At 46.4% G+C, this 57,671-nt stretch carries 52 protein-coding genes, 3 tRNA genes and 1 pseudogene (1 of these 56 running past the window's edge); 16 read left to right on the forward strand and 40 right to left on the reverse strand.

The features are described 5' to 3' along the window. Positions 1-513: 513 nt before the first annotated feature. The 7 genes and pseudogenes from RJ32_RS09605 to smc all read right to left on the reverse strand — a co-directional run bounded on the left by RJ32_RS09605 (position 514) and on the right by smc (position 10,292). Positions 514-924 carry a hypothetical protein gene (locus RJ32_RS09605; RefSeq protein ID WP_034821694.1) on the reverse strand — a complete coding sequence of 137 codons (411 nt, stop codon included), beginning with the start codon at positions 922-924 and terminating at the stop codon, positions 514-516. A 161-nt stretch (positions 925-1,085) separates the two neighbouring features. Next, on the reverse strand, positions 1,086-1,478 hold the full coding sequence (locus tag RJ32_RS09610; RefSeq protein WP_145914825.1) for a hypothetical protein: 393 nt from the start codon (positions 1,476-1,478) through the stop codon (positions 1,086-1,088). Beyond that, positions 1,468-2,241 carry a hypothetical protein gene (locus RJ32_RS09615; RefSeq protein WP_034821699.1) on the reverse strand — a complete coding sequence of 258 codons (774 nt, stop codon included), beginning with the start codon at positions 2,239-2,241 and terminating at the stop codon, positions 1,468-1,470. Before RJ32_RS09615 ends, RJ32_RS09610 begins: the two co-directional genes overlap by 11 nt. A gap of 420 nt (positions 2,242-2,661) precedes the next feature. Next, on the reverse strand, positions 2,662-4,599 hold the full coding sequence (locus RJ32_RS09620; protein ID WP_034821701.1) for a BRCT domain-containing protein: 1,938 nt from the start codon (positions 4,597-4,599) through the stop codon (positions 2,662-2,664). A gap of 74 nt (positions 4,600-4,673) precedes the next feature. Further along, positions 4,674-5,825: pseudogene (gene ligA, locus RJ32_RS09625) on the reverse strand (NAD-dependent DNA ligase LigA); the annotation flags it as partial. 12 nt (positions 5,826-5,837) lie between these two features. Beyond that, positions 5,838-6,809: a cell division protein ZipA gene (gene zipA, locus RJ32_RS09630; RefSeq protein WP_034821704.1), complete on the reverse strand. Its 972-nt coding sequence runs from the start codon at positions 6,807-6,809 to the stop codon at positions 5,838-5,840. Positions 6,810-6,833: 24 nt separating this feature from the next. Beyond that, positions 6,834-10,292, reverse strand: a complete 3,459-nt coding sequence (gene smc / locus RJ32_RS09635) for a chromosome segregation protein SMC (RefSeq protein WP_034821707.1) — start codon at positions 10,290-10,292, stop codon at positions 6,834-6,836. 145 nt (positions 10,293-10,437) lie between these two features. Between smc and cysZ the strand changes: the two genes are divergently transcribed. Then, on the forward strand, positions 10,438-11,178 hold the full coding sequence (cysZ, locus tag RJ32_RS09640; RefSeq protein WP_034821710.1) for a sulfate transporter CysZ: 741 nt from the start codon (positions 10,438-10,440) through the stop codon (positions 11,176-11,178). A 25-nt stretch (positions 11,179-11,203) separates the two neighbouring features. Here the strand turns inward: cysZ and rmuC are convergent, their stop codons facing one another. Together rmuC and RJ32_RS09650 are read right to left on the reverse strand one after the other, a co-directional pair. Beyond that, complete coding sequence (rmuC, locus tag RJ32_RS09645) at positions 11,204-12,547, reverse strand: DNA recombination protein RmuC (RefSeq protein WP_034821713.1); 1,344 nt, start codon at positions 12,545-12,547, stop codon at positions 11,204-11,206. Beyond that, complete coding sequence (locus RJ32_RS09650) at positions 12,547-14,070, reverse strand: fumarate hydratase (protein WP_034821716.1); 1,524 nt, start codon at positions 14,068-14,070, stop codon at positions 12,547-12,549. Before RJ32_RS09650 ends, rmuC begins: the two co-directional genes overlap by 1 nt. A gap of 137 nt (positions 14,071-14,207) precedes the next feature. On the opposite strand from RJ32_RS09650, the gene pabB reads away from it, so the two are divergent. The 3 genes from pabB to RJ32_RS09665 all read left to right on the forward strand — a co-directional run bounded on the left by pabB (position 14,208) and on the right by RJ32_RS09665 (position 17,671). Then, a complete protein-coding gene (gene pabB / locus RJ32_RS09655) occupies positions 14,208-15,590 on the forward strand; it encodes an aminodeoxychorismate synthase component I (RefSeq protein ID WP_034821718.1) in 1,383 nt (460 codons plus the stop codon). Next, positions 15,587-16,201: a CoA pyrophosphatase gene (locus RJ32_RS09660; RefSeq protein WP_034821721.1), complete on the forward strand. Its 615-nt coding sequence runs from the start codon at positions 15,587-15,589 to the stop codon at positions 16,199-16,201. The genes pabB and RJ32_RS09660 overlap by 4 nt, the downstream gene beginning before the upstream one ends. Positions 16,202-16,297: 96 nt before the next feature. After that, positions 16,298-17,671, forward strand: coding sequence for an L-serine ammonia-lyase (locus RJ32_RS09665; RefSeq protein WP_034821724.1), 1,374 nt, complete (start codon positions 16,298-16,300; stop codon positions 17,669-17,671). A gap of 23 nt (positions 17,672-17,694) precedes the next feature. On the opposite strand, the gene cysB is transcribed toward RJ32_RS09665, so the two are convergent. After that, a complete protein-coding gene (gene cysB, locus RJ32_RS09670; RefSeq protein ID WP_011234945.1) occupies positions 17,695-18,669 on the reverse strand; it encodes an HTH-type transcriptional regulator CysB in 975 nt (324 codons plus the stop codon). A gap of 137 nt (positions 18,670-18,806) precedes the next feature. On the opposite strand from cysB, the gene RJ32_RS09675 reads away from it, so the two are divergent. The 3 genes from RJ32_RS09675 to yciH all read left to right on the forward strand — a co-directional run bounded on the left by RJ32_RS09675 (position 18,807) and on the right by yciH (position 20,618). Next, on the forward strand, positions 18,807-19,490 hold the full coding sequence (locus RJ32_RS09675) for a sensor histidine kinase KdpD (RefSeq protein WP_034821727.1): 684 nt from the start codon (positions 18,807-18,809) through the stop codon (positions 19,488-19,490). A gap of 73 nt (positions 19,491-19,563) precedes the next feature. Further along, positions 19,564-20,277 carry a hypothetical protein gene (locus RJ32_RS09680; RefSeq protein WP_235598942.1) on the forward strand — a complete coding sequence of 238 codons (714 nt, stop codon included), beginning with the start codon at positions 19,564-19,566 and terminating at the stop codon, positions 20,275-20,277. 5 nt (positions 20,278-20,282) lie between these two features. Beyond that, on the forward strand, positions 20,283-20,618 hold the full coding sequence (gene yciH / locus RJ32_RS09685; RefSeq protein ID WP_011234948.1) for a stress response translation initiation inhibitor YciH: 336 nt from the start codon (positions 20,283-20,285) through the stop codon (positions 20,616-20,618). Here yciH and RJ32_RS09690 read toward each other — a convergent pair. Next, positions 20,599-22,269: a SpoIIE family protein phosphatase gene (locus RJ32_RS09690; protein WP_034821734.1), complete on the reverse strand. Its 1,671-nt coding sequence runs from the start codon at positions 22,267-22,269 to the stop codon at positions 20,599-20,601. The genes yciH and RJ32_RS09690 overlap by 20 nt on opposite strands. After that, a complete protein-coding gene (locus RJ32_RS09695) occupies positions 22,269-22,574 on the reverse strand; it encodes an STAS domain-containing protein (RefSeq protein WP_034821737.1) in 306 nt (101 codons plus the stop codon). The genes RJ32_RS09690 and RJ32_RS09695 overlap by 1 nt, the downstream gene beginning before the upstream one ends. A gap of 101 nt (positions 22,575-22,675) precedes the next feature. Between RJ32_RS09695 and RJ32_RS09700 the strand changes: the two genes are divergently transcribed. After that, the gene (locus RJ32_RS09700) at positions 22,676-23,470 is read left to right on the forward strand and encodes a response regulator (protein ID WP_034821740.1); all 795 of its coding nucleotides are present in this window, start codon (positions 22,676-22,678) and stop codon (positions 23,468-23,470) included. Positions 23,471-23,567: 97 nt separating this feature from the next. Here RJ32_RS09700 and RJ32_RS09705 read toward each other — a convergent pair whose 3' ends face one another. Beyond that, the gene (locus RJ32_RS09705; protein ID WP_011234952.1) at positions 23,568-24,869 is read right to left on the reverse strand and encodes an amidohydrolase family protein; all 1,302 of its coding nucleotides are present in this window, start codon (positions 24,867-24,869) and stop codon (positions 23,568-23,570) included. Further along, a complete protein-coding gene (locus RJ32_RS09710) occupies positions 24,869-27,949 on the reverse strand; it encodes an amidohydrolase family protein (RefSeq protein ID WP_034821743.1) in 3,081 nt (1,026 codons plus the stop codon). The genes RJ32_RS09705 and RJ32_RS09710 overlap by 1 nt, the downstream gene beginning before the upstream one ends. Before the next feature lie 141 nt (positions 27,950-28,090). Between RJ32_RS09710 and RJ32_RS09715 the strand changes: the two genes are divergently transcribed. After that, positions 28,091-28,555 carry a cytochrome c gene (locus RJ32_RS09715; protein ID WP_011234954.1) on the forward strand — a complete coding sequence of 155 codons (465 nt, stop codon included), beginning with the start codon at positions 28,091-28,093 and terminating at the stop codon, positions 28,553-28,555. Here the strand turns inward: RJ32_RS09715 and RJ32_RS09720 are convergent. Next, complete coding sequence (locus tag RJ32_RS09720) at positions 28,552-29,199, reverse strand: cytochrome b/b6 domain-containing protein (protein WP_034821746.1); 648 nt, start codon at positions 29,197-29,199, stop codon at positions 28,552-28,554. The two genes, RJ32_RS09715 and RJ32_RS09720, sit on opposite strands and share 4 nt — an antisense overlap. Positions 29,200-29,277: 78 nt before the next feature. On the opposite strand from RJ32_RS09720, the gene RJ32_RS09725 reads away from it, so the two are divergent. Further along, positions 29,278-29,634: a response regulator gene (locus tag RJ32_RS09725; protein ID WP_034821749.1), complete on the forward strand. Its 357-nt coding sequence runs from the start codon at positions 29,278-29,280 to the stop codon at positions 29,632-29,634. A 19-nt stretch (positions 29,635-29,653) separates the two neighbouring features. Here RJ32_RS09725 and tyrA read toward each other — a convergent pair whose 3' ends face one another. The 7 genes from tyrA to ffh all read right to left on the reverse strand — a co-directional run bounded on the left by tyrA (position 29,654) and on the right by ffh (position 34,917). After that, entirely contained in the window at positions 29,654-30,796 is a 1,143-nt protein-coding gene (gene tyrA, locus RJ32_RS09730; protein ID WP_034821752.1) for a bifunctional chorismate mutase/prephenate dehydrogenase, read from the reverse strand. Between the two features lie 11 nt (positions 30,797-30,807). Next, positions 30,808-31,410, reverse strand: a complete 603-nt coding sequence (locus RJ32_RS09735; RefSeq protein WP_034821755.1) for a DNA-J related domain-containing protein — start codon at positions 31,408-31,410, stop codon at positions 30,808-30,810. A gap of 71 nt (positions 31,411-31,481) precedes the next feature. Beyond that, positions 31,482-31,841, reverse strand: a complete 360-nt coding sequence (rplS, locus tag RJ32_RS09740; protein WP_011234959.1) for a 50S ribosomal protein L19 — start codon at positions 31,839-31,841, stop codon at positions 31,482-31,484. 32 nt (positions 31,842-31,873) lie between these two features. Then, the gene (trmD, locus tag RJ32_RS09745) at positions 31,874-32,632 is read right to left on the reverse strand and encodes a tRNA (guanosine(37)-N1)-methyltransferase TrmD (protein ID WP_370543302.1); all 759 of its coding nucleotides are present in this window, start codon (positions 32,630-32,632) and stop codon (positions 31,874-31,876) included. Next, positions 32,632-33,156, reverse strand: a complete 525-nt coding sequence (gene rimM / locus RJ32_RS09750; protein ID WP_011234961.1) for a ribosome maturation factor RimM — start codon at positions 33,154-33,156, stop codon at positions 32,632-32,634. The genes trmD and rimM overlap by 1 nt, the downstream gene beginning before the upstream one ends. A gap of 28 nt (positions 33,157-33,184) precedes the next feature. Beyond that, positions 33,185-33,433 (reverse strand): 30S ribosomal protein S16, encoded by a 249-nt coding sequence (gene rpsP, locus RJ32_RS09755; protein ID WP_011234962.1) that lies wholly within the window; start codon positions 33,431-33,433, stop codon positions 33,185-33,187. 119 nt (positions 33,434-33,552) lie between these two features. Beyond that, positions 33,553-34,917 (reverse strand): signal recognition particle protein, encoded by a 1,365-nt coding sequence (gene ffh, locus RJ32_RS09760; RefSeq protein WP_034821758.1) that lies wholly within the window; start codon positions 34,915-34,917, stop codon positions 33,553-33,555. 157 nt (positions 34,918-35,074) lie between these two features. On the opposite strand from ffh, the gene RJ32_RS09765 reads away from it, so the two are divergent. Next, on the forward strand, positions 35,075-35,869 hold the full coding sequence (locus tag RJ32_RS09765) for an inner membrane protein YpjD (protein WP_011234964.1): 795 nt from the start codon (positions 35,075-35,077) through the stop codon (positions 35,867-35,869). A 68-nt stretch (positions 35,870-35,937) separates the two neighbouring features. Then, on the forward strand, positions 35,938-37,236 hold the full coding sequence (locus RJ32_RS09770; RefSeq protein ID WP_034821761.1) for an HlyC/CorC family transporter: 1,299 nt from the start codon (positions 35,938-35,940) through the stop codon (positions 37,234-37,236). On the opposite strand, the gene RJ32_RS09775 is transcribed toward RJ32_RS09770, so the two are convergent. After that, on the reverse strand, positions 37,233-37,871 hold the full coding sequence (locus RJ32_RS09775) for a hypothetical protein (RefSeq protein ID WP_011234966.1): 639 nt from the start codon (positions 37,869-37,871) through the stop codon (positions 37,233-37,235). The genes RJ32_RS09770 and RJ32_RS09775 overlap by 4 nt on opposite strands. A 128-nt stretch (positions 37,872-37,999) precedes the next feature. Then, a complete protein-coding gene (gshA, locus tag RJ32_RS09780) occupies positions 38,000-39,613 on the reverse strand; it encodes a glutamate--cysteine ligase (protein WP_011234967.1) in 1,614 nt (537 codons plus the stop codon). A gap of 168 nt (positions 39,614-39,781) precedes the next feature. On the opposite strand from gshA, the gene RJ32_RS09785 reads away from it, so the two are divergent. After that, the gene (locus RJ32_RS09785; RefSeq protein WP_034821764.1) at positions 39,782-42,382 is read left to right on the forward strand and encodes a response regulator; all 2,601 of its coding nucleotides are present in this window, start codon (positions 39,782-39,784) and stop codon (positions 42,380-42,382) included. A gap of 9 nt (positions 42,383-42,391) precedes the next feature. Beyond that, positions 42,392-42,565: a hypothetical protein gene (locus tag RJ32_RS15065; RefSeq protein WP_011234969.1), complete on the forward strand. Its 174-nt coding sequence runs from the start codon at positions 42,392-42,394 to the stop codon at positions 42,563-42,565. Here RJ32_RS15065 and RJ32_RS09790 read toward each other — a convergent pair. The 9 genes from RJ32_RS09790 to RJ32_RS09830 all read right to left on the reverse strand — a co-directional run bounded on the left by RJ32_RS09790 (position 42,562) and on the right by RJ32_RS09830 (position 49,874). Beyond that, entirely contained in the window at positions 42,562-43,689 is a 1,128-nt protein-coding gene (locus RJ32_RS09790; RefSeq protein WP_011234970.1) for a sodium ion-translocating decarboxylase subunit beta, read from the reverse strand. The two genes, RJ32_RS15065 and RJ32_RS09790, sit on opposite strands and share 4 nt — an antisense overlap. A gap of 1 nt (position 43,690) precedes the next feature. Then, on the reverse strand, positions 43,691-45,502 hold the full coding sequence (gene oadA / locus RJ32_RS09795) for a sodium-extruding oxaloacetate decarboxylase subunit alpha (RefSeq protein WP_034821767.1): 1,812 nt from the start codon (positions 45,500-45,502) through the stop codon (positions 43,691-43,693). Continuing rightward, positions 45,499-45,762 (reverse strand): oxaloacetate decarboxylase subunit gamma, encoded by a 264-nt coding sequence (locus RJ32_RS09800; protein WP_034821770.1) that lies wholly within the window; start codon positions 45,760-45,762, stop codon positions 45,499-45,501. Before RJ32_RS09800 ends, oadA begins: the two co-directional genes overlap by 4 nt. 176 nt (positions 45,763-45,938) lie before the next feature. After that, a tRNA-Arg gene (locus RJ32_RS09805) sits at positions 45,939-46,015 on the reverse strand. Positions 46,016-46,036: 21 nt separating this feature from the next. After that, positions 46,037-46,113 (reverse strand) — tRNA-Arg (locus tag RJ32_RS09810). A 21-nt stretch (positions 46,114-46,134) separates the two neighbouring features. Then, positions 46,135-46,227: transfer RNA gene (locus RJ32_RS09815), tRNA-Ser, on the reverse strand. Positions 46,228-46,389: 162 nt separating this feature from the next. Then, on the reverse strand, positions 46,390-46,578 hold the full coding sequence (csrA, locus tag RJ32_RS09820) for a carbon storage regulator CsrA (RefSeq protein WP_011234973.1): 189 nt from the start codon (positions 46,576-46,578) through the stop codon (positions 46,390-46,392). Between the two features lie 149 nt (positions 46,579-46,727). Beyond that, positions 46,728-49,325 carry an alanine--tRNA ligase gene (gene alaS / locus RJ32_RS09825; RefSeq protein ID WP_034821773.1) on the reverse strand — a complete coding sequence of 866 codons (2,598 nt, stop codon included), beginning with the start codon at positions 49,323-49,325 and terminating at the stop codon, positions 46,728-46,730. Between the two features lie 81 nt (positions 49,326-49,406). Further along, the gene (locus RJ32_RS09830) at positions 49,407-49,874 is read right to left on the reverse strand and encodes a regulatory protein RecX (RefSeq protein ID WP_034821776.1); all 468 of its coding nucleotides are present in this window, start codon (positions 49,872-49,874) and stop codon (positions 49,407-49,409) included. 50 nt (positions 49,875-49,924) lie between these two features. Between RJ32_RS09830 and RJ32_RS09835 the strand changes: the two genes are divergently transcribed. Continuing rightward, positions 49,925-50,644, forward strand: coding sequence for an SIMPL domain-containing protein (locus tag RJ32_RS09835; RefSeq protein WP_034821778.1), 720 nt, complete (start codon positions 49,925-49,927; stop codon positions 50,642-50,644). A 71-nt stretch (positions 50,645-50,715) separates the two neighbouring features. Further along, complete coding sequence (locus tag RJ32_RS09840) at positions 50,716-52,560, forward strand: diguanylate cyclase (protein ID WP_235598943.1); 1,845 nt, start codon at positions 50,716-50,718, stop codon at positions 52,558-52,560. On the opposite strand, the gene RJ32_RS09845 is transcribed toward RJ32_RS09840, so the two are convergent. The 7 genes in view from RJ32_RS09845 to RJ32_RS09875 are tightly spaced (at most 27 nt apart) and all read right to left on the reverse strand, a layout consistent with a single transcriptional unit that may run on beyond the window. Then, positions 52,557-53,606, reverse strand: a complete 1,050-nt coding sequence (locus RJ32_RS09845) for an agmatine deiminase family protein (protein ID WP_034821784.1) — start codon at positions 53,604-53,606, stop codon at positions 52,557-52,559. The two genes, RJ32_RS09840 and RJ32_RS09845, sit on opposite strands and share 4 nt — an antisense overlap. After that, positions 53,607-54,467: a 23S rRNA pseudouridine(2605) synthase RluB gene (rluB, locus tag RJ32_RS09850; RefSeq protein ID WP_034821787.1), complete on the reverse strand. Its 861-nt coding sequence runs from the start codon at positions 54,465-54,467 to the stop codon at positions 53,607-53,609. Continuing rightward, positions 54,467-55,039, reverse strand: a complete 573-nt coding sequence (gene scpB, locus RJ32_RS09855) for an SMC-Scp complex subunit ScpB (RefSeq protein ID WP_011234980.1) — start codon at positions 55,037-55,039, stop codon at positions 54,467-54,469. Before scpB ends, rluB begins: the two co-directional genes overlap by 1 nt. Continuing rightward, entirely contained in the window at positions 55,020-55,835 is an 816-nt protein-coding gene (locus tag RJ32_RS09860) for a ScpA family protein (RefSeq protein WP_034821789.1), read from the reverse strand. Before RJ32_RS09860 ends, scpB begins: the two co-directional genes overlap by 20 nt. A gap of 27 nt (positions 55,836-55,862) precedes the next feature. After that, a complete protein-coding gene (locus RJ32_RS09865; protein WP_034821792.1) occupies positions 55,863-56,486 on the reverse strand; it encodes an L-threonylcarbamoyladenylate synthase in 624 nt (207 codons plus the stop codon). An 18-nt stretch (positions 56,487-56,504) separates the two neighbouring features. Beyond that, positions 56,505-57,332, reverse strand: coding sequence for a PHP domain-containing protein (locus RJ32_RS09870; protein ID WP_011234983.1), 828 nt, complete (start codon positions 57,330-57,332; stop codon positions 56,505-56,507). Further along, on the reverse strand, positions 57,332-57,671 hold the final stretch of the coding sequence (locus RJ32_RS09875) for an NADPH-dependent 2,4-dienoyl-CoA reductase (protein WP_034821795.1). Its footprint extends 1,682 nt past the window's final position; only the last 340 of its 2,022 coding nucleotides appear in the window; its start codon lies off the right edge, out of view; it ends in the stop codon at positions 57,332-57,334. The genes RJ32_RS09870 and RJ32_RS09875 overlap by 1 nt, the downstream gene beginning before the upstream one ends.

The following is a 57,671-nucleotide window of genomic DNA, read 5'->3' on the forward strand; positions in this document are numbered from 1 at the left end:
GCTAGACAACCACGCTAACACTCAGGCCGTTCTGGATTTGATTGCGCGCTTGGAATACGGGGTCTACTCATAAGATGTGGCTTATTGTTTAGCTCCCATGTCCGGGCGCAATTGTTCTATAGCCCTACTGAATTCTTGCCTGATATTGATCCGCCTTTGCCGCCATGACAAGTTCTCCTCCTTATTCAAAATAATCCTTAGCACCGGACATGCGGAAAATCGAGGGTCACCATTCCGGAAAATGACTGTAAAGTTTTCCTCAAACCCCCGTAGAGCTACCGCCGGCTTTGTGGACCGATTCGCAGCGAAAATTACCGTCAGGCACTTTCCCTAGTTTAATACCATTACTCGAAATTGCACCCTTCATAGGCTCGTTCAATCTTTATGGGTTCTCTCTAAAATCAATATTCATGATTTCTCTGACTTGTAACGACAGCAATAAGGAGCACGCTTTAGCGCGTCCCGTGGAGACTCGACAGGGCCGCAACATACTTAACTCCATTGTTAGAAGTGCTAGAAAAAACCACTGCACTTTCCTGCGCTAGTGCAAGACTGACCATAGAAAACAACCCAGCCGACCACACTTGATACGACGAAGCCACCAAGGCCGATCCGGTATAAAAGTGCACCGTGTTTTAACCCCGCTTCAGCATATATTTCATTGGCCTGCATTCTTGACTCGGGCGTGGAGCGAGGAGGAAGGTTCATGAAAAATGCGATCACTGACGCCCATCCTGGGATTGACACTGACCAGTTGAACGCGGCGGAGACAAACCAAAGAAGGCCGCCGACGGCTACCGATACTAAACCCCATAAGAAAGGCTTCCGGCCGAGGTAGAAAATAAAATTGTAGGTTTGTTTCAGCACCACATTAACAAAAAAGCCAAGGGCCAATATTCCAATGATACCGAGCAAAATGTCCATATGCTTTACCTTCTAATTCCTGTTATCAGAGACGCAGCCAACCGGAGCGTCCTTTGGAGTCAATTGTTATGCGCTGAACTAGAACAACCAACAACCTACCCCCAATGGACGAAGCGACAGCAAAATACATCCTGCTCGCTTGGCTTGTTAAACATTGCGGGCTATTTAGATTTGCAGGATTCATTAACACGCACGAATATCGGGGCATCGCCTTTATGGAATCCAATGCAAACTTCCCATTTCGAGCCGCATTCACTCCATAGTGGTGTAATGGCGACTTCACCATTACCATGCCAACTATCGCCAATTTTCAAATATGGTGCCTCAACGTGAGTATTGATACAGCCACACTCAGGACAGTATAGATTCCTCTGGCCGCTGCCTGCCGCAATTTGCTTATCCGATATGACCGGAAAAACGTCGTTTTCAGTTTTCATCGTGATCTCCATTTGTGATACCAATGCCTCAATGTGCGGGCGGTTGAAGCGCAGTGACCCCAAACAAAGTTTGGCGGCACGTAGTTTTTTCCGCTGCTGCTGATTGTTAGGCGACACTCTCCCAATGCTTCATAAATAGATCCCCAAACTCCGCAATGGCCAACCCATCAGATAATAATTGCGGATGCATCAAAATTGGCTTTGGCTTTTCTCCCTCAAAAGAGTGGAGAAAATAGAAACAGGGATTACCTAAACTTTCTTGCTCATGCTCGACTTGATTTAGCCTTTCCCAGTCCATCACATTGATCAGACCCATTTTTTGCGCATCCAGTTCTTGATAGCGGTCTCCCTCTTCGGGGGTAAGCATCGATGGCGGTATATACAATGGTATTCTGTGTGCCAATGCGTCACGGAAAGACTTTAAATAATCTTCATGCCATTTTCCCAGCTCCCGCTCCTTTAAATATTCAGAAATTTCGTTCGGAAAATGCGTAAGCATGCCTTTTTTGAACATGCCAACACGATGTTTCCCTCCAAGATTTTCAAGCAGTCCGTGTCTGTACACAAACGCCCAAGCCCAATTATCAAAAATCCCGTAAAGATTTATAACGTAAGCGTGCATATTGATCTGAACGTCATATAAATCGCCACGCCGCAAAGGACGTTTTGCGTCTAGCGGAAATCCGTTGAATATATTCTCAATAGATTTTTTAATAACGCTGAGCCTCCGCGAAACTCCGTGCAAAAGATATTCGCGCACTTTGGCACTTTCTTGCTGCTGGCCAGATGCGACTGTATTTAACATCAAACTGTCAAATTCATTAATAATCTGGCGATACTTATTACTAAATTCTTCTATTTGCTTATCTGAGTATCCCATTTCGCGGCCCCATTCCCTAACCTTTGTATAAAGTGCCAGCGCGCATTCTCTAGCCGTTGTTTCGACCATGAATGGAATTAGAGTATTAAAATAGCGAGGAATTCTAACTAAGGCAATAATTGACTTGACTGGGCTCGTCCTTCGAGTATCAAAAAAGCTAGCTGCCTGGGTTATGCCACGCTTACGTTAGAGGTTTCTTTCTGTAAATTCTGCCGAGGATCTTCGGTCTGCATCATAGAGGAATACTACTTCACGTTCTTCTGCATGCTTCGTTGTCGCTGTCGTCGATGGTTCGACTCAATCATTTGGGCATGAAGTCGCAACGCGAGTACGGCGTTTGATGTCCGTATCCACGCGCTCAGATGCGTTGCTCCTTATCCCCGCTGGTAACTCCAGTATCGCCAGGCTTTCCACGTTACATTATCTAATTAAGTTAAGGTATTCTTGTTCAGTCAGCACGGTCACACCTTTGTCACGCGCTGCATTAATTTTTGTTTCACCAACTTTGTCACCTGCCACTAAGTATTTAGTTTTTCCAGTGACTGATTTTGCAACTTTAGCCCCGAGTGATTTTGCATGCTTTTCCATGTCATTACGAGAGCCTTGTTGCATGGAGCCGGTAAAAACAATAACTGCTCCAGCAATAGGTGAATCTGAATTTTCTCTGTCAGACACCTTAGGTGTAATGCTTAAGTTAAAACCAAGCTCATAGACCTTAAAGAATTCTTCCTTGATGTTTGCTAAGCCTTCGACAATAGCCTCAGCACTCAGTTGTGCAAAACCATCAATTTTAACCATTTCCTCAACCGATACATCGAAGAGCTCGACTATGGAATGATGCTGAAGCAATTTTTCGCAATTACCGCCAGCAAGACGACTCACTCCGAAAGCAGCAAGAAACCTCCAATCCTCAATTTCAATTTCTCTGCTTGCTCGGAGTTGATCTACGAGGTTCTGCGAGGTTTTATCCCCAAATCCGAACTCAACAAATTCATGTTTGGGTATCTGGTAAATTTCATGGATATGCTTAATACCGTGATTGGTGATTTTTTCAATTACCTTAGGCCCAAAACCATCTACGTTACCTAAAGTCTTAAAAAAATGAATCAAAGTATTTTCTGTTTGAGCAGGGCAATCCGATTTATTTGGACAAATCAGATGGTCACCTTCCCAAATAAGATGGGCATTGCAACTAGGGCAACTCTGAGGCAACTCAGGCTCGGTAGGATGAATAACAGCTTCGATCTTTGGAATGACCAAACCACTTCTAACTAGCTTAATGATTGCGCCAGGCCCTACTCCGTTTGTCTTCACCATATTATAGTGATGAACAGTTACTCTACTTAAAGTAGCTCCACTAAGTTTTGTCGGGAGTAATTCGGCAACCGGTGAAACTCGTCCTGTTCTCGAAGTTTGAGGAACGACTTTTAATACTTCGACTTCTGCTGACTCAGCATTCACTTTAAATGCGATTTGCCACCGATGAAACTTTCTCGTAGCACCCATGTGCTCTTTGAGCGGCGAATTCGTTGATTCCAAAATTAATCCATCGATATCAAAATCAACTGCATTCCAGATTTTTTCAAAAATACTCTCGAAGTCTGACAATAACTTATCAATACTACCTAGCCACTTGGTTAATTCAGAAAATGGGTAGAAAACACAAGCACCATCATCAATTGCCTTTTGAACATCTTCATCGACTTTCTTTTCAGAAATAATCGCTGCCTGGATATTTCGAGAGTTCTCAAACTTGTCACTCAACACTTTGTCGAAATAACTCTTTTTGATTACGATTTCGCCAGGGCCTAAACCTCTTCCCGCATTATTTGCAACTTTTAATCCTCGCTTAAATGCACGAGTAATATCTTGACCTCTTGTTCCATCCCCACGGGTATAAAGTCTCGTGCCATCATCATATGCAGCATAACCATCCAGCTTTGGGGTAACCTTTATCTCTATTGACTCTTGGTCAAAATCGATTTCCGAAGCAGCCTTCTTAATTCTTTCAGTCCATTTTTTGATTTCTTCGAAAGAATAAGCCTTATCAGTCGACAGCATTCTCTTCGGTAAGCGAACTGTCTTGCTATCTATTAAAACTTCGGGTTCCACATTTGATAGGAATGGGTTGTCAGGATCTAAAGTTTTGAAATCATCCAAATAATCGTCGTAAACCTTGTCCTCAATAATAGGATGACCAGATCTGTAAAGAGCGTTAGCGACTTTAAGCAGTGTTTCCAACTGTTCAGCGCTAGGATGGTTTATAGAGAAGAGCTTCTCTATGTCAGATAAATCTGAATTAAGTTCCAGTTTCTCAATAATGGCGATTTGGTTATCGTTAAATTTATAATTAGACATTACTGCTACACCTATGCTGCCATTTGAAAGTCTGATTGAGCTCTATTTGAAACAGTTAAATTCAGGGTGACACTCACGTCACCCGCGCGGCGAATACTGACACAGTCGCCGATACGCACACCCAGTCGTTCAATTTCATCCGCATTATGCAAAGTCGCATTAGATACTGTAACGCCGCCCACATTAACCGGCTCTAAGCGCGCAACCGGCGTTATCGCGCCGGTACGGCCAACCTGGAAGTCAACTCCGGTAATGGTCGTCAGTTGTTCCTGCGCGGGAAACTTACGTGCAATAGCCCAGCGCGGCGCACGTGCGACAAAGCCTAAGTCTTGTTGCAAGCGAATAGAATCCACTTTAAAAACTACGCCATCAATATCGTAATTTAAGGTATCCCGGCGGGCCAAAATAGCTTCGTAGTAATCGTCGCAACCCTGCACCGAGTCTACCGTCTTTATTTCAATATTCACCGGCAGTCCCCAGTCTTTCAACTGTAACAAACGCTGGTGATGACTGTCGGGAAGTTGTGTGGTTTCTGATATTAACCCAAGACTGTAAGCATAAAAGTGCAAAGGACGTTTTGCGGTAATTCTGGAGTCTAACTGACGTAAACTGCCTGCCGCCGCATTTCGGGGGTTAGCAAAGACCTTTTCTTCGCGCTGCCGGGCCTGCTCATTAAAGCGCTCAAAAGCTCCCAATGGCATAACCACTTCACCCCGTACTTCCAGTCGCTCAGGAACATCGCCAGAGAGCTTTAGCGGCACATTGCGTATGGTCTTAACGTTCTCGGTAATATCTTCACCGCTTTGTCCATCGCCACGGGTTGCGCCACGCACTAACAGGCCATTTTCATAGAGTAAACTGACCGCAGCGCCATCAAGCTTCGGCTCACAACAAAAAGTCACAGTTTGATTGGTATCCAGCCGCTGTTCAACGCGCTTGCTAAAAGCTTCAAACTCATCGACAGAAAAAGCGTTATCCAGTGACAACATCGGAACTTCGTGTTCAACACTTCTAAATTGACCTAAGGGTTTACCACCCACTTTCATAGTCGGAGACTGGGCACTTTTTAAATCCGGGTGTTCAGTTTCCAGAGTTTTCAGTTCCCGAAAAAGACGATCATATTCAGCGTCCGGCACTGATGGTTCGTCATTCTCATAATATTCCTGGTTGTAACGATTAAGTAATTGCTCCAGCTCTTGCATGCGCTGGTGAACAGACTGATTCATAGTGACCTGTAATTAAGCTGAGTGTTTACGTTCAAATTCACGAATACGCTGGCGTGCTTCGTGAATAGACTGGCGGGTCAATAATTGGCGCTGGCCATCCAAAACCTGCCCCTGAGGAATTTCGGTAGCGAGCTTTTTAGCCGCATTCAACATCATATTAAAGGCCTGCTGACCGTCAAATTTCATGGGTAAGGCCATAAAAAACGCGACGCCTTCGGTTTCAAAGTTTTCCATGTTATCCAGGTCAAACGTGCCGGGGTTGAACATGTTGGCGACACTAAAAATCATGGGGCCGGTGCCTGCGGTGTTTTCATAGCGGTGGAAAATACCCAGTTCGCCAAATTTACAGCCCAGCTCGGTCATCATTTGCAACAACACTGCGCCCTGTACCGGCCCTTTAACATGTAACGCAATAACTTCTTCCGGAGCTGATTCAAAATCATCAGTCGTATCTGCACTGACTTCTGTTTCAGGTTCAGGTTCTTGCTCAAGCTCCTGCTCCGACTCTTGCAAAGAGCTCTGTTCGGCGGCACTTTTATAAGAGTCATCAGGCTCTGAAGGAACATCCCCATCAAACTTAAGCTCAGTTTGCTCTACTTCAACCTTTTCATCATTGCTGACACGCATAGAGGGTAATGAGTCAGACATATCGTCATCATTGCTAAGGTCCATCGACATTTGCTCGACAGCCTCGGCATCATTGTCCTGTGTTTTCACATTACTGTGCGACGATGTTTTTGCTTTTGGTTCAACGGCTTGGTCATGGTTAAAGCCGTCATCTGAACTCTCTTTCTTTAAAATCCGAACTTCGCCAATGCCGTCGTCATCAAAACCGGACGATTGCTGCTGACGATTTTCTGCAACCCGTTGTTCACGCTGCCGTTGTTGCTGGTTACCTTTACGTATCTTCCATACGCCATGCGCAACAATACCTGCGATTGCCAGGATCCCAAGAATACTGAGGGTTATTTGTAAACTGCCCATTTTTGCTCCATCAAGCTTATTTTGTTATCCGGCGTCTGTCATCGCCACAGCCTGTTCAACATCAACCGCTACCAATCTCGAAACGCCCGCTTCCTGCATTGTTACCCCTGCCAGATGGGTAGCCATTTCCATTGCCACTTTATTGTGACTTATATAAATAAATTGCACCGATTCCGACATTTCACTCACCAGACGGCAGAACCGTCCTACGTTGGCATCATCTAATGGCGCATCAACCTCATCTAACAGGCAAAAAGGTGCCGGATTCAAGCGAAATATCGCGAATACCAATGATAATGCGGTCAGTGCCTTTTCTCCACCGCTAAGCAAATGAATTGTACTGTTTTTCTTGCCCGGTGGCCTTGCCATGATGGTAACCCCGGTTTCCAGTAAGTCATCATCGGTAAGTTCGAGCGTGGCACTGCCACCACCAAAAACTTTCGGAAACAGAATTTGTAAATCATGGTTTATCGCATCAAAAGTGGTTTTAAACCGATGTCGCGTTTCCTTATCAATCTTACGAATCGCCGCTTCTAAAGTGTCTAGCGCCGATGATAGATCATCCACTTGCTGGTCGAGGTACTGTTTACGTTCTCTTTGCGCTTCGGCTTCATCAATTGCCGCCAGGTTAATAGCGCCTAAGCGTTTTATTTTATTTTGTATTGACTCAAGCTCTTGCTGCCACTGCTTTTCATCAGCGTCGGAAGAGAGCTCTTCCAGTATATTTTTCAATGTAAGGCTTGTTTCAGCCAGCGTTTCCAGTACGGCCTGACTGCGTTCCTGAAGCTTAACCTGTTCAATTTCAGTACTTTGCATAGCCTCTTTGGCCTGGCCTATTTTGACCTGAATTGCAGATTGTCCCTGAGTTATTTGTTGCAAATCGTGCTCTAACCGCGACAATTGCTGACGTTGTTCCTGCAATTGTTCCGCAACTTCACCACGCTTATCCAGCAGCTCGGTTAACTGTTCATCGAGTGCACTTTCATTTTCATCCGTGTCTGCAGTCTGCTGCTCACTTCGTTCCTGCAAAAGTTGCTGGTAGCGTTGTTCACTGCGTTGCAGTAACTTCTGCAACTGCGCGGCCTGAGCCTGTAAATTCTGCTGTTGCAGTGTCATCTGTTGCTGTTGACTGCGCAGTTGCTGCAACTGTTCATCTTCGGCACGAACTTTAGATTCCAATTGTTCGCCAAAGTCTTCATCAACCTGCTCAGTTTGTTCCAGCATCGATTCAAACTCTTCCAGCTGCATTTCAATTTGCTGTTGCTGCTCTGCCGAACTTTCAGCATGCAGTTGTTGCTCTTGCTGCTTATCTTGCACGTTCGTTAATTGCTGCTGTATTTGCTCAGCCTGCTGCATATTCCACTGCAATCGCTCTTCGACTTTACCCTGCTGGTTACGGGTCTGTTGAACTTGCTCATTGACCTGCTCCAGTTGCTCTTGTGCCTGCTCAACCTGCGTCTGAGTTTGCTCCAGCTGCGTTTCACTTTCAGACAACCTGGAAGCCAGCACTTGCAGTTGTTCTAGTAAATTTTGGCGCTGTGTCTGCAAATGAAGAACACTGTTATCTTCGTCAACTCGAGCCGCGATAAAACCGTCCTGCCAATACCAATGGCCGGTTTTTGATACCGCAAAACTGGCATTGCTTTGTTGTAACTGCTGCTTCGCATCAGCATCCTGTTCAATCGCCAGACACTGCTGCAACGGCGCCCAATAACGTAACGGACCTTTGACCTTACTGGCCAGAGACCAGTTTTCAGGCTCTTGTCCACTCACAGGCCACACCAGCTTCACCCCAGAAACCGCTTTCAATTCTTCCGGAGCTTGTTCCAGAACCACGGCATCCAGCCAGTCGTAAGCCAGCTGCTCAACCGCCATTTCCCAGCCACTTTCAGCCTGCAGTAACTCCTTTACCTTCAAGCTGTCTGGATAGTTTTGCTGTAACCATTTTTCACTGCGGCTGTCGTTATTTTGCTTTCCTTCCAACAGTTGCTCAATGGCTGTTAACTGAGCCTGAGCTTTATATTGTTGCTGCTGATTCTGTCGGTGTTGTTGCTGCTGTTCTTTAAACCCTTGCTGCAGAGCCTGCAGTTGCTGCTTACTGTGCTGATACCGAGTTTCTTCCTGCTCCAGCTGACGTTTTAGCTCGACCAGGGCCTGTTCGTTCTCGTCAACAGATAATGCTTGTTCCTGTTGCTGCAACTCTTGTTGCTGGCTGTGAAATTGCTCCACTTGTTGCAACGCATATTGTTGGCTCTGTTTCAGCTGCTGCAGTTTAAGTTGCGCCTGCTGTTGCTGTTTTTCGACATCGCGTTGCTGCTGTTGCTGCTGTCGTTGTTGTTGCTGCCACTGACGCCATTTCTCATTAGCTTGCTGAGACTGTTCAGCCACGCTTTCCAGCTGTTCTTCAACCTGCTCCAGTTGTGGCTCCAGCATCAGCTGCTGTTCTTCCAGTTGTTCTCTTTGCAAGCGATCATCCGCCAACTGCTCATTAAGCTGTTCTATTTCTTCATTTAACTGCTGTTGCCGCTGGTTGCGTTGCTCTTTTAACTCTTGCTGATGTTTCAGAGTTTGTTCAATACGGGTAATTTCATTCCCCACCGAGAACATCTTTTCCTGCGACTGTTCAACCCGGTCGCGCGCTTCTTCTGCCTGTTCTTTCAGTTCAATAGCGCCGCGCTCATCACCACTTTGCTGTGCCTGCCAGCGTTCAAGCTCGGTTTGTTGTTCGGCGTATTGTGTCTGCAACTGCTGTCGTTGATTATCCAGTTTCAGCCAGCGTAGGGCCTGCAGTTCACCTTTAAATTTACGCTCACTGGCTTTCAACTCCTTGTAACGAATGGCAGCCGCGGCCTGACGCTCCAGCTTCTCCAACTGTTGACCCAGCTCTTCGCGAACGTCACTCAAGCGCTCCAGGTTCTCGCGTGTATGCAGCATCCGGTTTTCAGTTTCTTTGCGACGTTCTTTGTATTTTGAAATGCCTGCGGCTTCTTCAATAAACACCCGCAGTTCCTGCGGACGTGATTCAATCAGGCGGGAAATCATGCCCTGCTCAATGATGGCGTAACTGCGCGGACCCAGCCCGGTTCCCAGAAATAAATCGGTAATATCACGGCGACGACAACGACTGCCGTTCAAAAAGTAATTAGACTGGCCGTCACGGGTCACCAGGCGCTTAACCGAAATTTCATTGAATGCCGCGTACTCGCCCTGAATACGTCCCGAACTGTTATCAAAAACCAGTTCGACACTGGCCTGAGAGACCGGCTTACGGGCACTGGAGCCATTAAAAATCACGTCGCTCATGGCATCGCCACGCAAGTTTTTTGCTGAACTTTCACCCAGCACCCAGCGCACGGCATCAATCACATTGGATTTGCCACAGCCGTTCGGACCAACGACGCAGGTCATTTGGTCAGGAAAGGGAACTTTGGTTGGATCCACAAAGGATTTGAAGCCAACTAATTTGATGTGTTTTAGGCGCATTCAGTTGTTTTTATTATCAATTTAATACGACGGTTTATTATCACAAGACTCTAGCAGATCCGGTAGCCATTTGTAACAATTTAGCCCGCACATTGCCATTGTATTGCCTTATTATACTAAGCAAATTAAAACCTCTGGAGTTTTCATGCAAAAAGCAGCCTACAGCAACTCGGGATTAGCTTACATAGGACGCGGTTTAGAACTTATCCGAACCAAAGGTCTGCGTCGCTATGTTGTGGTGCCTATTCTGACCAACTTTATCCTGTTCTCACTTGCTTTCACCTGGCTGTATGGCGAAGTCGACTATTGGCTGAACCGCTTTATGAGCTGGTTGCCCGACTTTTTCCAATGGCTGGAGTTTATTTTATGGCCACTGGCGGTTATTACCATTATTGCGCTCTTCTCGTTTATTTTTAGCACCATCATGCATTTAATTGCAGCCCCTTTTAACGGGCTTCTGGCGGAAAAAGTGGAACGCTATGAAAGCGGCGAAAGCTTAGGAGACGAGGGATTCTTAGGATTGTTTAAAGACATTCCAAGGACTTTAAAACGGGAAATGCAGAAACTCATGTATTACATTCCCCGAGCACTTGGCTTTTTTCTGTTATCGCTCGTTATTCCGGTAATTGGACAGGTACTTTGGTATATCTTTGTCTGCTGGATGATGTCGATACAATACTTAGATTACCCGTTCGATAATCACAAACTGTCGTTTCCGCGTATGCGGTCTGAATTACACCAACAGCGCAGTAAAACACTAGGGTTTGGATTCGGGGTAACCGTGCTGACTATGATACCGCTGATTAACCTGATTATTATGCCGCTGGCGGTTTGTGGAGCAACCTCACTGTGGGTTGATCATTATCGTCGCAGTGCATTAAGTTGATAAAAGTAAGCGACTGAGCCTGGGCTCAGTCGTTTTTCTTATTAGCATCATCAGATTCAATACCTTCCTGACCTGTTTCATCGGAGTCGAGGTAATCCGGGTTTAATCGCTTATTGGTTTGAACTCCCATCTGGCGGAACTTATCGACCCGACCAATAAGGTTACCGCGCCCGGTACTCAGCTTCTTCATAGCTTCCTGATAACGGTTATCCAGAGTTTGTAAGCCGTTACCAATTTTTTCTAAGTCTTCCACAAAGCCCACAAACTTGTCGTACAAACGTGCCGCATCGGTCGCTATTTTCTCAGCATTCTGGTTCTGATACTCATACTGCCAGATATTGTGAACGGTACGCAGGGCAACCAGTAAATTCGTAGGGCTAACCAGCATAATTTGGTTGTCCAGCGCCAGCCGGATAAGCTCCGGGTCACGATCAACAGCCAGCAAAAATGCCGGCTCAATCGGAATAAACATCAATACATAATCCAGCGTACGCAACCCTTCCAGTTGATGGTAGCTCTTTTTACCCAACTGTTTTATGTGTTGCTTCAGCGACTGAACGTGCTCATTTAACGCCCGTTCGCGTTCTGTATCGTCATCAGAGTTGAAGTACCGCTCGTAGGCCGACAAACTGACTTTCGAGTCGATAATCACGTCTTTTTTATTCGGCAAATGCACAATCACATCCGGCTTGAACGACTTACCGTCTTCATCGCGGTGATGCTCCTGTGTCTGATACTCGTGCCCTTCACGTAACCCGGACTGCTCCAGAATACGCTCCAGTACCACTTCGCCCCAGTTACCTTGCTGCTTGGTGTCACCTTTTAATGCCCGGGTTAAGGCTTCAGCTTCAGACGCCATTTGGCGATTTAAGTCCTTAAGCGACATCACTTCATTTTTTAAGGCAGAACGCTCTTTGGTTTCATCCGTGTATTGCTGGGTGATTTGCTTTTTAAACGCATCAATTTGCTGTTTGAACGGCTCTAATGTTGCCTGCAACGACTGCTGATGATGTTGCTGCAGCCCTTTGGACTTCTCATCAAAAATACGGTTGGCTAAATTTTCAAACTGCTGGGTCAGCCGTTCTTCGCTAACCTTCAGTAGGTTCAGCTTTTCTTCTGCGGTTTTCTGCTCATGCTCAGATCTAGCCAGAGTTTCACGCAGACGGCTGTCTTTTTCATACACCTCATGCTGAAGTTCATCGACGCGCTCACGAAGAATGTCCGCGTCTTGCTCCAGTGCCGCATTTTGTTGTTCTGCCTGTAAACGCAAACGGCGCTGCTGTTGCCAAAGCAACAACAACGCCGTAATGACAGTCACAACCGGCACTCCAATTATTGCCATCCATTGCCACAGTGCCAGCGACATCATTAAGCTCCTAATTTTTCATTGAGGTCAGCAATTTTCGCTTTCCAGATAGCAGGCCCTTGGGTATGCGCGTTTTGACCGTCGCTATCCACAGCAACAGTTACCGGCATGTCTTCCACTTCAAATTCGTATATGGCTTCCATACCCAAGTCTTCAAAAGCCACAACCCGGGATTTTTTAATAGCTTTAGCGACCAGATACGCGGCACCACCGACGGCCATCAGGTAAACCGCTTTGTGCTTACGAATACTTTCCACCGCTTCAGGTCCACGCTCTGCTTTACCGACCATGCCAATAATACCGGCTTCTTCCAACATTTGGTCAGTGAATTTATCCATACGCGTAGAGGTTGTAGGACCTGCCGGACCAACAACTTCATCACCCACAGGATCTACCGGCCCTACGTAGTAAATAAAGCGGTTGTTGAAATCAACTGGCAGCTCTTCACCGTTATCCAGCATACCTTTAATGCGTTTGTGCGCCGCATCACGACCGGTCAGCAACTTACCGGACAAGAGCACGGTTTCACCCATTTTCCAGTCCTGAATGTCTTCTTTGGTCACTTCATCCAGGTTCACACGGCGGGCATCATCACCCAGCTCAAAAGTCACATCCGGCCAATCTTCCAGTTTCGGCGGGGTTAAATCTGCTGCTCCGCTGCCGTCTAACGTAAAGTGAACGTGACGGGTGGCTGCACAGTTCGGAATTAAAGTGACAGGCTTAGAGGCTGCGTGGGTTGGTAGTGACTTAATCTTCACATCCAGCACCGTTGTTAAACCTCCCAAACCCTGAGCACCAATACCTAATGCGTTAACGCGGTTCAAAATTTCTAAACGCAGCTCTTCTTCGGCATTCTGCGGGCCGCGCTCAATAAGCTCATGGATATCGACAGACTCCATTAAAGATTCTTTTGCCAATACCGCAGACTTTTCCGCTGTACCACCAATACCTATACCCAGCATACCCGGCGGACACCAGCCAGCGCCCATCTTCGGCAAGGTTTCAACAACCCAATCGGCAATCGAATCGCTGGGGTTTAACATGGCCATTTTCGATTTATTCTCAGAACCACCACCTTTAGCGGCAATCATCACTTCAATTTCATTGCCCGCCACCATATCAATATGCACCACAGCTGGCGTGTTATCGCCAGTGTTTTTACGAGCGCCCGCCGGGTCAGCCACAATAGATGCTCGTAAGGGGTTGTCCGGGTTGTTATAAGCACGGCGAGTACCTTCATCCACCATTTGCTGAACGGTCAGGTCGGTTTTATCCCATTGCACGCCCATGCCCACTTTCACAAAGCAGGTGACAATACCGGTGTCCTGGCAAATTGGACGGTGCCCTTGCGCAGACATACGCGAGTTAGTCAGCACCTGAGCAATGGCGTTTTTCGCCGCTTCGCTCTCTTCACGCTGGTATGCCTCGTCCAGTGCTTTAATAAAGTCCAGTGGGTGATAATAAGAAATGTACTGCAACGCATCGGCAATACTGTCAATAAAATCGGCCTGACGAATGGTGGTCATGGAACTGCCTCTTGGTTAACTTTTGCGTGGCGCTATAATAGCGTTTTCGCTAACAACTGACCAGTGCCACTGACCGGCGAATATTTGCTGTGATAGTATATTGGTAATGAATAACCAGCCTGAATTGCGAGCATGATGTGAGTGTTTTCCCGGATCTCTGTGCGATAAAACTTGATTGCGAAGCCTCAGCTATTGAGTTATTTCAGCGTTGTCAGCATGAAAGCTACGCTCTATTACTGGACTCTGCCGCGCAAAGCCACCAGAACTGTGCCTACGATATTATCTTCCGACAGCCAGAACTGATTTTAAACTGCAAAGCAGGCAAGTTAAATGTATCAACAGACGCTCCTTTAGAACTACCGCCAGCCCCCGAAGACGCAGCCGAGCTTTGCCGTTATGCCGGGCAATTGAATCAGTTATCAGGTAATTATTCGGGGCCTGCTGAACTGCCTTTTCAGGGCGGGTTTGCCGGGGCTGTCGGCTATGACCATGGCCGTTCGCTGGAAGTCATACCTGAGTTTAATGCAGACATCTATCAGTCTCCCGATGCAGTACTGGCCTACTACAGCCAGGCGTTGATTATCGATAGGCAGAGCAACGCGATCTGGTTAGTTGCACCAATAGAAGGGTCAGAAGAGCTTCGAGAATTCTGGGAACAGCCAGTAGCAACAAAAAAGCCCGACGCTTTTCAATTGCTAAGCGACTGGCAAAGCAATATGAGCGAGCAGCAGTACACCGAGAAATTTAAGGCCGTGCAAAACTACCTGCTGGCCGGAGATGCCTACCAAATTAATTTAGCGCAAAGGTATTCAGCCCGTTATCAAGGCAGTGAATGGTCCGCTTACCTTAAATTACGACAAGCGAATTCAGCACCGTTTTCTGCCTTTATGCGCCTTCCCGGCAGCGCTATTCTGAGCCTGTCGCCGGAACGCTTTCTGCTAACCGACGCCAAGGGACTGGTAGAAACAAAACCCATTAAAGGCACGCGTTCGCGGTTTGAAAATTCGCTTAAAGATCAGGCTAGTCAGCAGGCTCTGTTAACCTCAGAAAAGGATCGCGCAGAAAACCTGATGATTGTGGATTTGCTGCGTAATGACCTCAGTAAAAACTGTAAGCCGGGCAGCATCAAAACGCCAAGCCTGTTTGCCATAGAGAGTTTTCCGGCGGTTCACCACCTGGTATCGACAGTTATTGGCAAACTGCAACCCGACCGTACCGCATTAAGTTTGTTTAACGGCGCTTTCCCGGGCGGTTCTATTACTGGCGCACCGAAAATTCGGGCCATGCAAATTATTGAAGAGCTGGAGCCCCATCGCCGTAGTATCTACTGTGGCAGTATGGGCTACTTTTCTCAGCACGGTCGTAGCGACACCAGCATTACCATTCGCACGCTGCTCGCCGAAAATGATCACTTATATTGCTGGGCCGGTGGAGGTCTGGTCGCGGACTCAACAGCAGCAGATGAATACCAGGAAACCAAAGACAAAGTGTCACGCATACTGCCGGTGTTAACTTCATGACCATTAATACTCGCGCAGACTTTATTCGTCGCTTTAGTCTTTATCCTTCACCGCCGGTTGAGCGAAGAATTGATGAACCTCTGCGTAAACGCTTGCGTCCGGCAGCGGTGTTAATCCCAATTGTTGAGCGTCCGCATGGGTTGTCGTTAATACTTACCCGGCGCTCCAGCAAATTGCGCAAGCATGCGGGTCAAATCAGCTTCCCCGGAGGCCGCTTTGACGAAACTGATAGCGACTTACTGGATACAGCATTGCGGGAAACCGAAGAAGAAATCGGCTTACCCCGCAGTCAAGTCGAAGTCATAGGACGTTTACACGACTACCCTGTCTTATCGTATTTTATTATCCGACCTTACGTGGCTTTTGTCTCACCGCAACAGCCACTGGTTGCCGAGGAAAGTGAAGTCGCTGAGATTTTTGAAGTACCGCTGGCTGATATTCTCGATCATGGGAACCATTACGTTTACCGTATTCGAAAGTTTATCTACGACCGAGTGTATTTCATCCCCTGGCAACATCGCAATATTTGGGGCGCAACCGCCGGTATTTTACGTGAGTTATCAGAGCAACTGCAGCCCGACGGCAAAAATCACTTCAGACCACTGAACTGACCACTTATTTTTGCTTAAAACTTGATTCCCCCCACATGAATCGTGCGACAATACTATAATAAACAGAATACGCATGCGCGACAGGTAAGGATAAATATGATCAGCGTTTTTGATATCTACAAAATTGGTATTGGTCCTTCCAGTTCTCATACTGTAGGGCCGATGAAAGCAGCCTATGAATTTTTGCATGCCGCAAAGAAATCAGGGCATCTAAATAACGCCGATGGCATAAAAGTCGAACTGTTCGGTTCACTTGGCCAAACGGGTAAAGGTCATGGTACCGGCAAAGCTGTTATCCTGGGACTGGTCGGTGAGACTCCCGAAACAGTAGACACTGACAGCGTGGAAGACTTTCTGGAGCAAACACGTAAAACTGAAAAATTGAATTTGCTTGGCGAAAAAGAAGTTTCCTTTCCCAGCGAGGGCGCAATTACTTTTCACCGCCGCAAAACCATGCCCAAACATGCCAACGCCATGGAACTCAAGCTGCTAAAAGACGGTGAGATCATCTACAGCGACTTGTATTACTCTATCGGCGGTGGCTTCATTGTCCGCGATGAGGATTTTGATGAGACGCTGGAAGAAGCGATAGAACAGTCGTCTAAACCTATTTTATACCCGTTTGACAGTGCTGCGGACCTTCTGGCGCATTGCAAAGAGCACGGCATGCGCATGAGTTCATTAATGATGGCTAACGAAAAAGTCTTCCGCAGTGAAGAGGATATTCGGGCCGGGTTAATGAAGATTTGGCGCACCATGCAGGAAAGTATCAAAAACGGTATTACTACCGAAGGCATTCTGCCGGGTGGACTTAAAGTGCGTCGCCGCGCGTCGTCTTTATATCAGCGACTGAAAAAAGAGAAATCCAGCGATGCCATGCAGGTCATGGACTGGGTCGATTTATACGCTTTAGCCGTTAACGAAGAAAATGCCGCAGGCGGGCGCATCGTAACAGCCCCGACTAACGGAGCCGCGGGCATTATTCCTGCGGTAATGAGCTACGCTGACAGATTCATCGAAACTCTGGACGAAGATGCAGTCGTGCGCTTTTTACTGACTTCAGCTGCTATCGGTATTCTTTATAAGAAAAATGCTTCAATTTCAGGTGCTGAAGTCGGTTGTCAGGGTGAAGTGGGTGTTGCCTGTTCAATGGCCGCTGGTGCCCTGGCCGAATTTATGGGCGGTGACCCGTCAAGAGTCGAGAATGCGGCAGAGATCGGTATGGAACACAATCTGGGCTTAACCTGCGACCCGGTGGGCGGTTTAGTACAAGTACCCTGTATTGAACGAAACGCCATGGGCTCGGTTAAAGCCATTAATGCCGCCCGCTTAGCCATGCGTGGTGAAGGCGATCATAAAGTGTCTCTGGATAAAGTGATTAAAACCATGTGGGACACCGGCAACGACATGAAAACCAAGTACAAAGAAACCGCCCGTGGCGGTTTGGCAGTCAATATTATTGAATGTTAACCGGTTGGCACTGCTGCCGGTGCTTAGCGCATCGGCAGTGAACAGCTATCAAAGAGTTTATCAATCTCATCCTGACTTTTTAGCTGAGTAGCTTTTTGCACCCTATCGCGCGTTAAGTGAGGTGCAAAATTCTCAATAAAGTCGTACATATAGGTACGTAAAAATGTTCCACGCCGGAAACCTATCTTAGTCGTACTATGAGCAAACATATGCTCTGCAGGTATCGCCACTAAATCGGTATCTTCTTTCGGGTCGTAAGCCATACTCGCCAGAACCCCAATACCCAATCCCATTCTGACATAGGTTTTTATCACGTCGGCATCGGTTGCTGTAAAGACAATTTTTGGCTCATGCCCGGCATCGGCAAAAGCTTTATCTAACTCGGAACGTCCGGTAAAACCATGCACATAAGTGACCAAAGGAAACTGAGCAATATCATCAATAGTTAGCTTACTCAGTTGCGTCAGCGGGTGTGATTTAGGCACAACAATAGACCGGTTCCAGTGATAACAAGGCAACATAATAAGGTCGTGATACAAATGCAGCGCCTCGGTCGCAATAGCAAAATCTGCCCGCCCTTTCGCAGCCGCTTCACTAATTTGCTCCGGAGAGCCCTGATGCATATGCAATGAGACTTTTGGATATTGCTGAATAAATCGCTGAATAACGGACGGCAACGCATAACGAGCCTGAGTATGGGTCGTCGCAATGTTGAGCTTGCCCTGGTTCGGCAAGGTATGCTCTGCAGCAACCGTCTTAATCGACTGAACGTTATCCAGAACCTGCTGCGCAACCGCTATTATGTCTTTACCTGCAGGCGTTATGTGAGTCAGGTGCTTGCCTGTCCGGCCAAATATCTGCACGCCCAGCTCGTCTTCCAGCATTCTGACTTGTTTACTAATGCCCGGCTGCGAGGTGAATAAGCTTTCAGCCGTAGCAGAAACATTCAGGTTATGATTTGTTACTTCAACAATGTAACGTAACTGCTGTAATTTCATTGAGGAACGTGCCACTCTAGTTTGCTAAATGTGATATAAGAAAATACTATAATAATCTTGATAACTATGACAAATATAAAAGCTATCGCAACAGTATTTTGCCCAGGCTTCTATTTGAACCACAGGAACTGTCATCTATGACCCAACCCGCATTTGATTTTTCAACCGTCCTGGCTTCTTCCGTGCACGACATGAAAAATTCACTGTGCTTACTCATTCAGATGATAGAAGAAGTATCAGAACAGGTCGCTGACAGCAGTGCAACAGAAAAAATGGCGAAAGTCCATTATGAGGCTCAGCGTATCAATTCAAGTTTGATGCAAATGCTCACGCTTTATCGCAACGACAATAACGCTTTACCACTCAATAGCGACCAACACCACGTCGACGAACTTGTCGAAGAGCTGTTGCTAAACAATGAGCTCTATCTTGAGCAGCGGAACATTGCTGTCAGCACCGACATTGATGAAACAGCAACAGGCTGGTTCGACAGGGACCTAATCTTTAATCTGCTTAATGACATCATCATTAATGCAATGCGCTACACAGCCGATAAGCTCTTTATAAAAGTAGAGATAACCGAAGATGGTGGATGTCGTATTATGGTTCACGACAATGGCGATGGTTTTCCTGCTAGTATGCTGGAAAACGCCGCGATGCCGATACAGCAACTGAATATTCAGCAATCCCGGACGGGATTAGGTCTATACTTTGCTCAGATGATAGCAAGCGCCCATGAGCGAAATAATAAAAAAGGTTTTATCGAGCTGAAAAATAATGGACACTTAGGTGGTGGTGTTTTCTCTTTAACATTACCCTGAAAAATAATTATAACTTAACGAGCGTAATATGATTTACACCATTGTCATCGCATTGATTATATTACTAATAATAATGGCAATTATAGTTGGTGCGGTACAACAGAACAGACAGCGTTTAGAACTGGAACGGCGCAAGAAGATGGCGCGCTTTCGCAGTTCGCTTGAACAGATCGAAGATCTCATTCATATGTCGAGCTTCTTCCCTATTGGTAAATCCATGCTGGTGGTTCTTAATAGCCGTGCGTTCGAAATACTTAAAGGTATGAACGCAGCATCACCGTCAAAAGACTATAAGGCGCGAATACAGGATTACGAAGAGCGCATACAAAGTGTTGACCGTAACGACACCTCGTTAATCAGTGAAGACTTTGAGATCCCGGAAAATAACAAGCAAATCATAGCAATGATCAATGGTCTCAAGCGTTTACGTTCTACTTTACGCAATGAGCATTCCCGCGGTCGGGTAGACAGCAATGTTTTTAGTGTTGAAGATCAGCGTTTGACCAAGTTGCAACTGAAAATTAGTATTGAAACCTTAATACGCCGGGGCCGTCATGCTTACGAAAGCCAGATGTTAGGTTCCGCCCGACAGTATTATGAAAAAGCGTTACGTACTATAGAAGACCAGAGCTTTAGCGACGACTACACTACGTCGCGCCAGCAATCAATTAAGAAAGCGCTGGAACAAATTGCACAAGAGTTGAAAGATGCTCATGCGCGCGACAAAGCAAAAGATAAAAAAGAAGACGATTTAGAAGAACTGTTCCAACCTAAGAGAAAATGGTAGATAGAATGCCGGACTGGAAAGACCAACTGAGCCAAATGGTATATTCAACAGACTCGGGACGTATTGACCCGGAACCTGAACCGGAGGAAGTTCCTGAAGGCGATGGAATTGTCCGCCTTCGCCGCGAAACCAAAGGTCGAAAGGGCAAAGGAGTAACCATTGTCACTGGGCTGGATAAACCGCAAACAGAGTTAAAGTCGATTGCAAAAAAACTCAAGCAGTTCTGTGGCGTTGGTGGCGCGGTTAAAGAGTACGAAATAGAACTACAAGGCGACCAGCGCGACAGCATTGAAAGCTGGTTAAAAAAGGAAGGCTATAAAGTTAAGCGTGCGGGCGGCTAAGGTCGTATTCAATATATAGACGTCGTCCGTCATCACGCCACTCAACATGGCTTGAAAAGTTTCTTATCAGCTGTAATCCACGACCAAACGCCTGTTGTTCGTCATCGTCGGATACTTGCTGATATTCCGAAAAACCATTTCCGCTATTGGATGAAATACTAAACGAAAGCAATTTGTTATCCGGTTTGTATTCAATATCAATTTCTATTTCTACCCCTTCTAAAACAGCCAACCGCGCTTCCCGTGTCCGGTAGTATTCATCGAACCCCTGCCCGGTCTCTTTAATTCCCGAGTCCAGCTGCAAAACGCTGTGTTCCAGGGTATTGTTAAAAGCTTCTGCTAACAATAAATACAAGGTTGTTTTGTGCGCGCGGATACCTTCAAGATGGCTTAAAGAATCCACCAGCTTGATAATTGGATCGCGCCCTTTAATCTCATTTTCTTTTAAATAAACCACTAACCGAAAGGGCAGATGAGTTACATTAGTATCAGGCTGGCTAACGGGTAAATTGGTGGCTTCACAATCCAGACACACCAATGAAATATCATCAAACTGTTCTTGCCCTTGCTGAAAAGTCTGGAATGATCCAACTAACCCCTCAAAGTCTCGCTCGCGGGCATAGCGTAACAACAGAGCCTCGAACCCCCGTTCAGATAATCGTTCATCAGCCTTGTTGGTCATCTCCACCACACCGTCGGTATAGGTTATCAGGCGGATGTTTTTCTCAACAAAACAATGACTAACCTGACTACTGAACTCTTCCGGAGACAAAATGCCCAATGCCATATGCTCAGGCACCAGTCGCTTCTCGACTTCTCCGGCTTCATTTATCAGCAGAGCATCAGGAATGCCACCATTCCAATAAGTTAAGCGTTCACCATTGGCTGACAACTCAGCAACAAAAGCAGCACAAAACATGTCATCCGGTAACAGCTTAACCAGTTTGCGGTTAAACTCTTCAACCATGTTAGCTATTGAGAGCCCTTTTTCAGCTGAATCAAAAAAGGTTTGAGCAACGGGAAGAGCACCGGTAGCAGGAGCTAACCCGTGTCCGGTGAAGTCACCGACAAACAGATAAAAATTTCCCAGAGGTCCGGCTTTAGAGAGAACTAAGTCACCGTTAAACTCGCTGGCCGGTGCAAGATAGGTTTTTAAGAACGGATATTCTGTTTCGTTTTCCTGCAGCGCGTTAGCCAGCATGTGCCTGACCACATTCTGCTCTCGCTCCATTCGGTTAGAATGATAAGCCAGAGTTTCATTTTTACCTTTGAGGGAATAACTCAACTCGCGAACCCGCGCATGAGCATTTAGTTTTGCCTGCAGGACAACCGGCTCAAAAGGCACGCTAATAAAATCATCCCCTCCGGCCTCAAGGCATTTCAATAAGGTTTCCTGATCATCCAGTGCCGTAATAAATAAAATCGGCAAATGGACATCGCCGCTTAGAGCTTTTAACCGGGGAGCGGTCTGAAAGCCGTCCATAACCGGCATCATAACGTCCAGTAACACCACGTCCGGCGCCAGGCTGGCAAAAATATCAATAGCCTCAATGCCGTTATCAGCGCAGGTGACCTGATGACCAAAGCGTTTAATCAGACCACTCAGCATCACCTGGTTAGCAGGCTGATCATCGACAATCAGTACCTTCATCAGGCAATAACAAACATCTTATCAAAGCGGGATATATCAAGAATACGACGCACGTCCGGCTTGGCATTAATCAGTTGAATGCCCTTTACGCTGCTGCCTAAAGATTTACACATATTGAGCAGCATACCGAGTGCCGAGCTGTCCAGATAATCGGTTTCCCTCAGGTCGATAATTACGGTTGGCTGTGAATCACCAATATGACTGTAGGCCTGACGGAACTCCTGTACCAGGCTAAAATCAAATTTTCCTTTAATAGCAATAACTAATTGCTTACCATCATTTGAAAAGTCGCGACTAACGTTCATACTCACCTCTTTTTTTAATGAGCATAACACAGATTTTCTGATTGAGTTTATCTGCTGAATACCCTACTCTTTCGATCACAATAAATCCTAATTATGTGATTATGGCAATAGCCTTTGACGAACTCCGTATTTTGCTTATCGAACCTTCCGATGTGCAAAGAAAAGTAATTACTCAGCACCTGAACCAGGCGGGCATTCAGCATACCCGTGGCGCTTCAACCATTGCTGAAGCAAAAGAAGAAATACTTCGCTGGCAACCCGATATTGTCACCAGCGCTATGTATTTTTCTGACGGCACTTCACATGAACTCATTGAATTCATTAACAGTAACGATTTAAAAGATACCTTACATTTTATGTTGGTGTCATCCGAACATCGTGCCGATCAGCTGGAGCAGTTCAAACAAGCCGGTATTATTGCCATTTTACCAAAACCTTTTACGCCAGATCAGCTCCAGCGGGCTATTACCGCCACCATGGACATGATGGAACCCGAGCCGCTTCACCTGGAGCTTTACGACGTAGAAGATTTACGGGTCTTGATTGTTGATGACAGCATGACCTCGCGCCATGTCTTAAGACGTGTGTTTGAAAACCTGGGTGTTGAGAGCTTTGTTGAGGCAGAGAACGGTCAGCAGGCCATTGATATTCTGGCGGAACATCAATTTGACTTGATCGTCACCGACTTTCATATGCCAGAGGTAAACGGCAGTGAACTCACTCAATACATTCGTAATAGCTCCGCACATGCTCACACTCCGGTTCTCATGGTGACTGCACGCGCCAACGAGCCGCAACTTGCGAATGTAAAACAAAGCGGTGTCGATGCCCTAACCGACAAACCTTTTGAACCGGCAACGTTAAGAAAACTGATCGCCCGTTTATTAAACAGTTGATCCTGAAGTCAGTAATTAATATTGTCCGTTAAAATGAAAAGCCCCTGCCAGCTGAACTGACAGGGGCTTTTTCCTTTTAGACTTAGCCAAAGAGCGGCTATTCAGATGGCTTCTGACGATACTTCTCGTAAAGCTCCGTATGTCGGCTGCTTAAGCTTACTTTGCGTCCATCAATATAAAGGTGCGTTAATTTTTGTCCTATTGGATCAAGTAAGTCACCTTCAGAGACACTCAGTGAGGCACTTTTACCCACTTCCAGTGAGCCCAGCTTATCGGCAACTCCCATAATCTCTGCTGGCTTCAATGTAATAGCCGCAAGAGCCTGCTGTTGATCCAGACCGAACGCAACCGCGTTTCCGGCAGCAAAAGGTAAGTTACGTACGTCCCAGTAACCCGGATAAGAGATAGCAAAATTTACTCCGGCTTCAGCCAGACGAGCCGGCGTAGCAAAGGCCTGATCATAACCTTCGTCGTTACGGGCAGGCAGACCGTAAGGCGAGCCAAAAACAACGGGAACATTAAGCTCAGCTAGCTTATCGGCAATACGCCAGGCATCTCTGGCTCCCATAAGCACCAGTTCAAAACCATACTCCTGACTGGTATCAATAGCCTGCTCCAGCTGACGTTTGTCGTCGGCGTGTACGTACAGCTTCTTACTACCGTCAAACAAACCCGCCATAGCTTCCCAGCGCTGGTCCAGATCAATTTTACGATCGGCCTGCTTCGCATCGTAGTAAGCCTTTGCATCAGCGAAGACTTTCATTAGTTGCTGACGGGATTCCTCGTTCGCTTTACGCTGTTCTTCAGGTGAACGTCTCTCCCACCAGGTATTCACCACGTATGTGCGCGGCCAGGAAACATGCACACCTATTTCTCCGGCGACCAGAGCGTCCTGATAGTTCCAGCCATCTAAATGCATTAAGGATGACTGGCCTGCTACCAGCGAGCCCTCAGGAGCCACCTGAGCGTGTGTAATGCCGTGGTAACGTACCGTCGGAATAATTTCCGAATCAGCATTAAAGGCAATGTGCCCAGCAACTTCCGGATGCACATCACCCACTTCACGCGCGTCGCGGGTTGCCCTTACTGCTTCAATTTCATTCAGTCCAATAGTGGTATCCATGGCAATAACCCCCGGATACACGTGCTGACCTGAAATATCGATGACTTCAGCTCCGTCCGGGATACTGACATCTCGACCAATAGCGGTGATTTTACCATTTTCAAACACTAAGTCTGAGTTGGTAAGCACCCCATCAGAAACGGTATGCAAGGTTCCTCCCTGAAGTACAATAGGGTTGCTTTGTTCTTCGCCCGGAACTTCGTCATGTGCCGCAGCACTATTAAGCGTCAGCGCACTGACTAATGCGGCACTAACGGTTGTAAGTAATTTATTCATTAGTGTTGTCCTCCGTGCTGATGCCCTTTGCCGGTAAAGTGATCTAACCAAAAGTCGTGTTCAGTATCACAGTGCCAGGTAGGTTGATCCGATTTATAACCGTCTTTAGCCCCTATTTTTGCATCATCACCTGCCGCTAAAACTTTTTGGATAAGTGCGTTCTTTTCTTGCGTAACCGCCTGCTGTCGTTGTTTATCCAGTTCGCGGTCGAAGAACTTACGGCCGTTAATCCAAGTTTGCTCCGCGCGCGCATAAGCACTTAACGGATAATGGCTCCAAAGCACGAAATCGGCGTGTTTACCTTTTTCAACCGACCCTACATAACGGTCCACTTTTAACTGCTTAGCCGGGTTAATAGTCACCATTTTCAGTGCTTCGTGTGGATCCATATCACAGTACAGAACCGATTTAGCCGCTTCAGTATTTAAACGACGTTGTAAGTCATTACTGTCAGAGTTAATGCTGGTTAAGACTCCGCGTTCTTTCATCAAGCACGCGTTATGCGGAATGGCATCATAAACCTCAAACTTATATGCCCACCAGTCCGCAAAGGTTGAGCCACTGGCACCGTGCTCAGCCATTTCATCAGCGACCTTGTAGCCTTCCAGAATGTGAGTAAAGGTATCCAGGGTAAAACCAAAGTCTTCTGCGACTTCCATTAACATCAAAATTTCTGACGCTACGTAAGAGTGAGCATGTACAAAGCGTTCACTGTTTAGAATTTCCAGCAACGTCTCCAGACGATAATCCGGCCGCGGAGCTGCAACTTTATTGCGTTCTGAACGGCTCATACGTTCGTAAGCCTGTTTCCGCTGCTGATACTCAAGAGCAGCCTGGAAAGCGTCGCGCATAATGGTTTCAACACCCAGGCGAGTTTGAGGGTAACGAACGGTCATATTGTCGCCCCAGTTACTCTGCTTAACGTTTTCGCCCAATGCAAACTTGATAGACTCAGGGGCTGCATCGAACTTCATGACATTAGCATCCGCTCCCCAGCGTAACTTAATCACTTGCGCCTGACCGCCAATAGGGTTAGCTGAGCCGTGCAGCAACTGTGCCATGGTCGTCCCGCCTGCCAGCGAACGATAAATGTGAATATCATCCGGGTTAACCACATCACCAATTCGGACTTCCGATGTCACCGCTTCAGAGCCTTCGTTAACACCACCTTCAATAGCAATGTGTGAATGCTCGTCGATGATTCCCGGAGTTAAATGCATTCCTGCGCCATCAATTTCAGTCACGCCGGAAGGTGCAGACAAGTTTTTGCCAATAGCTGCAAATTCACCATCTCGAACCAGCACATCAGTTTCTTCAAGAATGCCGTCGTCCGTTGCAGTCCAGACCGTTACGTTGCGGATAAGAACATCCTGACGCTCCGGCAAACCGTCCAGGCCGTATGCCACATTCGGGAACGTCAGCTCGCTAACATATTCCACGGGTTCTGTTTCACCGTTTTTTTCAGTCTCGCTTTCGGCCGAATCCATTTGAGCCTGTAATCTGACTTCTTCACCTTCAGGAGAAACTGCCGTTACTGAAAAGGTTCCCTGAGCCTCAGGTTCCAGCTTAAAGCGCCAGCTTCCAGCGGGTTCAGCTTCCAGGTCGGCAACAAAAGACAAAGACTGGTTTCCAGACTGAACGTGACGTAAAGCGCTGGTCTTTTCATTCGCCTTAACTTCACCGCTTAGCGCTGCACCAGGTTTAATTGCAATCTCGATATCCAGGTCATTCAATTTCATGCTGTAATTGCCAACAAAATCGACTTTATCCCGTGATACCAGCTCGTTTTCTTCGCCCTGCAACCAAACTGACTGAATGGTGCCATCTGCAAACAAATCGCCTTTGACCATAACAAAGTCAGCCTTGTAGCCCTGAGCCAGCTTACCGGCTTTGTCGTCTACCCCGGCAATTTTCGCCGGAATAGTCGTCAACGCAGCAAGAGCCTGCTCTTCGCTCAAGCCATACTTAACCGCTTTGCGCAGGTTAGGCCAAAAGCTCTCCGCATTTTCCAGGTCGTGTAAAGTCAAAGCAAAGTTCACACCAGCCTCAGCTAACATAGCTGGATTAGACGGAGCTCGTTCCCAGTGGCGCAGCTTAGCTAAATCGACGTCGAGGTGCGCATCGACACCGCCAACGTCTGGTGCAGCCGGAAAGTTAAGTGGGAGAATTAAATCACTCCCGGCATTTTTTACCGCGTCTAAGCGCGCATATTCATAACCCGAGGCAACATAAACCGACGGCACTTTGAACTGATCAAAGACATCATCAGCACGTAACAATGACTTTTCATTACTTACTTTAAAAACTATTCCGGTATTCTCGATATCTGTCAGTGAATCAAGCGCCGCATTAAATTCAACCGATTGATTATGCGACTGCTTTCCATAAGAGTTTTCATACCAGTTAGCATCAGATAAGGTTTGTCTGACCAGCGCAATACTGCCCATTAGCGATGACGGGTACTGCTGCTGTGAGGAGCCTTTATCAAATGAACCGAAGTGCTTTGCCTCACTTTGGTAAATAACGTCATTAGGTATTTTATCTGCCAGCGAAACCGTTACCGCCTGCCCCTGAAAAATACCGTCTAAGTTAGCTGACTGCACACTGGTGAAACCTTGTGATACCCATTTATTTGCATCTTCAGAACTGGTCTTAAACTCACTGAACCAGTGTTTTTGCGAGTGAATCGCGTCATTTGCCGCGTTGCCGCCCTCACGCTCATTGTTATAAATTGGCGTATCTGAACGTTCTTGCTCACTGCTAACGTTAATTCCGTAGCTGCTGTAGGGGTCAATAAATCCCGGGTAAATGGTGTATCCGGTCCCGTCAATCACCCACGCTCCTGCAGGAGCCCGATTATTGCGCTCAATTGACTGAACGGCGCCATTTTCAATAACCAAAGTGGCGTTAGTAATAGATTTTCCCGGCTCAGTAATAATTGTTGCATTCTGAATTGCTGTCAGACTTGGTGTGTTATCCCGCATCCCGTTTGTCCGGGAAGTCTGATCAGCCGCAACCGAAGCGGTCAGTACTGACGTTACCGCTAACGTCAAAGCACTGAACTGATGCACTTTTTTCATGAATTGTCCCCATTTTGACTTATTCTTGTCATTTAGTTATCTCATTAGATAAGTTACTTTGTTATACATAGAGGTGACAAGCATTAACCGACAGATCGTGTATTATTAACGATCAGTGAATTCAATAAACGGAGTGTTTCAATGAAAAAACAATTACTAACAACAGCTCTAGCTGGCCTGATGACTCTGTCATTCAATGTAGCCGCTGATGAAACCGCCTTTAACGATGCCGAGAAAGCCGTAGAGTACCGTCAAAAAGCATTGTCTGTTATGAAAGAAAACTTTTCCGCTATGGCCGCTATGGTAAAAGGCGAAGTTGAATACAACGCAGATTTTTTTCAACGTCGTGCAAATGATTTCGAGAAAATGTCAGGTATTCCGTGGGCCGGTTTTGCCGTTGAAGGCGCAATGCCAGGCAATAACTCTGATGCATTAACTGCCATATGGGATAACTGGGATGACTTTCAGCAGCGCGCTAATGACTTGCAAGAGTACGCTGCGAAACTGGCTGAAGTTAGCCAAGAAGGCTCTATTGACTCAATAAAACCCGTTTTTATGGACGCCGCAAAAACCTGCAAAGGTTGCCACGACGAATATAAAGACTAGTTAAACAGCAACATTAAGATTAACCAGACAGCAACCGCTAAAATGAGCCCCTGCCAACCGGGTTTTAGATTTGGCGCTTGCTGACTGGTGATTCTGTAACCATGCACCATGGAAGCCACTAAAGGTGTTCCTTTAAAGCGATAAAAAAGCACGGCCAGAATATGTACGGCAATAACAATTAATATCACGTCGAACTGGGTTTTATGCCAGCTGGTTACCGCTTTTTGCCCATCCGAAGATAGCCAATTAGATAATGGCCCCGAAAATAAAATGCCGTCGGTTGAAAATAGCCCCGTAATAACCTGGCTTAAAAGCAACCCAAGCATAATGATGACAGCCCAGCCACCAGCAGTGCTGTGGGTGTTTTCTGCTTCATAGCGCCCTTTAAAAACATTATGCAGATGCTTCAAGATAGCCTTAGGAGACTTTAAAAAGGTTTTAAAACGGGCATTTTCGCTACCAAATATTCCCCAGCAAACTCTGACTAAAAGTAACGCAAGTAAGGCAATTCCAATATCCTTATGCAGCTCCATGCGGCCATTTTCGACGGTCCACCATAGCCCGCCTAAAAGAACAATAAGCAAACCGTGAAACACACGAATAAAGCTATCCCAAATTTTTATAGAATTTCCTTTCTGATTCATGTTGTTAGCTCCAAATTACTGGGAATATAAAAAGCTAAGTGCTAGGGTATAATTAATTCCATTAAATGGGTAGTGACTATGCGCAAAGTTCTTATTGCTGACGACGACTTTATCAGCCTTGAAGTGTTAAAAGCGATGCTGGCCAATTTTGAGGTAAGTATATTAACAGCAATGACAGGGGAAGAAGCTTTGAACCTGGCAGGAGAGGCTCCGGATCTTATCTTTCTGGATTACGAAATGCCGGACATGTCGGGAGCTGAAGTCTGCCAGGAGTTGCGACAAAGCGATATGCACAAGAACACACCGGTTATCGCTATCACCAGTCATCAAAGCGCGAGCGAAATGAGCGCTTGCCGTGAAGCCGGCATGAATGCGACATTGCATAAGCCGGTTTCGCCGGAAGCGCTTAGTGAGTTAATGACTGAATACTTATAAAACAGATAACCAGAAACAATTATTGATGCTTGAATCTTTGGTCGTCCGCTAATTGCACCAAAGATTCGCTTTCTTTCAGGAACTGGCCGGAAAATTCACCAAAATACTGGCTAACCTCATCGAAAAGCGAGATGAAATCCGACTTTTTACCATTTTCTATATCATCAATAATTGCTGAAAATTGCTGCAAATAACGCCTGATCGACGAAAACTGTCCTTTGTTTGCAGCTATAATATCGGCATAAAGTTCCGCATTTTGCGCAAACAAACGGCCAATCATCATCAATTCCATTCGATAAATAGGCGAGCTCAGTTCCAGCAACTCTTTAATATCAACGCGCTCATTAGCCAGGTGAACACCGTAAGCAAAAGTGCTTAAATGACGCATAGCCTGGATCCAGCCCATAGCGTCGTCATGCTTATCAGCATTCACTTCGTGTAAGTGGGCGCCCCAGTTAACAAACTGGTCCAGTAACCACTGATAACGCTCAGTCTGACGACCGTGAGTAACAACCACCAGCTGCTTCGCCAAATTCTGCACAGAAGGACCAAACATAGGATGCAAACCAACGACAGGGCCGCCATGCTGTGCCAGCATGGCATTTAAAGGAGCCGCTTTAATACTGGTTACATCGGCCAGAACACAGTCCTCCGCTAAAGGTGGTAACTGCTTTATCAATTCAACGGTCTTATTGACCGGCACACTCATCAATACCAACTGCGCCTGGCTTAAATCGTCCTTGTCTGGCCAGTCATCGCTTTTATCGATGGTTATTACCGAATAGCCTGTTTGCCGTAACTGACTGACCAGACGCGCACCCAAAGCCCCTCTTCCGCCAAACACAAAAACCGGTCGTTCAAGTTGAGTCGAAGTCGCAGCAGCCTGTGCTGTTTGCGTTCGATACGATTCTCGAATAATACGACGAATAACATCTTCGATTAAGTCTTCCGACAAGCCTGCCTCTTTGGCTTTGCTTCTGCGCGCTTTTATTAAAGAACGTTCTCTCTGTGGAACGTAAAGAGGCTGTTTCAACGAACGTTTGGTTTCTCCCACAGCGGCAGTTAACTTTGCTCGCCGGGCAATTATCTCAATTAATTCGTTATCAGTGGCATCAATTGCATTGCGCAGTTCTGATAATTGTTGGTCCGGGTCATGGCTCATGAGCTGTTATCTTATTCCTCTTTTATGGCTTCTATAACACGATGGTAGGCTTTCTGAATTTTTTGCATTTTAGCCACACTCCCGCCTTTATCGGGGTGGTACTTGTGTACTAGTTTACGATATTGCTTTTTGATAAAGGCCTGACTTGCCGGCGGTTCAACTTCCATAATCTGCCAGGCATCGTTCACAGGCATGCTGGTTTCTACCTTAGAAGAAGAATGCCCCATGCGCCGCCAAAAATCATCCAGCATAGATTCAACATCAGCGCCGGATGTCGAGCCCAGTTGATTCAGATCTAAATAATATTCTGCTAACGCGTCCTTTTCTGTCAATGCAGAAACGCCATGTTGCCATGGCTGACATTCAATATTCAGGGTATGAATAAAAAGCTCGTACTTTTTTTCTTTCCGCCAGCGTTCACGCAATTTATAAAGACAGTGAAACAATAAAAAGTGAGTCTGAAACAAGGTCAGGGGATCACGCAGAGCTTCTTTATCAAAGAACTCATAAGGCGGCCCCTGCAAAGACGCAATCAGTTCATGCTCAGTCCAGTGGTGCTGAGCATCAAGGTTCTCAGCTAAAATTTGGGTTAATATTTCGATATCTTCGTTCATTCTAAAACACTATCAAAAAACCCAGCACAAGGCTGGGTTTTTCTTTGCTATTTCGTTTGTTTGCTAAAAGCTTAAGACAGCTTCTCGCGGATACGTGCAGACTTACCAGAACGCTCACGCAAGTAGTACAGTTTCGCGCGACGAACCGCACCACGACGTTTGACTTTAATGCTGTCAACTAATGGGCTGTGCGTTTGGAAAGTACGCTCTACGCCTTCACCGTTCGATACTTTACGTACTGTGAACGCTGAATGCAGACCGCGGTTACGAACACGGATAACAACACCTTCAAACGCCTGAAGACGTTCGCGGTTACCCTCTTTTACTTTTACATTTACAACAACAGTGTCACCTGGTGCAAACTCAGGTAAATCTTGTTTCATCTGCTCTTCTTCAAGAGCCTTAATGATGCTTTGGCTAACTTTTGCCATTTTCGTATCTCCTATCCTAGGTAAACTGTACTTTATTCGCCGGATGATTGTTGTGCGATAAACTCGTTCAACAATGTTTCCTGCTCGTCAGTCAGAGCTAGGCTATGAATTAACTCTGGTCGTTGCAGCCAGGTTTTACCCAAAGACTGCTGTAAACGCCAGCGACGTATCTTTTCATGATCACCGCTTAATAAAACCGGCGGTACTTGCTGTTCATTATAAGTTTCTGGTCGAGTATAGTGAGGGCAGTCCAGTAACCCGCTGGCAAAAGAATCTTCTGCCGCTGAATCCTGGTGTCCCAACACCCCGGGAATTAACCGTGAAACCGCGTCAATAAGTACCATTGCTGGCAACTCACCACCGCTTAATACGTAATCCCCTATCGACCATTCTGCATCAACGTATTGTTTAATAACGCGTTCATCAATGCCTTCATAACGGCCAGCAATCAAAATCATTCGATCATTGCCGGAGAGCTGTTGCACTCCGCTGTGATCAAGTTTTTGCCCTTGCGGTGACAAATAAATAACAGGAGTATCCTCACCCAGGCTTTGTTTTGCTGCGTTGATAGCATCCACAAGTGGCTGCACCATCATCAACATACCCGGACCACCGCCATAAGGCCTGTCATCAACAGTCCTGTGGCGATCATGAGTGAAATCACGAGGATTCCAGACACTCACTGTCAGCAAACCTTCCTTTATTGCTCTGCCGGTAACACCGTAATCGGTGACGGCCGAAAACATTTCAGGAAACAAACTGATAACGCCAACCTGCAAAGGCTTGCCCATCAAAAGTCCGATGGCCACTCAACCTGAATCTGTTTGGCTTCCTTATCAACCGCCGTGACATATTCACTTTGGATAAAAGGAATTAAACGTTCAGATTTTCCGAACCCATCGTTGCTGTTTGCTTTTACGACCAACACATCGTTCGATGCGGTGGGCATAATTTGTTCAACCACACCCATATCATAGCCGTTGGTGTTCACTACACGCATACCAATAAGGTCGCGCCAGTAAAACTCATCGTCAGCTAATGCCGGTAACTCATCTGCCGTAATGCAAATATCCGCACCAGTAAGGCGCGCAGCCTCATCGCGATCGGATATGCCTTCTAACCTGGCGATAAGTCCGTTGTTGTGGCGACGCCACTCGACAACTTTCATTTCGCGCTCAGTTTTCTGGCTGAGTAACCAAGGGCTGTATTCAAATATCGATTCTGGATCATCGGTAAATGACTGCACTTTCAACCAGCCTTTTACGCCATACACCGCACCGATGCGACCAACGACGATTTGCTCTGATTGCTGCATTAATTTACCTACCTGAATCTGTTAATGCTTACGCCGCAGCGCTTGCATCTTTAACTAATTTAGCAACACGATCAGATAACTGAGCGCCTTTGCTTACCCAATGCTCGATGCGGTCAACATCAACACGAAGTTTTTCTTCCTGACCACGAGCTACAGGGTTAAAAAATCCTACTTTCTCAATGAAACGACCGTCGCGAGCATTGCGACTGTCAGCAACTACCATTTGGTAGAAGGGGCGTTTTTTCGCGCCACCACGTTGTAAACGAATGGTTACCATTGCGTTCCTCAATATAACTGTTTTGTAAATGTAAAAAATAGCAAAGCCCTCCGACAGAGTCGGAAGGCTCGGCAATTCTACTGATTTTTACTGCAAATGCAAGCTTGACGCGCTTTTTCCTAGCGTCCGGGGAACATTCCTGGTGGCATCTTTCCGCCCATGCCGCGCATCATTTTCTGCATGCCGCCACCTTTCATTTTTTTCATCATTTTTTGCATTTGAGTAAACTGTTTAAGCAACTTGTTCACGTCCTGCACCTGAGTACCGGAACCGGTTGCTATACGGCGCTTACGCGAGCCCTTTATTACGTCGGGTCGTAGCCGTTCTTTAGGAGTCATGGAGTTGATAATGGCTTCCATGCGCGAGGTCATTTTGTCATCCATCTGACCTTTCATTTGTTCTGTCATTTTACCCATGCCCGGCATTTTGGTCATTAATCCCATCATGCCGCCCATTTCACGCATCTGTACGAGCTGATCACGAAAATCCTCCAGTGAGAACTGGCCTTTTTTCATGACTTTTTTCGCCACTCGCTCCGCTTTTTCTTTATCGACTTTTTGTTCGACTTCCTCAATCAGAGAAAGCATATCGCCCATGCCAAGAATTCTGGAGGCTACGCGGTCAGGATGAAACGGCTCCAGCGCATCGTTTTTCTCACCAACACCCAGGAATTTAATAGGCTTACCGGTAATATGGCGAATAGACAGAGCCGCACCACCACGAGCATCACCATCGGTCTTCGTCAGAATAACACCCGTTAAAGGCAAAGCCTCGCTGAATGCTTTGGCGGTATTTGCCGCGTCCTGACCCGTCATCGCGTCAACGACAAACAGGGTTTCAACCGGATTGATGGCTGAGTGCAGTTGCTGAATTTCCTGCATCATGTCTTCGTCAATAGCGAGACGACCGGCGGTATCCACTAATACCACATCAATAAACTGCTTACGTGCCTGGGCAATAGCAGCATTAGCAATATCAACTGGTTTTTGATCAGTTGAAGACGGGAAGAACTCAACGCCTACCTGCTCGGCAAGAGTTTCCAGCTGTTTAATAGCGGCCGGACGATAAACGTCGGCACTAACCACCATGACTTTTTTCTTCTGGCGCTCAGTTAAATATTTAGCCAGCTTGCCCACACTGGTGGTTTTACCCGCACCCTGCAAACCTGCCATCAAAATAACAGCTGGCGGCTGGGTATTTAATTGCAGAGGTGCATTCGCCTCACCCATTGCCGCTTCCAGCTCAGACTGGACAATTTTGACAAAAACCTGACCTGGCGTCAGGCTTTTGTTGACCTCTGTACCCACTGCCCGTTCTTTAACTTTAGCAATAAAGTCTTTTACCACAGGCAAGGCAACATCGGCCTCAAGCAGCGCCATGCGAACTTCGCGCAAGGTTTCTTTAATATTGTCTTCGGTCAGTCGCCCCCGGCCACCAATAGAATGCAGCGTTTGCGACAAGCGTTCCGATAAATTCTCAAACATGTCGATCGTCTCTTATATTGCGATTTCTGACGTTAATAGTAATGGGGGCAGTATATCTGATTTGCAAGAAAGTTTCGCCCCGTAAGTATTGGGTTTAACCGACTGACGTCGTATACTCAGGGCACGAACAACAGGAATCAGGGAAGTCGGGCGCGTGATGCTCTCTTTATTGTTGCTAATCAGCTTATTGGGTTACAGTGCCAGCGCTTTTGTTATTCTACAAAATATCTTAAAAAACAAAGTGCTTCACCCAGCTTATCAGATTGTACCAGCTGCTTTGGCGGTTGCTGCGCATGGCTGGCTCATTTTAATACAACTTTCCAACGATGATTTCGATCACATTAATATCTCATCCAGTCTGGCTATTGTGGCTTTTCTGATAGCCGCTTTAACCGTAGTGAAAAATAACCAGGCCAGTAACTTATTCCTGAAGCCGGTTATTTATCTGTTTTCTGCGCTTACCACACTGTTACTTGTGTTCACCCCGGTTAACTGGGGTGCTGACATCAGCATCGGACATGGGTTAGTTTTTCACATTACCTTGTCACTGGTCGCCTATGGAATATTGGCCTTAGCCACACTTTACGCGTTACAAACCAGTTATTTAAACCGTGTATTAAAAAACCGCAAAGGTCATAGTCTGCTGAGCAAACTGCCACCATTAATGACTGTCGAAAAATACTTCTTTAATCTTCTGGCGCTGGGGACTTTTGTACTGTTTCTCGCTCTGGGCTCGGGCTTTCTTTTCCTCGATGACATGCTTGCTCAACAGCAAGCACACAAAACCATTTTAACCAGCGTCGCAGCTCTGCTTTATCTCTTGGCCGTGGTTTTGCACCGGACGTCAGGCTTACGTGGCCGCATTATTGTGGTCATTACCGTACTTGCCAGCACCCTATTAACCTTAGGATATTTTGGCAGTCGGTTCGTGAAAGATTTTCTCTTATCCTGAATGACACTTGACTTCATAGCTGAGAACTCTACATTGTCACATTCACAGTATAATTAAGGAATAAACCGTTGGACGAGATATCAACGAGCATGTTGCTCGTGATTTTAGCCGTACTGTTATTTTTATCCGCATACTTCTCTGGCTCCGAAACTGGCATGATGTCTATCAACCGGTACCGTCTGCGCCATCTGGTACAAAACAATCATCCCGGAGCTAAGCGTGTCCAGTACCTGCTTGATCGTCCCGATCGGTTAATTGGTCTTATCCTTATTGGCAATAATCTGGTCAACATTGGTGCATCGGCTATCGCAACTATCCTTTGTCTGCGCTGGTTCGGTGACGCTGGAATTGTTATCGCTACTTTTGGTTTAACCTTAATTATTCTGATTTTTTCTGAAGTTACGCCGAAAACCATTGCAGCACTGCATCCGGAGCGTATTTCTTTTCCCAGCTCCTTAATTTTAATGCCTTTGCTAAAGGTCATGTACCCTATCGTTATTGGTATGAACTTCATCACCAATTCTTTTATGCGCCTGCTGGGAGTTAACCCCAAGCAGTCACAAATGGCTGATGCGTTAAGCTCCGACGAGCTGCGTACAGTAGTAAATGAAGCAGGGAATTTAATTCCGACTTCGCACCAGGAAATGCTGGTCAGCATTCTGGACCTCGAGAAAGTTACGGTAGAAGACGTCATGGTGCCCCGTAATGAAATCGTTGGCATCGATATTAGTGACGACTGGAAGTCTATTGTTAAGCAACTCTCAAATGGTCAACACACCCGCGTACTGCTTTATCGTAATGAAATAGATGACGCTATCGGCTTTTTGCATGCACGCGATATCATGCGCCTGATGAGTAAAAATCAGTTTACTGCGGATAAGTCCATTTTAGTGCGTGCTGCGCGGGACAGTTATTTTATTCCCGAAGGCACACCATTAAATGTGCAGCTACTAAAATTCCAGCGTCGTAAAGAACGCATCGGACTGGTTGTTGACGAATACGGCGACATTCAGGGACTCGTTACTCTGGAAGATATTCTGGAAGAAATTGTTGGTGACTTCACGACTTCTATGGCGCCGGCTCCCAGCGAATCTGTCACACTGGAAACTGATGGCAGCTTTTTAGTCGACGGCTCAGCTAATTTGCGCGAATTGAACAAAGAAATGAATTGGGATTTTCCGACTGATGGTCCAAAAACCTTAAGCGGCCTTATTATTGAACAGTTCGGAGATATTCCTGATGCCCGGTTGTCGCTGCGTTTAGGCGGTTATCCGGTAGAGCTTGTTGAAATTGGTGACACCATGATAAAACAAATTAGAGTGTTTCCTGAGCTCTACCAAAAACCCGATAACCAGACCAATGACTAACCGAAAAATAAACGCCATAGCCAGCCGTGCTTTAAATCTTCCTCACACTTATTCAATTGCGCGGCGTATGTCATAGAGCGGCTTTTTACAACCCTGGATACTTTTACCAGCCAGGGTTTCTTTAAATAAGACTTGCGCTGATAGCCACCCCAGCCTTCATGATAGTTAAGATATTGTCCGTAGGCGTCCCATTTCGATACCCCATTAATTTTATAGGTTTTTGCTATAAACCAACCCATAAAATCAATTGCATCTTCAAAGTCATCGCGACTGGCCCAACCGTTACCCGTTTCACGCTGGTAATCTTCCCAGGTCATAGTTTTCGCCTGCGAGTAACCGTAAGCCGAACTCACCCGACCCCATGGAATAAAGCCTAAAAGGTAGTCTCTGGGCGGCAAAGCATTATGCTTGAAGGAACTCTCCTGATACATCATCGCCATTGGCACATGAATAGGCACGCCCCAGCGTTCACGCACATCGGCGGCCGCATGATACCAGTCTCGGTGTTCTTCAAAAATATGACAGACATTTTCAGGGTTTGCCGGCGGTGGCGTTGCACAACCACTGAGCGTCGCTACGAACAAAGCACTTACCAGTACTTTCGGTTGAATAGGAAAAAAAAGTTTTATCGCCATTGAACTTTATTCACTCGTTAAACTCTCAGTAATTGAACACATGTTGTAGCTGATAAATGCATTCATGTTCATCCCCTGAACGTTTTATTGAACGCAGTCCAAATTTGGGCTGCGTTTTTTTATGTTTATCAGTCAGCTACCTGGCCAGAGCGTTCCGCCTGTTTGAAATAATTTGCCAGAAACGTATCAAAGTCAACGTTATTGTCTTGCTGATAACGTTCTTCAAAAGCTTGCTCTGATTCGGCCGCCCATTTAACAAAGTCATCTTGTTTGTAGTAACTGAGCGGCTCATTTTTCAATTGCTCACGGTATTGCTTAGCCAACTGCATACCCAAATTACTGTTATCGCGGTCTTCTTCTTTGAGCAACCGTAAAATTTGGCCCGATAACGTACTTTCCGGATTTAATACCCACTCGTACAAATCCGCTAAATGATTCTGATACACTTTATTGCCTGAACTGTTATCCAGTGCTTTAGCAATTGAAGAGAAATCTGCAAACAGTTCTTCCAGCCAGTCAGCCATTAGGCGGTCAATGCCGTTTTGCTGCAAGCTTAGGCGCGGATCACGCCCCTGCATAACCACTTTAGTAAAGTTCTTATCGGCTTGCTGCTGCTGTTCCCAGCTCATTTCTTCGCTTGGCTGTAATAAACAATGCAGAAGCATTAAGTCCAGAAAGTGCATTTGTTGTGCTGTGATACCAACATCGCTAAACGGGTTCACGTCCAGCGCGCGAATTTCGACATATTCTACTCCGCCCCGCTCTAGAGCCTGGCTTGGCGTTTCACCATCGCGTGCTGTCTGTTTAGGACGAATTGGCGAGTAAAATTCATTCTCTATCTGCAGAATATTATCGTTAAGCTGACGATAATCGTCGCCCACTTTTACACCGATTTTCGAAAACTGTGTAGAAGGAGTTGTAATTGCGCGACGCAGGCCTGTCACATACTCATCCAATGAGTTATACGTGATTTTCAGCGTTGCCTGTTCTTTATTGGTATAACCTAAGTCGCTCATTCGCAACGACGTACCATAAGGCAAAAATACCGTGCCTTTACCTACTGTATCAAAATCCCATTTTTGCAGAATCTCTTCGTTTTTTGTCTGACTGAAAAACGATTTACACAAAGCGGGTGAAGCGCCAAACAAGTAAGGAATAACCCAGGCAACGCGCTTGAAGTTACGGATGAGAGCGAAATAGCGTTCCGTACGGAAGCTCTGATTATTACTAACGCCTTCAATCTCTGCTAACTCTTCCCACATCGCATCGGACACAGAAAAATTGTAATGCACCCCGGCAATAACCTGCATGGTAGCGCCATAGCGATAGGTTAATCCCCGACGGTAAAGGCTTTTCATACGTCCCGAGTGCGAGTCACCATATTTAGCGATACGAATATCGTCATCTGAGCCAATGTAGCAAGGCATGCTCATAGGCCACAGCAACTCGTCATTAATGGCGTTATAAGCCACCCGATGAATATCCCGGAGTTGTGACAGCGTTGTGTCAATATCGGAGGCAACTGGAGTAATGAACTCAAGTAGGTTTTCTGAGTAATCGGTTGTAATGGTTGGATGGGTCAGGGTTTTTCCCAGTTCCTGGGGATGGTCACCCGGCGCCAGCGTTCCATTTTCTTTTATTCGCAAAGCTTCACGTTCAATACCACGCTTAATGCCCTGCCAAACTGCTGTTTTACCCGATTGCTTAAGCTTTTCGATAACTGCTTGAAATGTTGCTTGCAAAAGACAACTCCATTCACTGAGACGGAAGGTTTTCTGCCGCTAAGCTTACTGGTAATTCGCTAAAAGGTCTATGGTTGTCACCCTTAATTTGACCACATAACTTGGCGATTACGGCTCAACGTGGCAGACTAGCTACTGTTTATCTAACCTTTCGGTTACGGATCAACCATGAATTCATTCTGGACTTTTTTACAGCTCATTTTTGTCATTCTTCAGGTAACCAGTCTTGCGTTATATGCCCTGTTACCTGCCCCCTGGAGTGACACTGTATTAGTCGCGATGATTCTGTTCAGTTTAATTATTGGCATTGTCATTTGGTGGTGGTCCCGACGTAACGCACTGACTGCGCCTTTTCGGCAACCCTTTTTATCGTCAGACTCGTTACAACTGTTTGAACAAGTTTTTAATGACCTGCCAACCCGGGTTTACTGGCGCGATCCTGAGTTAAAACTGTTAGGCGGAAACCGCGCTTTTGCCAATGACTTTGGTATTGATCCTGAGTCTCTGGCCGGTAAAACGGATGCTGAAATCGATTCCCTTGCCAGTAATGACGTATTACTGGAGCGCGACAGAAAAACCTTTAGTCAGCAGGCACCTTCCGTTAATGCAGAAATCGAACTAAAAGTGGACGGTAAGAGTCAATGGGTCGAGCATTCCAGTGTTCCACTTTACGATGACGACCACAATATTATCGGCATCCTCGGTAGCTACTACGATATATCCGGTATTAAATCGGTCGCTGAAGAAATGGAAAAAGCCAAAGAAACCGCCGAACGTGCTAATCAGTCAAAAGGTGAGTTTCTGGCGAATATGAGCCATGAAATTCGCACACCAATTAACGCTATCGTCGGTATGGCAAACCTTTGCCTGAAAACCGAACTTACGCAAAAACAAAAACGCTACATCAAAGTCATCGACTCCTCTTCGCAAGCTTTACTGGGGGTTATTAATGACATTCTCGATTTTTCGAAAATTGACGCGGGTAAGTTAACTGTCGAGCGCATTCCTTTCGACTTGCAGGACGTATTGACCTCACTGGCGGATATGTTTGCGTACCGGGCTTACGATAAAGACCTCGAGTTTATTATTAACTTACCGGCCAATATACCAACGCGTTTAATTGGTGACCCACTGCGCTTAAATCAGGTGCTGGTTAACCTAATTAGTAATGCCATTAAGTTTACCGAAGACGGTGAAATCAATGTTGCCGTTAACCTGCTGGACAGTTCCCGGGATAATGTTTTGTTACGGATATCGGTTACCGATACCGGTATTGGTATGGATGAAGAACAGCGCGCCAACCTCTTTAAAGCCTTTACTCAGGCAGATACTTCTACAACCCGTAAGTATGGGGGTACCGGCCTTGGCTTAGCCATTTCCCGACGTCTTATTTTATTAATGGGCGGCGATATCGGCGTAACCAGCGCCGCCGGTCAGGGCTCTACATTTTATATCGAAGTAGAGCTGCCGTTACAGACAGAGCAGGACAACAGTCATCATCAGTATCTTTTGCAGAAACTTAAAGGTGTTCGAATTCTCGCCATTGATGACAACTTAAGTACCCGCGAAATGCTCTATGAAATGCTGCGCAGCTATCAGGTTGACGTAAAAGTTTGTCGCACAGCTGAACAAGCTCTGCAAGTGTTTCAGCTGTCTGTCGAGGACAACAATCCTTATCAACTGGTTTTGGTTGACTGGCGTCTACCGGGTATGGATGGTCTGGAATTTTGCCAAAAAATAACCGAACGTTATGCAGAAGACATTCGGCCGAAAATGACTCTGGCAACGGGATATTACGCTGAAGAATTATCAGAAAAGGCGAAACAAGCAGGCGTCAATGACATCATTTCAAAACCCTTTACTGCGTCAACCCTAGGTAGAAGCCTGACCTCAACATTATTTCAGCGAGAGCTCCCCGATGCGGACGATGCTGACAGTGGTGACGGCATCCCGGAAAGTATTTTGCGAGCGCCTATTTTGGTGGTAGAGGACAATGAGATTAACCAGCAAGTCGCCAGAGAAATTCTCTCAAGCCACAAGTTTAAAGTGGATATAGTGGAAAATGGGCAGCTAGCAGTAGAAGCCGTTCATAACAAAAATTATTCGCTGGTACTAATGGACATTCAAATGCCGGTCATGGACGGGCTGAAAGCGGCGCAAACAATCCGCGCCGACTTCAATTATCAGCAGCTTCCTATTCTGGCAATGACGGCCAATGCGATGAGTGGCGACGAGGAGCGTTCACTTGCCGCGGGTATGCAAGGACATATTGCTAAGCCAATTGATGAACAACAACTGATTAAAGCCATTATTAAATGGGCGGTCCCGGGTGACTACACCAATAACCAACAACCAGAAGTACCACCAGAATCTAAACAGGATGAGGTTAATAAACCGCCGGTTCGTATTCCACAAGTGAAGGGCATTGAGTTTGAAACGGCATTAAAACGCTTACAGTACAATGTTGAGCTTTATCTGAAATTAGTAGAGCAGCTGTATGAAACCTACCAGGGTAGCGCTACTAAAGTCTCTGACTTTATTACCCGGGGCCAGCATGAAAGTGCACGCCGCTACTTCCATTCATTAAAAGGAGCCGCCGCGAATTTAGGCTTTACTCAGTTACAAAGCAAGGCCGCCGACTTAGAGCAATTTATGGCAGAAGGTAATATTGATAAAGTTGCTGACCAGATCACTGAGCTGGAAAAACGTTTACGCTACGCACATCAAGCCGCTGTAGACTTAGAAGCCATTCAACAACATCAGTCTTAAGGAATTACTATGATCCGCTATTTTTTTATTATTCCGCTGCTGCTCAGTCTGATTTGGTTGCTGTATTTACGCGCTAATGGCTGGAGTATCAAACAAGGTTACAAAGGCTTTGTGTATATTGCGGTGATAAGCGCTGTCATCGCCGCTTTTTACACGGCGATGATGTTTCTGACCGGACGTTAAACCAATGCCAGTAAAACCCCCGCTGCAACTGCTGAGCCTAATACTCCGGCTACGTTAGGTCCCATCGCATGCATTAACAGGAAGTTTTGCTGATTAGCCTGTAAACCAACCTTATTAACCACCCGTGCTGCCATAGGTACAGCGGATACTCCAGCAGCACCAATTAACGGGTTAATCGGGTCTTTGCTGAATTTACCCATTAATTTCGCCATTAAAATACCACTGGCAGTTCCTATGGCAAATGCAACGGCACCTAATACCAAAATGCCCAGCGTTTGGAAGCTGAGAAATTGCTCCGCCTGCAATTTAGAACCCACAGCCAAACCGAGAAAGATGGTCACTATATTAATCAGCTCGTTCTGAGTGGTCTTCGTTAAGCGTTCCACCACGCCAGATTCACGCATTAAGTTACCCAGACAGAACATGCCAACCAAAGGCGTTGCTGAAGGCAAAAACAGCAGCGTTAACCCCATAGCTATTAACGGGAAGAAAAGCTTCTCACGACGAGCTACCGGCCGTAACTGCTCCATTTTAATCTCACGCTCGGCCTGAGTTGTCAGCAGTTTCATTATTGGCGGCTGGATAATAGGCACCAGCGCCATATATGAGTACGCGGCAACAGCAATAGCTCCCAATAAATCCGGTGCCAGCTTCGACGCCAGGAAAATAGCAGTGGGGCCATCAGCGCCGCCTATAATTGAAATAGCTGCCGCATCGGACATCGAAAACTCAATGCCCGGTATGCCATTCAAAGCAATAGCTCCAAACAAGGTAGCAAAGATACCGAACTGAGCCGCCCCACCCAAAAACAGCATTTTAGGGTTTGCCAGCAAGGGACCAAAATCGGTTAACGCCCCAACTCCCATAAAAATAAGCAAAGGGAACACACCGGTGTCGATACCAACGCTATACACGTAATAAAGAACTCCACCTGGCTCGGTGAAGCCACCTAAGGGGATATTTGCCAGTATTGCGCCAAAGCCAATAGGTAATAGTAATAGAGGTTCAAATTTCTTTGAGATTGCCAAATACAACAACAACCCACCCACCAGAATCATGCTGAACTGGCCGAATGTCATTGCAGCAATGCCGGTGGTTTCCCATAAAATCTGCAGCTTTTCCATATTAGCCTACCGTCACCAGAGCATCACCCACGGTCACTGCGTCACCTTCTTTTACATGAAGAGACTGAACAGTACCGTCTTTTGGTGCTTTAATATCGGTTTCCATTTTCATCGCTTCCATTACTAAGACAACGTCGCCGGCTTTAATCGCAGCGCCCTCTTTGGCTACAACTTTAAAAATATTACCGGCTAATGGCGCTTTAATAGTTTCACCCTCGCCTGATCCACCTGATGATTGCTGCGATGACTCAGGTGATGATTGTGAAGACTCTGCTGAGGACGATGACTTCACAGAATCGAGCTGACCCGCTGGGCCGACTTTTACATTATAACGCTTACCTTCAACCTCAACTTCGTATTGCTCAACATCTCCGGTTGCCTTTGGAGCTTGTTGCTCTTTAGATTCCGTTTGCTCTTCAGGTTCTTCTCCAGGTGCCGGCTCAAAAGCATCCGGGTTATCACGGTTCTTCAGGAATTTAAGCCCAATTTGCGGAAACAGTGCATAAGTTAAGACATCATCAACAACATCATCCGCTAAACGAATATCTTCATCTGTCGCTTTATCTTTTAGCTCTTTGGTCAGCGCATCCAGTTCGTTATCCAGTAAATCCGCCGGGCGACAGGTAATAGGTTCTTCACCGTCCAGAACGCGCTTCTGCAAGTCTTTATTAACTTCTGCAGCGGTTGCTCCATATTCACCTTTAAGAACCGCAGCAGTTTCTTTAGAGATATTCTCGTAACGTTCACCGCTCAACACGTTCAGAACCGCCTGGGTTCCTACAATTTGTGAGGTTGGCGTAACCAAAGGGATAAATCCAAGGTCTTCACGTACCTTCGGAATCTCTTTTAAAACTTCATCAAATTTATCCAGCGCACCCTGCTCTTTTAACTGTCCTTCCATATTGGTCAGCATACCTCCCGGTACCTGAGCCAGAAGAATGCGCGCATCAACCCCTTTGAGAGAACCTTCGAACTTAGCGTATTTCTTGCGCACGTCGCGGAAATAGCTGGCTACTTCAGCTAAGTCAGGTAATGACAAGCCTGTGTCCCGGTCGGTATTCTCTGTCATTGCAACCAGGGTTTCTGTTGGCGAATGGCCGTAAGTCATGCTCATTGACGAAATGGCGGTATCCAGCATATCGATACCAGCATCAATGGCTTTTTGGTAGGTTGCCACACTTAAGCCCGTTGTTGCGTGACACTGCATAGCAATTGGCAAGTCCGTCTTTTCCTTCAACGCGCTAACCAGTTCATAGGCGTCGTTAGGCCTTAACAAGCCAGCCATATCTTTAATGAATAACGAATCACAGCCTAAATCTTCCAATTCCTGTGCCATTGCTACCCATTTATCCAGGGTATGAACCGGGCTGACAGTATAAGCGAGAGTGCCCTGCGCATGGCCATCAACGTCTTTTGCCGCTTTTATTGCTGTTTTTAAATTTCGAACATCGTTCATCGCATCAAAAATACGGAAAACATCAACACCATTTTCCTTTGCGCGTTCGACAAAACGTTTCACCACGTCATCGGCGTAATGCCTGTATCCCAGCAGGTTTTGCCCTCGAAGCAGCATTTGCTGGCGAGTATTCGGCATAGCCTTTTTCAGTTCACGAATGCGTTCCCAGGGATCTTCACCAAGGTAGCGAATACAAGAATCAAAAGTCGCACCACCCCAGGACTCCATTGACCAGTAGCCGATGCTGTCGAGCTTTTCAGCAATGGGAAGCATGTCGTCCAGACGCATACGCGTTGCGAGTAGTGACTGATGTGCGTCACGAAGCACCAACTCTGTTAGTAACAGGGGTTTACTCATTGTGATTTCTCCTTGTTATTCGCTGCTTTTTTGCCTTGACGATAACGGTGTACCGCAGCAGAAATTGCAGCCAGTACCGCAGGACTTGCTGCATCAGAGCTATTACTTTCGACTGAAGGCTGAGTACTGGCAACAGGCTCTGGTGTTGGGATCAGGCGTTTCATAACGCTCATGGCAACGACCAGTAAGCAAAGAAAGATGATGACTGCGCCCATGCCTACCAGCATGAGTTGCGCAGCTTGACTGAGCAATTCTGACACGAAGCACTCCTGATTGGTTGCTAAGGTATTGTTATAAAATTATTAAATACCATGGTAGCAAGTCACGCAAGGAGATACAGCAGTAAATAGTGGGTATTCAGGATTTAAATGAGATTAAAAAATATTCAAAGGGACTAATGAGCAAAGAAGATAATTTAAGGGGATATAAAAAAGAATGGCGCGCTCGGGAGGACTCGAACCTCCAACCGCCTGGTTCGTAGCCAGGTACTCTATCCAGTTGAGCTACGAGCGCGTATTCAGGTTAGTAACAATATGGCGCGCTCGGGAGGATTCGAACCTCCGACCGCCTGGTTCGTAGCCAGGTACTCTATCCAGCTGAGCTACGAGCGCGTAATTGTTACTGTAAACGACTGGCGGAGAGGGAGGGATTCGAACCCTCGATAGGGCTACAAACCCTATACTCCCTTAGCAGGGGAGCGCCTTCAGCCACTCGGCCACCTCTCCAAATCGTTGTGGCGTGAATTCTAGCGATGTTGGCAATAATGTCAATCGCTTTTTTAAAAACTAGGGTTTAAGTGTGGGATAATTGACCATCTCGCGCGATTTTTCTTCAGAATGCTCAAAAACATAAAAAAAGACCGGCTTTCGCCGGTCTTGTCTAATCACTTATTCTTTGTCTTGCTCATCGTCTTTTTCAGACTGAATGCGCATGTATATTTCTTCGCGATGAACGGAAACGTCTTTCGGGGCATTAACACCAATACGTACTTGGTTTCCCTTAACGCCGAGAACGGTGACCGAAACATCATCACCTATCATTAATGTTTCACCTACACGGCGAGTTAAAATTAGCATAGATTGCTCCTTCAATACTGTTCCGATTCTTACCGCGAATATCGAACTTTTCCCTGAACTGGCGTAAGCAAGTCTACCAACACTGAGAGTGATTACACTATAACGAAGCGCATAATTTTTCGTTGTGTTTTAATCGCTTACAGCGACAGCTAAAGCTGTTGCTGTAACCAAGTCGTCGCAGTAGCCAAAGCTTCATTTAACTGTTCCGGGAGTGAACCACCTGCCTGCGCCATGTCAGGACGACCTCCGCCCTTGCCACCAACGACATTTGCAGCCTGATTCACGATATCTCCTGCTTTAACTTTAGACGTTAAATCGGTAGTAACGCCAGCAATTAAACTGACTTTATCACCGTTTGCAGTTCCTAATAATACGATACCTGAGCCCATTTGGTTCTTCAGATCATCAACTAATCCACGTAAAGATTTTGGATCGGCCTGATCTAACTCCGCAATGATTGCTTTAACTCCATTAATATCAACAGCCTGAGCGATTAATCCACCACCAGCCTGCTGTGCCAGTTTTTGTTGCAGTTGCTCGTTCTTACGCTCTAATTCACGGAACTTATGCTGCAGTTGCTGAACTTTATCGGCCACAGAGCTTGGTTCTGTTTTGAGTTCTCCAGCAATTTGCTGCAATACGCTTTGCTGCTGTTGAGTATATCGTACGGCTGCTTCTCCGGTTACCACTTCAATGCGACGCACACCCGAAGCAATACCGCCCTCTGAGGTTATTCTGAATAAACCGATATCGCCTGTCGCTTTGACATGAGTACCGCCACAAAGCTCCATGGAGAAATCTCCCATACGCACAACTCGTACCTGCTCATCATACTTTTCGCCGAACAAGGCCATTGCGCCCGCTTCTTTTGCTTCGTCAATAGCCATGAGCTCGGTTTGCAGTGGCAGGTTAGCGCGAACTTGTGCATTTACCTCACGCTCTAATTGAGCCAACTGCTCAGTCGTCACTGGTTCAAAGTGCGAGAAGTCAAAACGCATTTTGTCCGCTTCGACCAAAGAACCTTTTTGCGTAACGTGCTCACCCAGCAAGTTTCTAAGCGCTGCATGCAGCAAATGCGTTGCCGAGTGGTTGCGTTTAATATTCTCACGACGCTCAGAATCAATTTCGGCTTTTACGCTGTCGTTGAGCTTAACCGCAGCTTTCGCTACGCCGTGGTGCGCTATCGCTTTGCCAATATACTGGGTGTCTGTCACTTCAAATGCCGGTCCGTTGACAACCAAAACACCTTTGTCACCGATCTGACCACCACTTTCTGCATAAAATGGAGTTTCTGATAAAACCACAATGCCGTTTTCGCCCGCCTGCAACTGCTCTACCGGTTTACCATCTTTAAATAACTCGACCACTTTTGCCTGCCCGGCAACGTCATCGTAACCGGTAAATGCGGTTTTATTGTCAGATTTAAGCTGTTGATTATAATCCATTCCAAACTGAGAAGCCTGCTGAGCCCGCTGACGCTGCTCTGACATAGCCTGTTCGAAGCCTTGTTCATCAACTGTCAATTCCTGCTCGCGGGCAATGTCCGCAGTTAAATCAACCGGAAAGCCATAAGTGTCATAGAGTTTGAAGACCACGTCGCCCGGTATAACATTACCTTTCAGCTCGGCAATTTCGTCTGATAAAATCGCCAGGCCACGCTCCAGCGTGCGCGCAAACTGCTGCTCTTCCCGTTCCAGGGCGTCTTTAATAATTTGCTTTTTCTGCTCCAGCTCAGGATACGCTTCACCCATCTGGCGAGCCAATTCGTCTACCAAACGGAAAAAGAAGGTGTCTTTAGCGCCAAGTAAGTGCCCGTGCCGCACGGCTCTACGTATTATACGGCGCAGAACATAACCACGGCCTTCATTTGATGGCATAACTCCATCGGTAATCAAGAAGGAGCATGAACGAATATGATCAGCAATAACCCGCAATGATTTATTATCCAGATCATTGGTGCCAATAATTTCAGCCGCCGCTTTAATCAGCGCCTGGAATAAATCGATTTCATAGTTACTGTGAACGTTCTGCATAATGGCAGAAATACGCTCCAGCCCCATGCCCGTATCAATAGAAGGATCAGGCAAAGGTTCTAAGGTACCGTCAGCCTGACGGTTATACTGCATAAAGACCAGGTTCCAAATTTCGATGTAACGATCACCGTCTTCTTCAGGAGTTCCCGGAGGGCCGCCCCATACTTCTTCACCGTGGTCGTAAAACACTTCAGAGCATGGACCACAAGGCCCGGTATCACCCATAGACCAGAAGTTGTCTTTTTCACCAATACGCGAAATACGGTCTTCCGGTACGCCAATGTCTTTCACCCAGATATCGTAGGCTTCATCATCTTCGGTAAACACCGTAACCCAGAGCTTTTCAGCCGGCAGCTTCAACTCTTTGGTTAAAAAGTCCCAGGCATACTGAATAGCTTGCTTTTTAAAGTAGTCGCCGAAACTGAAGTTACCCATCATTTCAAAGAAAGTGTGATGACGGGCCGTGTACCCAACATTTTCTAAATCGTTATGTTTACCGCCGGCACGCAGACAGCGCTGCGCCGAAGTGGCTTTATCATAACGACGTTTATCAGTACCCAGGAAAACGTCTTTGAATGGAACCATACCTGCATTGGTAAATAACAAGGTGGGATCGTTACCGGGGATCATCGATGCTGACGGAACTTTCTCGTGTCCTCGTTCAGCAAAGTAATTTAAAAATGCATCACGAATTTGGGCACTGTTCATGCTCATATTGAGTCCTACTTTTCTTAACTGAGTGACTTTAGGTCAATGTTTTAATGCTCTAAGACTATCACGAAGTAGCCGCCTAGCCTAGCGTCGTGGTCGATTGACGCAAGCGAAAATTTGCTCCGGAGTGAAACCTCGCTGCTGCAAAAAGCGTACCTGTCGACTCCACTCTTTTTCATCGGCCGGGTCATCATCGCCAAACTTTTTCTGCTTTAGCTCGGCACACAATTCAAACCAATCAACTTCCATGGATTCGAGCAAGTCCTCAACAATTTCCGTAGCAACGCCTTTTTGCTGAGTGGCCTGCGCCATGATTTTTAATCGCCCCTGTTTTTGCCCAACTTTTTCACGAATAAAGCTACCGGCGAAGCGTTCGTCACTCTGCCATCCCTCCTTATTAAGCTCGTCGACAACGCGATTGACCATTTCTGCAGGCCATTGTTTCTGGATTAATTTACGCTTTAATTCAGTTCCGCTCTGCTCGCGCATTGCCAACAAACGAAAGGCACTATCCCGCAAAGCTTTTTCGTCATATTCTGAACTTTCATCCATGGTCTATACTCCAACGCCTAACTATGGAATTTGGTCTAAGGATGCTTAATATGACTCAGAGTAATTCAAAATCAAGGTTTCTCTTCATTTGTCTTGCCTTTCTTACCGCAGGATTTACCACTTTCGCTCAAGCAGACGAGCGTACCTTATCAATATCCGGTAGCGGCAGTGTTTCTGCTATTCCGGATCAGATGTCACTGACTTTTTGGATAGAAGAACGCGGGAATAAACTCAGCTCACAAAAAACATTAGTCGATAACACCACTAGCCGCTTAATTAACGATCTGAATAGTAAAGGTATAGAAGACAAAGATATTCGTTCTTACCAACTACAAATTTACCCTCGGTATGAACAAAACGATGACGGGAAAACAGAGCAAGATGGTTTTGTCGTTCAACGCGAAGTTCAGGTCACTTTGTTAGAGCCCGAAAACTACGACGATATTATCGACTTAGCGCTAGCGCGCGGCGTCACTCGCGTTGGTCAGGTTCGGTTTGAAATTAGTGACCAGCAAGGTTTATATCAACAAGCACTGATCAACGCTTATAAACAAGCAAAAAATAAGGCCGAGCGTTTGGCTACTGCTGCGGGTCTAGAGCTGACGGGAACATTAAGTATCGCTGAACGCTCTATGTCACGACCGGTGGTTATGCAAATGGCAGAAATGAGTAGCCGCTCAGATAAAGTGTCATTACCTGGACAACAAACCATTGAGGCACAGGTAGAGGTTATATTCTCAACCCAAACTCAGCCGGACTCTGACAATTAAATCGTTGCTATGTTGAGCACTCGGAGTAAAATGGCTTGATATTCAACAATTTTGCAACAGAAAGAGCCATTTTGTTCCTAAAAATTCAGAGCCTTTTATTTATCACTTTACTCGCTGTCACTTCATTAGTTTCAGCTCAGGAGTGGCAGCAGCAACGTGTTGATGCCAGCAGTAATCCAGATGCCTGGATAAAAAAGACTTCTGAATTAATAGAACAGTACGATAACCAGCGCCAGTTTGAAGAACTGGCAATGGCTTACGCACTGCAAGTTGAAGCCTACCGATATTCCGGTCATGAAAGTAAAGCACATGCAGCTATAGATGAAGGCTTACGCTTTGCTGAATTGGCCAACTCAAAAATTGCAAAAACTCTGTTGAGAATTAACCAAACATGGTATTTCTTACAAAGAGGTCAGCTTCGCCAGGCCAACACCAGCATTACCTATGCAATAGAAAACGCTAAGGCTTCAGGTAATAAAGATTTACAGATAGAAGCAGACATACTTCATGCGCAAGTGATGCAGAATACAGGGGATATAGCCCATGCACTGCAGACTCTGGAAAAGCTCAATCGTAATGCCTACACGGCACACCCCAGGTTGCAGGTAGAGTTTCACGCTTTAATTGGTTCTATTTATCTCGATGTTGGCGCAAACGATATTGGCTTAGAACACATTCAGGATGCACTCGACATCAGCACAGAACATTTAGGTCAATGGGATGTTTCTGTACTCGAGTACAATTTAGCCACTGGTTATCAAGCCGCCGGAAATGATGAAAAAGCCAGACAGCATTTCGAGACGGCTTTAGAAATCAGTAAAGCCATTAAAGATGATCTTGGCGTCGCTTATGCTCTCTTCCAAATGGCATCTATTAATATCGAAAACAAAAATTATCAGAAATCCCTGGAACGCCTCAATAAAGCAATGCCACAATTTAAGTCAGCCGGCGCACACCCTATGGAAGCAAAGACCCGGCTAGCCATGGTTTCAGCTTATTTGGGTACCAACCAACTTGAAAATGCGCTTGCTCAGCTAGAGGCTTCCAGTTCGGTTATTAACACATTGACCGATAATCAGTTATATCAAACCCTGAATGAACGCTGGTCTGAGTATTATCAGAGTAAAGAAAACTATAAAGCAGCTCTGGAGCGTTACAAAACTTCCGTCGATTATATGCAGAAAGTAAACGAGCAAACTCAGGATAAACAAGTACAAGAAATTATGGTGCGCCTGGAAATTAAAGAGCAGGAAACCACCAATGAGTTACTTAAAAAAGAAAATCAGTTGCAGCAGTTAGAACTGCAGGAGCAGCAAACCTCCTATTACCTGCTGGTGTGGGTTATTATTTCAGGTCTTTTAGTGGTTATTATTGTCTCGGCTTTTCTGTATCAGCAATGGCGGGCTCGTAAAAACTTCGCCGAACTGGCATTAAAAGACGACTTAACTAATGCGCCGAATCGACGTGCTATTGTCCGTATTTGCAAAAAAGGTCTGGAGCAGGCTCGTGAGCAGCAGCGTCAGTTAGCCCTGGCCGTTGTCGACTTCGATTACTTTAAGGCAATAAATGATCAGTTTGGTCATGACGTTGGTGACCGCGTTTTACAACGTTTCGCAGAAGTTGCCAAACTCAGTCTGCGTGATCAGGACAACTTTGGTCGTCTGGGAGGCGAAGAGTGGCTACTGGTCTTTTTCGATGTCAGTAAAGAGGATGCGAAAAACATCTTTGAGCGCATTACCGCAGAAATGAACAGCAAGCCCATTAGCGGTTTGCCGGAAGACTACCGCATTACCTTCAGTATGGGCTTCAGCAACGCTCACCCGGAAGATAGCTTTGATTCTCTTTATAAACGTGCGGATGATGTTTTGTTCGAAGCTAAGGATAAAGGCCGGGAGCGCCTAATCATCACTGATTAAAGCTCATCAGCCTCAAATTTAGGCAAATTATGACTGATACAGTGCAAACCGCCGCCCCCTAAGACAAATTCACGTGCCTCAACGGCAATAACCTTGCGCTCAGGAAGAGCTTCGCGAACAGTCCGCACGGCTTGAACGTCTGTGGTTAACCCAAATTGAGGTACCACAACCAGTTTACTCGTTTGCAAAACATTCACATAACTGCACAGTAAAGGCAGTTCAACGGTACGTTTTAAGCTTGACGATGTAAGCTCCACCCCCGCTCTTTCTTCACGAGCTGGCAGTTGTGGAGGCGGCAAAGGTAAAGGAATGGTTTGAATGTAAGCAGGCAGTTTATCCAGTAGTTTTTTAAGCGCCTGGCAGGTTTTATAATCCGGATGCGCTGTATTATCAGTGGCAGCATACAACACAGTATTTGCGTCAACGAATAACGCCATATTATCAATATGCCCGCCCGTTTCATCAGCAACCAATCCACCATCAAAAAAGTGCAAACGTTGCCCGGGCAACAACTGACCTAATAACGACTTTATCTGCGGCTCTGTCATTGCCGGGTTTCGCTGCTTAATACAGGCCAGACCAATTAGCCAGTCACCCTGGCCGTTGTGCGTAAAAGCACCGCCTTCAGCAATAAGCAGGCTATTTGTTACTGGACACATCAAGCGAGAGCACAGGCTTTGACTAAAGGCTTTATCAGCAGCAATAACGTTCTGGACACCACCCCAGCCATCAAAATCAAAAGACAATGCCGCCAACTGACCGTCGCTATTTAACTGCCACAGTGGTGTAGTATCGCGTAGCCAGATATCGTCATAATCCAGCTCTATGCGCTGAACGGATTTAAGTGCCTCGGGTACACTGTCGCTTATGCTCGCAGGAACAACGAGCGAAACCGGCGTATTATCAGGCAATTGTTTTATTAACTTTATGAGAGCGTCTCGAGCTGGATCCGCATGCTTACGCCAGACATCACTCCGGTATGGCCAGGCCAGCAACAAGCGCTGGTTTTCCATAAAATCAGGTAACCAGCGGGCAGTAGTGGTCACTTACTTACCCCGTCGTTTACTCTGTTTTTTATCCAGTCTGTGGCGGGCGGTGGCTTTACGAATTTTTGCAAAACGACGCTGTTTAGACTCTTCATGACGAGGGTCGAGAAACGACTCTTTTTCCGCCGGTAAGTTAACCTGAGCTCTTAACGCATTGACCTGAGGCAATGACATTTCCGCCCAGCCACCTTGCGGTAAACCGGGTTCCAGAGGAATATCGCCATAGCGAACACGGATAAGACGACTGACCTGCACTTCCTGCGACTCCCACAAGCGGCGAACTTCACGATTACGCCCTTCACTGATGGTCACGTGGAACCAGCGGTTCATGCCATCACCACCGGCAGGCTTTATGCTATTGAAATGCGCAGGGCCATCTTCCAGTTGCACACCTTTTCTCAGGCGTTGCATCATGGCTTCATCCACGTCACCAAACACCCGTACCGCGTATTCACGTTCAACCTGCTGGCTGGGGTGCATCAGGCGATTAGCAAGCTCACCGTCGGTAGTAAATAACAACAGACCCGAGGTATTCACGTCAAGCCGCCCCACAGCGACCCAACGCGCACCACTCATTCTTGGCAAGCGGTCATAAACGGTCGGCCGTTCCTCCGGATCCTTGCGCGTACACAATTCACCCTCGGGCTTGTGGTAAATCAGAACTCGGCAAATGACCTCTTCTTCAGGTTTAATCTGAACTTCGTGGCCATCAATGCGTACTTTTGCGTCGGCATCAATACGCTCACCCAATTGTGCTACTTTGCCGTTCACACGAATTCGGCCGGCTGAAATTTTTGTTTCAATTTCGCGGCGCGAACCATGTCCAGATCGGGCTAAAACCTTTTGTAATTTCTCGGTCATTACGAATCATCTCTCTCGTTAGTCGCTGTCTCAGCGGTACGTTCATCATCTTCATTAAGTGTGTCGATATCAGGTAATTCTGATAAGTCACTTAAATTAAAATCATCTAAAAAATCGTTAGTGCTGGCATAAAGCTGAGGTCTTCCCGGCACTTCTTTGTGCCCTACAACCTTAACCCAGCCTCGTTCCTGCAGTGTCTTCATTATTTGGCTACTGACACTTACACCGCGTATTTGTTCAATTTCACCACGCGTAATGGGCTGCCGGTAAACAATTAATGCCAAAGTTTCCAGCAAAGCGTTTGAGTAACGAGGCGGTTTTTCCTGCCAAAGCCCGGCTAACCTCTGACCCAGCTCGGCCCGGGTTTGAAAACGGTAGCCGGAAGCCACTTTTACCAACTCAATACCACGTTCCTGATAGTCTGACTGCAACTCTTTAAGTTGCTGCCTTATGGCCGCCAGCGAGGCCTCGCCTTCATTCAGCAACAGCTGATACAGCTGCTCAGCCGATAACGGCTGCGGATGCGCAAACAAGGCCGCTTCAATAAGTTGTTTAAGCTGTAACGGATTCATCTTGATTGTGCTGTCTCAAACTCAGGCGAATATCACTCATAGGCTCTACTTGTGACAATTCTACCATTGATTCTTTCACAAGTTCCAAAATTGCTAAAAAACTGACCACAGCTCCGGCGCGACCTTCTTTTCGAGTAAAGAGCTGGCTAAAAGAAACGTACTTTTTATGGTTCAACAACTCCAGTACCTGACTCATCCGCGCTCGTGTCGATAGTTGCTCGCGCTTTATCTGGTGGTGAGCTTTTAACTCCACTTGCTGTAACACTCGACTAAAAGCAAGAGTTAAGTCTTCAAGAGTCACTTCCGGAGGTGCAGCCGTTAACCACTCGCGTGCATTACTGCCAACCTCACTCAATAAAATGTCCCGCCCCACCTGCGGTTGCTGATCAATATATTCAGCCCCCTGGCGTATCGCTTCATATTCCTGTAGGCGTCTTATAAGTTCCGCTCTAGGGTCTTCTTCCTCATCCTCTTCTTGAGGCGGTTTCGGCAACAGCAAACGGCTTTTTATTTCGGCCAGAATGGCCGCCATCACTAAATAATCGGCGGCAAGCTCCAGCTTCAACTCTTGCATCATGTCCACATACTCAACATATTGCCGGGTAATAGCCAGAATAGGCATGTCCACAATATCGAGCTTTTGTTTGCGAATTAAATACAACAAGAGATCCATCGGACCACTGAAAGTGTCGAGTATAACTTCCAGCGCATCCGGTGGTATATAGAGGTCTTCAGGCTTTTCTATAACCGGTTCGCCGCGAACAAAGCCTAAAGGCAGTGACTGTTGTTCCGCCATAATTAAACCGAGTGCCTGTCTAACTGACTAAAAATCAAAAGGCTCTACGTCTCCGGAACCTTCGCGACGAATGGTCGGTGCTCCCTCAGATAAATCCACAACCGTCGTTGGCTCTTCACCTTTATGACCACCATCAATAATTAAATCCACCAGCTTTTCCAGCTTATCCCGAATCTCTTCCGGATCAGATTCAGCCAGCATTCCTTCGCCAAGGATCAAGCTGGTCGACATTAAAGGTTCATTCAACTCTTCCAGCAAAGCCATTGCGATACGATTAGTCGGAACCCGTATACCAATAGTTTTACGTTTGGGGTTCAACAGCCGCTTGGGAACCTCTTTCGTTCCTTTCAGAATAAAAGTGTAAGGTCCGGGAGTGTTGTTTTTCAGTAACCGGAAGGCATCGTTGTCAACCCGGGCATAAGTCGCAAGCTCAGATAAATCACGGCACATTAGAGTAAAATTGTGCTCTTTGTCTATTTCACGAATCTGGCAAATACGATCAGCTGCTGCTTTATTGCCAATTTGACAACCAATGGCATAACCCGAGTCAGTAGGGTAAACCACCACCCCACTTTTACGAATAATTTGAACCGATTGCTGAATTAAACGTGCTTGAGGATTTTCCGGATGAATTTCAAAATATTGACTCATAATCTCACCTCAATCCTTCTACTGTGACCAATGCTCCCATATTGGCACACAGTCCGCTGGCAGACAAAGATTTTTACCAAGTTCGCGCCAATTCCCCGGATAGTGAAAATCCGACCCCTGCGAGGCTAGCAGACCATATTCCTGACTCATTTTCGCTAATGCATCACGATGACCGGGAGACTGCTGACACAAACTGACTTCCATGGCATCGAGCCCCCACTCTTTACCCTGTATTAAAAGCTTGCGCAGCCATTTATTCGACATTTTGTAACCGTGGGGATGCGCCAGTACCGCCTTCCCCCCGGCGCCGTGGATGGCTTCTATCGCAGTGGGAATATCGCACCATTCGGGATTGACATAGGCGCTGTTACCTTTGCCAATATAGCGATCGAAAGCTTTTTGAGGGTTACTGACAATACCTTTTCGTACCATAGCGTCAGCAATGTGCTTACGTGTTGGCAACCCCTCCGTTTCGCATTCTTCTGCCGATAAACTGACACCGCGCTGGTATAGCTTTTCAAGCATCGCATCAAAGCGATCATAGCGACGTTGCTGTTGTTCGCTCAATAAAACCTTTAAGGGTTCCGCATCTGGGTCAATATTAAGTCCAACAATATGAATTTCAAAACTGTGCCAACGACAACTAATTTCAACTCCGTTCACCAGCTCTATTGGCAAATTCTCGTGTTCAATAAGACGACTCGCTTCTGCCAGCCCGTCAACGCAGTCATGATCGGTTATCGCCAGTACATCGACGTTCTGTTCGCAGGCGCGCAGCACAAGCTCCGACACTGACAAAGAGCCATCAGAACAGGTGCTGTGACAATGCAAATCGTAAACTGACATTAAATCTCCGCCGCCAGTTCTGTACCCTGACGAATCGCGCGTTTGGCATCGAGTTCGGCAGCAACATCGGCCCCACCAATTAGGTGTACAGTCTGGCCGGCCGACTGCAACGCGTCGTGTAATGACCGCTGTGGTACCTGCCCCGCACAAATAATCACATTATCGACTTCCAGCAATTGTTTTTCACCTTCACGTTCTATTTCAATACCTTCTGGCACAATGCGGTGATAAGTGACCCCATTCCACATATTCACAGACTTACTTTTTAGTTCGTTACGATGAACCCAGCCAGAGGTTTTACCTAAGCCTTTACCGACTTTGCTCTCTTTTCGCTGAAGC

The sequence above is a fragment of the Idiomarina sp. 28-8 genome, from assembly GCF_000320945.2.
Classification (GTDB): Bacteria; Pseudomonadota; Gammaproteobacteria; order Enterobacterales; family Alteromonadaceae; genus Idiomarina; species Idiomarina loihiensis.

What these genes read in the sequence shown, in the direction of transcription:
- RJ32_RS09605 (WP_034821694.1), bottom strand. Translation starts at nt 924, where the DNA reads ATGGACATTTTGCTCGGTATCATTGGAATATTGGCCCTTGGCTTTTTT.
- RJ32_RS09615 (WP_034821699.1), bottom strand. Translation starts at nt 2,241, where the DNA reads ATGGGATACTCAGATAAGCAAATAGAAGAATTTAGTAATAAGTATCGC.
- RJ32_RS09620 (WP_034821701.1), bottom strand. Translation starts at nt 4,599, where the DNA reads ATGTCTAATTATAAATTTAACGATAACCAAATCGCCATTATTGAGAAA.
- zipA (WP_034821704.1), bottom strand. Translation starts at nt 6,809, where the DNA reads ATGGGCAGTTTACAAATAACCCTCAGTATTCTTGGGATCCTGGCAATC.
- smc (WP_034821707.1), bottom strand. Translation starts at nt 10,292, where the DNA reads ATGCGCCTAAAACACATCAAATTAGTTGGCTTCAAATCCTTTGTGGAT.
- cysZ (WP_034821710.1), top strand. Translation starts at nt 10,438, where the DNA reads ATGCAAAAAGCAGCCTACAGCAACTCGGGATTAGCTTACATAGGACGC.
- rmuC (WP_034821713.1), bottom strand. Translation starts at nt 12,547, where the DNA reads ATGATGTCGCTGGCACTGTGGCAATGGATGGCAATAATTGGAGTGCCG.
- RJ32_RS09650 (WP_034821716.1), bottom strand. Translation starts at nt 14,070, where the DNA reads ATGACCACCATTCGTCAGGCCGATTTTATTGACAGTATTGCCGATGCG.
- RJ32_RS09660 (WP_034821721.1), top strand. Translation starts at nt 15,587, where the DNA reads ATGACCATTAATACTCGCGCAGACTTTATTCGTCGCTTTAGTCTTTAT.
- RJ32_RS09665 (WP_034821724.1), top strand. Translation starts at nt 16,298, where the DNA reads ATGATCAGCGTTTTTGATATCTACAAAATTGGTATTGGTCCTTCCAGT.
- cysB (WP_011234945.1), bottom strand. Translation starts at nt 18,669, where the DNA reads ATGAAATTACAGCAGTTACGTTACATTGTTGAAGTAACAAATCATAAC.
- RJ32_RS09675 (WP_034821727.1), top strand. Translation starts at nt 18,807, where the DNA reads ATGACCCAACCCGCATTTGATTTTTCAACCGTCCTGGCTTCTTCCGTG.
- RJ32_RS09680 (WP_235598942.1), top strand. Translation starts at nt 19,564, where the DNA reads ATGGCAATTATAGTTGGTGCGGTACAACAGAACAGACAGCGTTTAGAA.
- yciH (WP_011234948.1), top strand. Translation starts at nt 20,283, where the DNA reads ATGCCGGACTGGAAAGACCAACTGAGCCAAATGGTATATTCAACAGAC.
- RJ32_RS09690 (WP_034821734.1), bottom strand. Translation starts at nt 22,269, where the DNA reads ATGAAGGTACTGATTGTCGATGATCAGCCTGCTAACCAGGTGATGCTG.
- RJ32_RS09695 (WP_034821737.1), bottom strand. Translation starts at nt 22,574, where the DNA reads ATGAACGTTAGTCGCGACTTTTCAAATGATGGTAAGCAATTAGTTATT.
- RJ32_RS09700 (WP_034821740.1), top strand. Translation starts at nt 22,676, where the DNA reads ATGGCAATAGCCTTTGACGAACTCCGTATTTTGCTTATCGAACCTTCC.
- RJ32_RS09705 (WP_011234952.1), bottom strand. Translation starts at nt 24,869, where the DNA reads ATGAATAAATTACTTACAACCGTTAGTGCCGCATTAGTCAGTGCGCTG.
- RJ32_RS09710 (WP_034821743.1), bottom strand. Translation starts at nt 27,949, where the DNA reads ATGAAAAAAGTGCATCAGTTCAGTGCTTTGACGTTAGCGGTAACGTCA.
- RJ32_RS09715 (WP_011234954.1), top strand. Translation starts at nt 28,091, where the DNA reads ATGAAAAAACAATTACTAACAACAGCTCTAGCTGGCCTGATGACTCTG.
- RJ32_RS09720 (WP_034821746.1), bottom strand. Translation starts at nt 29,199, where the DNA reads ATGAATCAGAAAGGAAATTCTATAAAAATTTGGGATAGCTTTATTCGT.
- RJ32_RS09725 (WP_034821749.1), top strand. Translation starts at nt 29,278, where the DNA reads ATGCGCAAAGTTCTTATTGCTGACGACGACTTTATCAGCCTTGAAGTG.
- tyrA (WP_034821752.1), bottom strand. Translation starts at nt 30,796, where the DNA reads ATGAGCCATGACCCGGACCAACAATTATCAGAACTGCGCAATGCAATT.
- RJ32_RS09735 (WP_034821755.1), bottom strand. Translation starts at nt 31,410, where the DNA reads ATGAACGAAGATATCGAAATATTAACCCAAATTTTAGCTGAGAACCTT.
- rplS (WP_011234959.1), bottom strand. Translation starts at nt 31,841, where the DNA reads ATGGCAAAAGTTAGCCAAAGCATCATTAAGGCTCTTGAAGAAGAGCAG.
- trmD (WP_370543302.1), bottom strand. Translation starts at nt 32,632, where the DNA reads ATGGGCAAGCCTTTGCAGGTTGGCGTTATCAGTTTGTTTCCTGAAATG.
- rimM (WP_011234961.1), bottom strand. Translation starts at nt 33,156, where the DNA reads ATGCAGCAATCAGAGCAAATCGTCGTTGGTCGCATCGGTGCGGTGTAT.
- rpsP (WP_011234962.1), bottom strand. Translation starts at nt 33,433, where the DNA reads ATGGTAACCATTCGTTTACAACGTGGTGGCGCGAAAAAACGCCCCTTC.
- ffh (WP_034821758.1), bottom strand. Translation starts at nt 34,917, where the DNA reads ATGTTTGAGAATTTATCGGAACGCTTGTCGCAAACGCTGCATTCTATT.
- RJ32_RS09765 (WP_011234964.1), top strand. Translation starts at nt 35,075, where the DNA reads ATGCTCTCTTTATTGTTGCTAATCAGCTTATTGGGTTACAGTGCCAGC.
- RJ32_RS09775 (WP_011234966.1), bottom strand. Translation starts at nt 37,871, where the DNA reads ATGGCGATAAAACTTTTTTTTCCTATTCAACCGAAAGTACTGGTAAGT.
- RJ32_RS09785 (WP_034821764.1), top strand. Translation starts at nt 39,782, where the DNA reads ATGAATTCATTCTGGACTTTTTTACAGCTCATTTTTGTCATTCTTCAG.
- RJ32_RS15065 (WP_011234969.1), top strand. Translation starts at nt 42,392, where the DNA reads ATGATCCGCTATTTTTTTATTATTCCGCTGCTGCTCAGTCTGATTTGG.
- RJ32_RS09790 (WP_011234970.1), bottom strand. Translation starts at nt 43,689, where the DNA reads ATGGAAAAGCTGCAGATTTTATGGGAAACCACCGGCATTGCTGCAATG.
- oadA (WP_034821767.1), bottom strand. Translation starts at nt 45,502, where the DNA reads ATGAGTAAACCCCTGTTACTAACAGAGTTGGTGCTTCGTGACGCACAT.
- csrA (WP_011234973.1), bottom strand. Translation starts at nt 46,578, where the DNA reads ATGCTAATTTTAACTCGCCGTGTAGGTGAAACATTAATGATAGGTGAT.
- alaS (WP_034821773.1), bottom strand. Translation starts at nt 49,325, where the DNA reads ATGAGCATGAACAGTGCCCAAATTCGTGATGCATTTTTAAATTACTTT.
- RJ32_RS09830 (WP_034821776.1), bottom strand. Translation starts at nt 49,874, where the DNA reads ATGGATGAAAGTTCAGAATATGACGAAAAAGCTTTGCGGGATAGTGCC.
- RJ32_RS09835 (WP_034821778.1), top strand. Translation starts at nt 49,925, where the DNA reads ATGACTCAGAGTAATTCAAAATCAAGGTTTCTCTTCATTTGTCTTGCC.
- rluB (WP_034821787.1), bottom strand. Translation starts at nt 54,467, where the DNA reads ATGACCGAGAAATTACAAAAGGTTTTAGCCCGATCTGGACATGGTTCG.
- scpB (WP_011234980.1), bottom strand. Translation starts at nt 55,039, where the DNA reads ATGAATCCGTTACAGCTTAAACAACTTATTGAAGCGGCCTTGTTTGCG.
- RJ32_RS09860 (WP_034821789.1), bottom strand. Translation starts at nt 55,835, where the DNA reads ATGGCGGAACAACAGTCACTGCCTTTAGGCTTTGTTCGCGGCGAACCG.
- RJ32_RS09865 (WP_034821792.1), bottom strand. Translation starts at nt 56,486, where the DNA reads ATGAGTCAATATTTTGAAATTCATCCGGAAAATCCTCAAGCACGTTTA.
- RJ32_RS09870 (WP_011234983.1), bottom strand. Translation starts at nt 57,332, where the DNA reads ATGTCAGTTTACGATTTGCATTGTCACAGCACCTGTTCTGATGGCTCT.